Below are 57671 nucleotides of genomic sequence, written 5' to 3'. Positions count from 1 at the left end.
ATAACAAAAAAAGACAATTAGAGGTGATTTTCAGTCAACATCATGACGCTGCTGATTTTGGAAATGCACAAATCATCAATGTTGCTCAAGTTCCTACCCCTGCTATTCAAATTCCGAGACCGCCACAGGAACCAAGGGACGAAAAGTTTCCTTCTACTTTACCACAACCAGCAAACTTACAATCTCCTACACCAGAAAATACACAACAAGAATCTTTATGTCCTAAAACCTCTAATGATGGAGGTCAAGAAAATAGTTCTATTTTGAATCAGATTACTGTTACAGAATTTAAGTTTTTGGATGGAAAATATCCTTTCAAGGGAAATCAGGCTCTGACACTCGAATATTTAAAAAAACTTACTCAACCTTACTTAAATCAGCCTATTTCTTTAGAAAAATTACTTTCGATATCTTCGGAAATAGCAAAACATTACTCTGGTAAAGAAGGTGAAGAATATGCAACCTCTGGTGCAATTGTTGATATTCCCACTGAAACCCAAAATACTTGCAGAGGTTCAGTCATTATTCGAGTTATAGAAGGGGAATTAAAAGATATAAAAGTTACATTCTTTGACCCAAATAAAAAGAATCCGGCAGAAATTTCGACTAAACTGAATCCTGAGTATGTGCGCTCGCGTTTGGCACTTGCAGCATCAAAGCCGTTAAATATTAAGAAACTGCAAGAAGCCTTACAACTGCTGCAGATTAACCCTCTAATTAAATCAGTGACTGCTCGCTTATCATCTGGTATAAATCCGGGCGAAAGTATTTTAGAAGTTCAGATACAAGAGGCAAATTCTTTCAGCACTGCACTGACTATTGATAATGGTCGCACGCCCAGTGTGAGTAGTTTGGAACGTAGAGCATTTGTCAGGGAAGCTAATTTTCTGGGGATAGGCGATCGCCTCAGTTTTGGTTACACTAATACAGATGGTAGTAATAGCTTTGATGCCAGTTACACTTTACCGCTTAATCCTCGTGAGGGGACACTCAGTTTCACCTACAGCAATAGTGAAAATCGGGTGATTGAACCTCCATTTAATGATATTAATAAAGATGGGAATGGTGAAGACATTAAATCATCATCTCGCTCTTATGAATTAACTCTGCGTCAGCCCCTCACTCGCAAAATTATGACGATAAAAAATAATAATTCAACGTCACAATCAACTTTTGCAGAATTAGCATTGGGGTTGACAGCTTCTTTGAGAGAAAGTCAAACAACTTTATTAGATATTCCTTTTCCTCTTTCAGCAGGGGCTGATAACAATGGAGTGACGCGCATTTTTGCACTCAGGTTTTTTCAGGACTGGAGTCAGCAAAATGCACAAGGGGTGATTGCTTTTCGCTCACAATTTAACTTTGGTTTTCATGCTTTTGATTCTACTATCAATGAACAAATTCCCGGACTGAAAGAAGTCATTTCCGATAGTCGCTTTTTTTCTTGGCTAGGACAAGCATTATGGTTAAATTTGCTGGGTGAGGATAAATATAAATTACTCAGATTACGTGCTAATGTTCAATTAGCAGATCGAGCGCTTCCATCTGCTGAACAGATAACATTTGGAGGTTTGGGGAGTGTACGCGGCTATCGCCAAGATATTTTACAAACTGACAACGGAGTTTTTGTCACAGGTGAAGTTGAATTACCTGTTTTATATGCTTTCAATAATACAGCAGTTTTACAAGTTATTCCTTTTGTTGATTACGGTATAAGTTGGAATAGTTCTGGTAATGCAAATCCCAGTCCTAATTCTTTAGCAGCTTTAGGTTTTGGCTTACAGTGGCGACAAGGTAATAATTTTACTGCCCGTTTTGATTGGGGTATTCCTTTAATATCAGCAGAGTCAAGAGGTAGAACATGGCAAGAAAATGGTCTTTACTTTTCCGTTCAGTGGAATCCTTTTTAAGGCTAACATCTAGGATATTGACAATTTTATGGCGTGGCTGGGGATACTCTCGCCTAGTTGTGGTAATGCTGCTGGGTATATTTATTTTAACTGCAGGAATGCCGGTTGTTTTGTCGCAAATGACTGGTGCAAGTCAAATTGCTCAGAGTTTTGGTAAAAAGCAAAAGTCTGGATTTCAGGATATAAAAAATCAAATCCAGGAAGTTAAGAAATTACAAAATGAAGGACTCTATTATACAGCTTGTAAAACTTTAATTGCTACAGTGCTTCCTTTTTATGCCGGATTAACTTGTGATGATTTAGAGCAAAAATATTGGCAAGAAATCAAAAACAAGATTGACGCTCAAAATAACGATACTCAAGTAATTATTTGGTTCTATTTCGGAGAAATTATGCGTGTGATCGGGGATTTAGAGAAATCAGAAGAAGCCTTAAACAAAGGTTTAAAAGTGGCTAAAAATTTATCATCAGAACAACAAGCAGTCATATATCTTAGCTTGGCTAATACATTTAGAGCCAAGGGGAATTTGGAACGCGATCGCAGGTCATCTCCTGTATATGATTATATGCCTTGGCAGTATGTTAAGCGAGAGGAAATTGAGGAAGCAACAGAAGATTATAATAAGGCACAAGAAAATTATCAAATAGCCATTGATTATAGTTCTTCATCTATTTTTAGATTTATAGTTCAAGTTAATCTGTTGAGCTTATTAATTGAAAGAAATCAATTTAGAGAAGCTCAAGAGCTATCATCTCAAATATATTCCCAAAAATCAAATATATCGGAAATCCCAGAAAATCTAAAACTTAAATTTATTTATGCCCAAATTAATTTGGCTAAAAGTCTAGCTTATCTTAAACAAATTTCAGAAAAACCAGATAAACCTGCTGATAACCCAACAATTAATTGGGATAAAATTATATCTTTATTAAGAGAATTACAAAAGGAAGCCAAAAAAATAAAAATAAATAGCAAAACTGCTGAGTCTTATGTTCTTGGTAATTTGGGTGGTATGTACGAATATTTAGGTAAGTTAAATAAAGCTCAAAAAGCCACTGAAGAAGCGCTATACCTCGCTCAACCTAGTGAAGCATCAAATATAGCATATCAGTGGCAATGGCAGATGGGGCGTTTGTTGAAGCAGCAAGGTAAAATAAAAGAGGCTATTGCTAGTTATGAAGCTGCTGTTAAGACACTTGAATCTGTGCGTGGTGATTTGCTGGCGATTAATTCGGATGTGCAGTTTTCTTTTAGGGATAATGTAGAGCCTTTGTATCGAGAGTTAGTTGATATATTACTCAGTCATTTTCCAAACGTAGCTGATAGTTTTACTCATTCTATTGAAGTCAGTCAAATTTCAGAGGTTCCTAATTCTATCAATTATGTAGACTCTCTTCAACTAGCTGAACTCGAAAATTTTTTACGTTGTAGTTTATCTAACAAAGTTATAATCCTTGATAACAAACAAAATATATATCCTACATATCCTACTATTGTCCCCATAATTATGAAAAATCAACTCGCTGTAACTCTTTCAATTACTGATTCAGTTTCAAATAAAAACAAAATATATTTTCACCAAGAGGCTATTTCTTCACAAATAGTAGAAGGAACCTTAGAAACTCTACGTGGTGATTTAAAAATACCCAGTAAAGAAAGTAAAGTTCAAAAAAGTTCGGAACAGATATATAACTGGTTAATTAAACCTTTTGAGGAATATCTTGATGTTGAAGCTAAATTTAATGATAGCAAGATAAAGAAATTAGTATTTTTGCTGGATGGTTCATTCAAAAACATTCCAATGTCCGTACTTTATAATAGTGAAAAAAAACGTTATTTAATAGAGAGATTTGCGGTAGCCGTGGCTCCTAGCTTAAAACTTTTGGAATTAGAGCCATTACCAAAGAATATTCATGTCTTAAGAGGTGGTTTAAGTCTTGAAGTACAACATCCTTTTAAACCAGAAAAACTTACCTCTTTAGAAGGCGTTCGCCAAGAGTTAGACGGAATTAAGTCTTCACAATTATCGGGTGAAGAGTTATTAGATTATAAATTCACAAAAGAAAATCTCGAAACAAAAATAAAAACAGGAAAATTCTCAATAATTCATCTTGCAACGCACGGTGAGTTTAGTTCAGATCCAAACAAAACTTATATTCTACTTTCAGGAAAAACGTCAAATAAAAAATCCTTGAATGATTCATTAGTACCTGAAACTCTTTATGTAAAAGACCTAGACAACTTACTTCGGACATCTCAAATAAATACAAATCGAAAAACTGCCATTAAATTACTTGTTCTTAGTGCTTGTGAAACAGCATCGGGAGACAAACGAGCAGCTCTAGGTTTATCTGGTTTAGCTATCAGAGCCGGAGCGCGTAGTACTATAGCTTCTCTTTGGCAAGCAGACGAAGAAGCTACACCCGAACTTATGATTAAATTTTATAAACAAATAAAAGAAAATAATGAAATTAGTAGAGCGGACGCATTACGACTAGCTCAATTATCTTTGTGGGAGTCTAATGAGGAATGGAAAATACCACGTTATTGGGCAACTTTTATTTTAGTTGGGAACTGGTTGTAAATTAATGAAGGAAGCCAGAATATGACTGCTTTAATGAATTCGATTTAAGTAATAGTTTTAAACTTGATAAAAGCTTAGATATTATTTTTAGAAACCTATTGTTTTTGCAATAAAACTTCTCCAATTAACGGTTCTAGAGGTAAATTATTTAAATTAACATCTTCACGTTTGAGTAATTGTTCTTTCCAAAAATTTAGTTCAGGTGGCGATTGATTTGGTTTTAAACTAAATAAGTCGCTTATCGTGTCATACCAAATACCATTTTCTTCATAGATTTTGTACTTATTTGCTGAACTATCAAGTAGTGTCTGAAGCGTATTACTAACTTCAATTTTCTCAATCCATCCATGAACATCAGCAGGACTTTTATTGGGATCGCAATAGAGTTCAAAAAACCATTGCTGCTCAAGACCTACTTCTTTTAACTCTAATTCTTTTGGTAGAGTGAAACTTACAAAGCCTGGTGTATTTGGCAAATTAAATTTAATACGTTGTTCATGCTCTCCATTCTTATCTTGTAATACAAAATTTCCATATTTTATTTGGTCAGGTGAATATGGTACATAAAACCATAATGTTGGATTTCCTTGAGTAGTTTTTCCCCAGTTAGAAGTAGGTATTAAAGCCGTGAGTTTACGTTTCTCATCCTTGGGCACGGGACAATCAGGACGTGACCCTCCTGAACTTTGTTTACCCTTGTGCTTCCTCCCTTTGAAGCTCAATCCTTTGTTTATATCAGAGTTGTTAATGGTTTGTGTAAAATAGATTGGCTGAAAATGAACCGAAAAATTGACGTTCGTAAAAGCTAAGATAATAAATGTTATTAAATAGTTGTGAAAGTATAACATTACACATCACCTCAAATTAGTTATTGAGTTATTTATTTGTATCTAAAAATGCTTTGAACTAGTAATAAACAAACAGGTGTTATGATAAGTGCTAAAAGTGGCGGCACAAAAGGAATCCACACTGCTACTGAAAAAGCTAAAAGACAAAAGACATATAAGACAGCACTGTATAAAGAAACAAGAAGAATTGTTATTTTTAATTTTTTAAAATAATCATGTTTCCATACTAAATTTAATGTGCATCCTAGTAATACCCAAAAAAATATCCAAATATTCTCTGCATATTCGGGTAACCACTTTATAAGTGGACGTTTTTTTTCAACAGCATTAATGATTTGACTGGCCATATTAGCATGAATTATTACGCCAGACATTTCTTTATTGTAAGGTGTACGATGTTGATCGGTTTTTGAATCAACAAATCCTATTAAAATAATTGTTTTTTCATTTATAATGCCTGCTAACTGTGAATTTGATGAATCAGCTAAAATATCTCGGAGTGTTTTTATTTTTGGATTTGAAGCTTGGTAATTTAGCAAAACTTGATCCACATCTTCTTCTCCTTTTGGTAACTGATATCCACCTGCATTATGTTCTAATGGCTTGAACACCACATCACGAATTTTCACAAATCCCTCTGGGGTCATATCACCTGATTCTCCTAAATAACTAAGTGCAATACGCAACCCTATAGATTGCTGTGTTGGGCAAATTGCATCTTCTTCCATACCAAGAAGCTGTCGCCTAATAACATCATCATCATCTTTAGGAAAATTAATGAACCCCAACTGGTTTGGAGAGAAATTATTTGGTGGTCTAATTCCTGAAAGATTGCTATTTTCATTGCGAAATTGACAAATAGAAATGTATTTTAAATTTTTATTTATCTTTAAATATTCTTGTAATTCTGGTTCAAATTTATAGTCATGAATAATATCTGAAGCAATAATTTTTGGTTTATAAGGTGTAATTTTTTTCAAAAGTGCTAACAAGGCTTTATCTGATAGTGAACCTTGCCTTGGCTTATATTTTAGGTTGATGTCTTGATCTTGATACTGTATATCTTCCTCGTCTATACTAATCACCAAAAATTTATCATCTGCCCATTCAGAGTTTCTCCGTATTCTCATAAAATGGTCATAAGCAAGTAATTCATAGCTTTGTAGCCCTCCTAACATTCGCATCAGGATAATCAAACCAGTTGTTATGGTTGTTGCAGTGAAACTTTGACAAAGGAATTTCTTAGAAATCGTAAATTTAGTATGATCAAGTACTTTTTTTTTGCCTATTGCTTTTAGATAGCAATCGTTTAATTTATCAATATCAATACCTGGACTATCTGGATTTTCTGCCCATTCTATAAGTGCTATCGCTTTTGTTGCTTGATCAACCGTATCCCCATATAGTGACTTTGTAGGTGCTTTTATACAAAAAGCCACTATATTAAAAATCCCTGCTGGACAGCTACTCAATTGCTCTAGCAATTTATCGCGTTGAATATGTTCAGCCTGAACCTCCTGGTTCATAGTGTTTTGTGAAGTTCCTTTAACTTCTCCGCTATCCGGCGGCGAAGTCAGTCAGTTAATTTGAATACCAATGCCACCACTAGCAATATTGAAATTAGGTGACTGAATAACTGTATTGATTTTCTTTGCCAGCTGTCCAACATTCTGAACAGTTGGTCCTTGAGGCTGAGACTTTAGAGTATTTTCAATAGCTTCAATTATTTTAGTCAGCTTAGGGTTTGGATCTGCCTTAGCTTCTTTTGCTAATTCAACAATAGCTTGAGCAAATTCTGATTTTTTTTCTCCTGCTGCTGCTAATTCTTCAAGCACTACTTGTTCTATATACGCTTCACCGGCATCAAGCGGTTCTTCTTCAAGCCGTAAAAATGCGGCCGCTGCTTTGGGAGATATTTCTGTCAGCCATGTTTTCAGTTTACCTGCTTGCTCTATTAGTATTTCTCCAACTTTCCCCAATGCACCCGTTGAAACACCCGTTAAAACAAAACCTACAATCGCTGTAGCTGTAGCTGTTACTGGTTCCATAATAAAGCTCCTGAAATGTATCTTGATTTACAATTTACCAATCACAGAACAGAGCAGTACCAAGTCCAGGCAGTTTTTTAACACCAGCACCCACAGAAAATTATTGCCTGTTTAATCTCAATTATTTACCAGTATATTATCGAACTAAATATTTTCCACAATAATAAATAAATTGTTTGTATTTCTTCACAAATTCAGGAATTTCATTGTGTAAGAGTACCAATACTCCTTCCCCAAAAGCGATACGTACACTAAGCTACGCACATTTCAGTGTTTGTATCCTAACGACCTTGACAAGGAGAAGTAAACTTGACCAAACCGCTAAATAACTGAGCATTACTCCAAGTCTTCTTGTCATTACCATAAAAGGTAAGTTTTGACAAATCTATTAAATCCAATAAATCAAAACTTAACGCTTCATCTGGCCTTGGGGGTAAACCACCTTTACCAATGCTGTAAAACTCAACCGCATCTTTGTCCTCAACAACTTGACAGCCTTCCGATATCCTGACATTTACTGGTCTATCTGGCAATTTAGTTAACCCACTTGTGGGGTCAGCATTAACAGTGAGGTTAATATTAACCTCACCATTCAAACCAAAATCTGAGCTAGCAGTAATGTCGCTTAAAAGAGTAGTAAAATCCTGTTCTTGAATGCCAAACAGTTGCTGAGTAGTGATATCAACCCTACCACCATTACCTGTAAAAGCATTGGCTGTAATATCGCTATTTTCATAGGGAATAGCCACAAGAAAACCGTTTCTCGCATCGATAGTAATGTTACCACCATTGCCACCATTTTGCTCATCTCCGGCGGTGGTTGATATTTCACTTCCGTGGCGCAAAAATAATAAATTATCCACCCCTAAATTAATATTTCCCCCTGTATTGCTATTAGTTTTGGCAGAGATAATTCCGTTATCCAAAAACAGAGAACCAGCTTGCAGATTAATATCACCACCAATTCCCTGTCCTTGACTATTGACAGCAATAGTAGCACCATCTTGAATCATTAATATTTTCGGGTCAATATTAATAGTGCCTCCCCTTCCCGTAGAATTCTTTTCTGTGTTTGCAAAAAGTCCACTATCTTTTCCTGATAAAATCAATTGATTTGGTATATTTAGGGTAATACTTCCAGCCTGCTGCGCTGTAAAAGTTGTAGTTCGTAACTGTCCACCAGCGTTAATTTCCAATTGTGGGGAATTAATGGTTATATTCCCAGCAGCGCCAGTCATACTTTGAGTTTGGGCAAAAATTCCACTAGCAAATCTGCCGTTAACCGAGTTACCCTGAATATTAGGTGTTTCTAAAGAAACCTGAAGCTGATAACTTTGGTCGCCTTGAGATTTAGATACTTCTAAAAAATAAGTTCCTGGCTGAGTAAAAACATATCTCAAATAAGAATCAGGACTGAGGATAGTATTAGAACCAGCACCAGGGTTGTTAATATCTGCGGGAGCTAATTCACTACCACCAGCACCAAAAATCACTGGAGCATCATTGTTATTTGCTAACTTTACTCCCGAACTATTATAAAGAGAGATTTGTGTATCTACACTTCTAGTGGGATTTTGAGCTTTCAAGCCATTATCAATATCAAAAATTCCCCTAGTACCAGGTGTAACTTCAAATGAGTAGACATCAACTGATGCTGGGTTAGAACCTTTACCGGAGATAGATACATAAGGAATTCTCGTAGAGAACTCAACATCAGGATTAAGATTATTAGTTGGGTCTATCGCAAAATATCCATCCTGGAGTTTTTGCGCTTCAGAAATTGAGTTATTAGGTTCTACGTCCTCGACAGATTTAAATATTCTAGTTTGCACATTACTTCTCGGTTGGGAAGTGCTAACAGGGTTATTATTAACGCCGGAAATTATCACAAAAGCAGGAGCATTAACAATAATATCACCAGCGTTACCACTGCCAAGGGTATTAGTAAGAATCTGTCCTCCATTACTCAATACAAGTTGATTCGCCTGAATCATTACATTACCAGCATTGCCTTCTGCCTGTTGGTTAACAACTGTGCTAATGTTGCTACCATCCACTAAATTAATATTTCCCTGAGCCGTTACCTTGACTTCACCTCCATTACCTTTACCTGCAGTAATACTGAAGATAGAACTGTTATTTTTCAGAGAAATAAAGTTATTAGCATCAAGACGGACATTACCCGCATTACCATCCCAAAAAGTAGCGCTATCAATAAAAGAGAAATTATCTAAGCTCACCGAATTCGCCTGAATTTTAATGTCACCACCAATTCCCGTACCTCCCGGTTCTAAAGAAGTAAACAAACGACTTCTGTCTAGGGTAAATTCTCCAGGAGTGTTAATGATAATGTTACCACCTTGGCCTTTACCAGAAGATAAAGTAGTTGTGATATCGGTGTTATTTAAAGAGACAGACTCAGCCTGAATTTTGATGTCACCACCTTTGCCATCACCAAATACATTACTGTTGATTAAACCATTGTTCATCGAGAATTGACCAGATTTAACAGTGAAAGAAATCTCACCTCCATCTCCACTACCAGAGACATCAATAACAGGTGAAGTAGCACCCACACCAATAGTAATATTATTCTGAGCGTTAAGAGTGATATCGCCGCGTTTTGTATTGCTTGATGCAATTAAATTGCCGGCAATAATTGAGCCATCTGTACTTTCAAGATTAATAGTGCCACTACTTCCAGGTTTGTCTTTAGCTGTCAGAGAACTAGAGGTTAAAAAATTTGTTTTAATATCATTCCTAGCAATGAGTTTAATTACTCCACCATTACCTGCTGTACCATTACCTCTAGAATCTGCAAAAGTATTCACACTCAAAGTTTCAATACTCCCTTGGGGAGCTTCAACTATAATATCAGCACCATCACCAGCAGCTTGACAATTTGTCCCTTGACAATTGCCAAAAACCCGTGAAAAACTACCCAATTGATTAGCGACAACATCACCTGTTTTACTGATAAGTTGAATACTGCCGCCGTTACCTGCACTCCCATCACCAAAAATCTGAGAATCAGTGCCTACACTCCCTTGGTATGTGGGGTTTACCGTGGTGTTGGTAATACTAATATTGCCATTACTCGTAATATCAACTTTTCCCCCATTACCTGCAAAACCATTTCCTGCAAGTTGTGACCATGTAGCAATTGTACCGAGGGGATTACCTGTTGTTAGTTCAACTTTACCACCACTGTTAATAATAATATCTCCACCATTACCAGTTCGGCATAAACTAGTTTCACAACTGCCTTTAACTTGAGAGTAAGACCACAAGAAAATAGATTTAAAATCTCCACCAGTGGCGATCATAATTTTTCCGCCATTACCTGTATTTCCATCACCAAAAACTTCAGAAACAGCTTTGATTTCATTAGTAATAATATTACCTTGAGTGCTTTTGAGAGTAATTGTTCCACCATTGCCAGCTTCACCATTCTTAGGAACTTGAGAACTAGCATTCAGAAAATTATTAGTAATGATATTACCAGCAGCAATGATGCTAATATCTCCACCATTACCTGCAGTACCATTATTTTCCACATCAGAGAAATTCAATATATCGTTTGTTGTAATACTTCCACTGGTACTCTCAAGCTTAATTACTCCACCATTACCTGCCGTTCCATCCCCAGATCTAGACCAAGCTGTTAGTTCAGCTTTAGTCGTGATATTCCCTCCAGTTGTCAAGAGGGTGATTGCCCCTGCATTACCTGCATTACTATCGTTCTGAGATACAGAAGATATTCTACCAGATGTGGTAATATTGCCACCACTTTTGAGTGTGACAGATCCACCATCTTGACCTACAAAGGAGTCTGTTTTAATTACACCATTTATGCTGATATCTCCACCACTATCAATAGAAATAAATCCAGGTTTTCCCTGAAAATAAGAATCTGTTCTGATTCCTCCATAAGCGACAAAATTGCCACTGCTTTGAATATTTATATTTCCACTCATTATTCTTCCCGAAGTAGCCAAATTGTCTGGCTGAGGATTTTGATTACCACCTAGAGAAATGTCCCCGTTAGTTGCAGTTAAGGTAATATTTCCTCCATGATTACCATTTGTGAGTGTGCTAATATTGCCTAGCTGTAAACTGGCTCCCGAAATATTAACATCTGCCCCATCAGACTTAATAATTTTAGTTGTGTCCATCCTCACCGAGCCACTGCCATTTTTATCAGCATCGGCTGTCAAAATAATTGCTCCAGGATGATAAAAGCTCAGGTCTAAACCTTGAGCAATAGTAATATCATTACTAGCTAGGAGAATATTTACTAGAGATGGAAAACTATTTTTCTGGATTTGTATATCCCCTTGACCAAAATCCCCCGGTAAAACATCACCTGTAATCTGCAAATTTCGACCAACTAAACTAATATTTTGTCCTGGTGGTACAGATAAATTCACCGTGTTAACAGTAGCCCCTGATTCCTTTCCTTCAAAGACTAAGCCAATAGGAGCTTTAACATTAATCTCTAATAATGGTGGCGCTTGGGTATGAGTAGCACTGAAAACTTGACCATCAGAAAAATTCAGGCTATTTGCTGTACTGCCAACAAATGAACCATTGATATCCAATTTAGCATTTGCGCCAAAAATAATCCCATTGGGATTAATAAAAAATAGGTTAGCATTCCCTAAAACACCCAATGTTCCTAACAATTGAGAAGAGTTATTTCCCGTAACCCGACTAAAAATATTTTCAATTTGTGCAGGATTAGCGAAATAGGCACTTTTTCCTTCCTCGATATTAAATTGTTGGAAACTATGAAACAGACTAGAGCCGCGAATTGCGCCCCCCTCAATTCGGTCAGATGTAGAATTGATAGGCACAACAACAGATTTTTCGCTACCGAGAGTGTTATCAGGAACAATTTGAGCCAGAGTACTTTCCCCAAACACAACACTCACTCCCCAGAGTACTAAGGGGATAGCTAAACATAAACCCTTAAATTTAATTTGCCAGTATGTAGCCATCTGATAAAATCCTCAATTAGGGACTTCCAAAAATGCAGCCCACAGAATTTTAGTTGCGTTCACACCGTCTGATCAAGTTTCAATTGTAACTTTGTGATAGCAAATCTGCCGTTAACCGAGTTATTTTGAGTATTAGGTGTTTCTCAAGAAACCTGAAGCTGAGTTTCCAGGTGCAAGATCTGAGGTAGGGGATCTAGGGCGTGTTTTCAAACTATTTGTTTAGCCAGATAAATTTTTAGATACCCCTAAATCCACACGATATGATACCAGCTGTAGGGGCACGGCAATGCCTTGCCCCCACTCGCTCCTACATGTGTCAGCGTTTTAGTGGTATTGTATAAGACTTTGAAATCGCGGGACTAGGCCTTGCACCCCAAAAGCGTGGTCTATTTACCTGAAAATGGCTGTAAAAAACCGCAGAGGCGCTGAGGGCGCACAGAGACAGGAAAGAGGAATAATTCCGATTTTGAAGATTTTGCCCTGGGTGGGTAGAAATTACCCACCCGCAACAACCTAATCTATTTTCAGGTTAAAAGGTAAGCGAGCGTAGACCCCTTGGGGATCGTTCATTTTTTGGAGAATTGCGATTTGCTGTTGGAGTTTCTGGAATTCAGCGGTGAGGGGATTAACTGGTTTAATTTCCGTCGGCTTTATCCCTAAAGCAGTGCGTGTTTCTTCTGCAGCTTTGCCAAAAAAGCGTTCTTCCCAGCTGGTAACTTGTGGATATTCTTCAACTTCCCAATTATTTCCTAGCTTGGCTTGTTTAGCAGCGTATTCGATAGCTGTATTGAGACCGCCAATTTCATCCACTAAACCAATTTCCTTCGCTGCGACACCAGACCAAACCCGTCCTTGGGCAATTTCTGCTACCTTGGCTTCTGGTAGTTTTCGCCCTTGAGAAACTTTACCGAGAAACAGATTGTAAATGCGGTTGACACTACGCTGATAAAGTGCTAATTCTTCGGGGGATTTTGGGCGAGAAACGGTTTGACTATCAGCATAGCGTCCAGTTTTCACAGAATCCCAGGTAATGCCATTGTCATTCCCTAGCTTTTGACCATTGAAGAGCATACCAAAGACACCTATCGAGCCTGTAATCGTATTTGGTTCGGCAAAAATGCGGTTAGAATCGCTGGCTATCCAGTAACCACCAGAAGCGGCGACATCACCCATTGAGACGACAACTGGCTTGATTTCGCGAATTAATCTGACTTCTCGCTGCATTACCTCAGCAGCGGTAGCGCTACCGCCGGGACTGTTAATTCGCAGGATCACCGCTTTGACATCATTATTTTGTCGAAGTCTAGTAAAGATTTTCGCAAAGCGATCGCCCCCAACTTCGCCATCATTTCCTTTACCATCAACAATCTCGCCTTCCGCATAAACCACAGCAATTTTATTATTTGATGTGCGTTCTACACCCAATGATTTACCAGGAACTTGGGCGTACTGGGCCAAGCTGATTTGCTCAAATGTTTTATCGTCTTTGTCACTAGCGGTCAATTTTTTCAATTCGCTAACTACCTGATCGAGGTACGCGACTTGATCGACTAAACCATTAGTTTTCGCTTCCTCTGCTTGCAGCACGGCTTGATTATCGGCGATCGCCTGCAATTTGTTGCCCTGAATTTTCCGACTTGCTCCCACAGCATTGCGCCACTCTCCCCAAACATCATCCAACAATTTTTGCATTTGTTCGCGATTTTCAGGACTCAGTTTGCTCAGAATAAAGGGTTCAACTGCGCCCTTAAATTTCCCCACGCGCACAACTTGTACACCTATACCATACTTTTGTAATGCCCCGGCGAAAAACATCGGTTGTGAACTCAAACCGTTAATTTCCATCGCCCCCAGGGGGTTAAGTAGCACCCTATCAGCCACCGAACTCAGATAATAATCCTTTTCTTCCCAGTTCATCCCATAGGCGATAATCTTTTTCCCGGCCGCACGGCATTTTTCCAATGCTTGGCGAATTTCCTTTAGTGAAGCATAGCCTGCAGCACTAGCTGAGGTGTTGCGGGTCGCATCTAAGTATATCCCGACAATTCGCTGATCACGCTGCGCCTTTTCCAAAGCATCCAGAACGCTGCGGAGTGACATGCGATTATCTTCCACACCAGATAGTGTCTTCTGTATCACATCATTGGCACTGGGTTCACCATCGGTGATGTTCATCGATAAATCAAACACCAGTACTGATTTATCTTTGACTTCCAGTCCAGTCTCCTTAGAAGCAGATGCAGCTAACAGAAGCAAAAATAGTCCAGTGGTTCCCAGTCCGCAAAAAATAATCAGTCCCAGTAAACTGCCAATTAAGCTGGCAAAAGTTTGTTTCAGAAAGTTACGCATTTTAGTTATTAGTTAAGAAGCAAGAGGCAAGAGGCAAGAGGTAAGAGTCTATCTTGGGACTTTGGACTAATGACTTCAATTTTATTTCTACCCAAGTTCTGATACCTCAAACCCCAACAACCCAAAGCGATTACTGATTTGAGTAAGGAACAATTCCCGGTCAACTGTGCAAATTCCGTTTGATACACCTAATAACTATTCTATTAGCTGTAAACTGCCTGAATGCTGCAACTGCTCTAAAGTAGCATTACCCGTGCAGAATAATACCGTAGTCATTTCTGCAATTAATACCTCAGCCAAATCTTGTACTGCGACTTCAGAGACTGCGGCTGCTTGGAGAAAAGGCATTGCCAAACCAGCGATATTTGCTCCCAGGGCGATCGCCATTGCCAGATCCAGTCCATGACGCAACCCCCCCGAAGCTATTAATGGTACATCAGGAGCGATCGCCCGAATACTCGTAATACACTCTGCCGTTGGTAAGCCCCAATCGGCAAATGTCGTCCCCAAGCGGCGTTGCAGCGGATTTTCGGCTCGTTCCCCTTCTACCTTTGCCCAGGAAGTACCACCCGCACCCGCCACATCAATCGCTTGCACTCCCACCGCCATCAGTTTCTCTGCCATTGCGGCAGAAATACCATTCCCCACTTCCTTAGCTATGACTGGCACTGGCAATTTACTGCATAATTTATCTATTTTGTCAAGCAACCCTCGAAAATTTGTGTCACCTCTAGGTTGAATAAACTCTTGTAGCGGGTTGAGGTGCAAAATTAAAGCATCAGCCTCCAGGATATCGATTACCCGTAGACATTCATCTAAACCATAGGTATAATTAAGTTGTACAGCCCCCAAGTTAGCAAACAAAAGAATATCCGGAGCATACTTACGGACAGCGAAGGTATCAGCCACCTCCGGTTTTTCCACCGCCACACGCTGGGAACCCACACCCATAGCCAGTTTGTACTGCTGGGCGACTTGCGCCAATCGTCGGTTAATCATACTTGCTTGTTCCGTACCCCCAGTCATGGAAGAAATTAATAGGGGTGCTAACAGCTGTTTCCCCAGGAACGTGGTGCTGATATCAATATCATTCCGGTCTAGTTCAGGTAAACAACAATGGGTAAAACGATAGCGTTCCAGTCCATTGGTGATTTGGTGACACTGAACATCTTCTTCTAGACAAATGCGGATGTGATCCGCTTTGCGTGACTGGGTATGTGATGAAATATTGGTAGAGAGATTCACTAGTAGACCTGACTTAAAGTTGTTTTCATCCCAATTATGACAGCGTTGACGGTTGACGGTTGACGGTTGACGGTTGACCCTTACCAAGGACAAATGACAACTGAAAAATAACAAATAACAACTGACACGCAAAGCGTAGTCAAAATTAACATTATTTTCCGAAGACATAAGAAAATAATGTTTATATTATTGTATGTATATGCTAATACAGCTTGACGAGTGCATTGAGTTAAAACGCGATGCTTTCGACCACACAGAAGAACCAATCGCTGTCGAGTTTGTCACTTGTAGCTTGACTTCACAGAACCTTGACGACAAGATGGGTTGGGCAACACGCACAAAATCTATTCCCATTGAGCAAGAGGTGATGAAGGCTTTTCCCCACATTCGCTGGTGTGATTTTGACCGAGTTATCCGCGCCGGGCAAGCCCCTAAATTCTATTTATGGGGGCTAGGCGCGGGCGATTTCAATCTCTACGAGACGCTGCGCGTTAAGCGTAGCTATGCCGCAGGCTTTACGCCGTCCCCATTCCTCAACAAGTACTGGCACTAATCCCTCGGATTACAGCTTCATTTTTTATGATATCCCAAGCTGTTGGAGTCAAAAAAACAGTCCTTTTACCTTTGATTTCATCGTGATAAGCTGGTTTATTTTTCATCCTTTTTATCCCTTTTTTAGTTGTTATCATAATAACCAAATGCTATACTAGATAGAGATTAACAGATGCAAGGAAGTGATGCAAGAGTGTTGGTATTGGAATATAAAGCAGTTGTCAAAAGAGCCACATCAAAAGCCATAGATGAAGCTATTCGTACGAATCGATTTGTCCGAAATAAAGTGCTTAGATATTGGATGGATAATAGAGGCGTTGACAAGAAAGAACTATATCAGTACAACACTCAATTAAGAGCAGAATTTAAATTTGTTAATGATTTAAACAGTCATGCTTGTCAGGCGGCAGTAGAAAATGTAGAACGTGCTATCAATAGATTTTTTGATAACTGCAAGAAAAACAAACCTGGAAAAAAGGGTTATCCCCGGTTCAAAAAACATAGTCGTTCAGTCGAATATAAGGTGTCTGGGTGGAAGTTGCACCCAACAAAGCGGCGGATAACTTTCACTGATAAAAAAGGTATTGGCGAACTCAAACTGTTAGGTAAATGGGATATTCATCAATACCCTGTTGAACTAATTAAACGAGTGAGGATTGTGCGTAGAGCCGATGGTTACTATGTGCAATTCTGCGTCAAGATTGATAATCAGCAAGAAGCCCCACAAACTACATCAGAAATCGGAATTGATGTCGGACTGGAATATTTCTACTCTGATAGCAATGGTAATCATCAGGAGAATCCGCGATTTCTTCGCAAGACAGAGAAAGATATTAAGCGGGTTCAACGTAACATTTACAAGAAGAAAAAAGGGTCATCTGGCAGAAGAAAAGCGCGTGGTGTTTATGCTCGTAAACATTTAAAAGTAACAAGACAAAGGAATGAACACGCCAAGAGAATGGCGCGTAACTTATGCCTAGCTAACGCTAAGGTGGTCTTGGAAGATTTAAATATTTCCGGCTTGGTGAGAAACCACAAACTAGCCTTGAGCATTTCTGATGCTTCTTGGTACAATTTTCGTCAGTGGCTCGAATACTTTGGTGCAAAATTTGGACGGGAAATCATTGCAGTTCCTCCCCACTTCACAAGCCAGGAATGTTCTAATTGTGGTGCTAGAGTGCAAAAATCTCTCAGCACTCGCACTCATTCTTGTCCCCATTGTGGGTATGTAGAACAACGCGATGTGAATGCTGCCAAAGTAATTTTAAGTCGTGCAAACGGTAGGGGTGGGCAATCCCAAACTAACGCCAGTAGAGATGTTCCCTCTACTTCTATTGGTCGTAAGACCTGTAAAAGCAAGGAACGTCAGTGACGCTGGAATCCCCCGCATTTATGCGTGGGGAGTGTCAAAGTCATGGTTATATCATTATTGATGTCAAGCCCGAACAAGTTACGGCACAATGGTGGGCTGTTGATACAGTATTGCGTCCTAGCAACGCGGAAACATTGATGGGAAGCTGGATGGTTGAGTCAGGTAAGCCAAAACTGATTCCAGCGTAATCAAAGGCAATAGACAATAGACCTGTTTCCAATGTTTTAATGGGAAGCGGAGCCTCCGTGAATTCGGGGCGCAAGGCCTTGCGCCCCTACAGATCATCGAACGACGGTCTAAGGACAAATGACTACAACCAATTTCCCACTAATACAAATGGTGACCAATAAAAAGGATGATCAAAATCAGCATCTTGGATAAAAGTTAGTTGAGCTTGTCGCAAAGCTTCTGCTTTACTAATTCCCGGTTTTTTGAGATTTTTATAAAATTCCACCATAAATTTAGCGGTGGAATCATCTTTGACAGCCCACAAAGTTGCTAGGGTGCTGCGTGCGCCAGAACGTACTGCTACTCCCGCTAAACCTAATATAGCTCGATTGTCTCCTTTGGCTGTTTGACAGGCGCTGAGAACCATTAATTCTACAGGTGTGGAATCGGCTTCGTTTCTGGATTTGAGAAACTCACTCAATTGTTTAACGTTAATCTTTCCGTCCCAGGTGAGTATAAAGGTCTCGTCTAACTTACTGCTAAATTGACCGTGGGTGGCAAGATGCAGTACTGTAAAAGGAGTTGATTTAATAGCTGTTTGTAGGTTAGCGTCGGTAAATTGTTCATTTAAAAGTACTTTACCAGAAATTTCGGCTTGAATTTCTGTGACTTCTGACTTAACTGCAGGTAAAGCTTTAAACCCTTGACGCGCTTCAGTTAGTGCGGCTGTAATCACTTTGAGCTTTTCGCTTTTTAAGGATCGCGTTTGCATTAATTGCATCCCTGGTGACAGCGCCAAGCTATATTTTTCGACTAGATAATGTTTACCATCATATAAAGCAGCCATTGGCAGGTTTCGCAAGGAACCATCTAACACAAAAGCTAATGTTTTTACCCCACTGTTGGCTAACTGAGATTCGGCTGGACGTATCAACAAATTATATAGTTGTTGCGAAACGGATAACGCATTCTCTTTAGGAAAAGCTGGGTTAAGAGATTGGCGCATTTGTTTGATGGTCTGTTCGATCTCAGCTTTGGGGATAGCAGTTTTGTAGCTCGTGAGAACTTGTCCGGGAATAGATACAATTATTTCTAAGCGATCGCCTAAAATAATCGGGTAAATCACAGCTGCTTGTTTGTCGAGTTGGTCGATTTGCTCTGGTTTACCATTTAAACAAGCTTCACGAAAGAAATTGTCTAATTCAGCTAGTTGGAGTGCTTCAATGGTCTCTCGCGCTTGCTTTAAGTTTTTTTGGCTGGGGTGAGATTCCAGCAATATATCGACAAATTCCCGATAAATGGGTTCAACACTCTCTTGAAAAGAAAATTGAACATCGCGATTCATTGCTACTAAGTCACCACGCAAAGACTTCAGGGTTTTTACAGAGAAATCATAGGCGGCGATCGCATCTTGAGTATCACCTTTTGTTTTGAAAATTCGCCCAACTTGCCAAGCAGCTTGATAAGCAATGTCAGCAGCGTTAATCTCTTGAGCAATATTTAATGCTTGTTGGCTAAGTTTTAAAGCATCAGATAACTGCTGCTGTTGGTAATATAATTTGCCTAACTCGTTTAAAGCATAAGCTTTCGCCCGCAAATCGTTTAATCCGTCAGCTTGTTTTACCGCCGATGCTAAAACTATTGCCGCTTCATGATATAATGTAGACTCTCCTGCATCGAGTTTGCTAATTTTGGTCAGACTACGAGCAAAGTTGACTGCTGCATAAACAGACATCCGGCTAGGGGGGAGTTGGGTTAATTGCGATTTAATTGGCGCAATTATTGCCTGGGCTGACTTTAGCTGTGAAGTTTCTAGATAAAGGCTAAGTTGGTTTAACTGTGCTTCCACCTGCAATTGCGGGTTAGTCGCCTTAACTTGCACTTGTTGATAATAATCTAAAGCCTGTGGGATTTGCCCTAATTCCCTGGCGGTATTTCCCAAACTAAACAGAATATCGGTGAGGTTTTCAGTGGAGTTTAGGCGATCGCTAAGGAGCAAACTTTGCTTTAAAATCTCCTGGGATTGTTTGATATCTCCCACAATCTGCAAAACTACACCCAGACTTTGCAATCCTTTGGCTTTGATGACGGAATCTGGCTGATTTTGTAGCTGTTGATTCACACCGATTAACAACTTTTGCGCTCGACGATACAATCCTAAAGCTTGTAGTGCTTGAGCTTGATTAATTTGGCTACCTATTTTTCCCGATTCATCACCAGATGTAGCATAGGTGCGTTCCGCATCTTGCCAAGCTTTTAAAGCCGCTTCTGGTTGTCCCATTGAGAGTTTGAGATTTCCCAGGGTATTGAGAGCTACTCCTAGGATAGCAGAATTTTCCTTTTTATCTTTGTTGACTCGCTGTAAAATATTTAGACTGTTGGTAATATAAAGCTCTGCTTTTTGCCAATCTCCCAAATTCTGAAAGGCTAACGATAGATAACTCAGACTCCAAGCTTGATTGATCACATCACCTTGTAGCTCAAAACTAGCAGAAGCTGCTTCCCAAAGTTTCGCAGATTCAGCAAAGCGTCCAGCAGCATAAAGACTTCTACCTTGGTTGAGTAGAGATTTGGAATCTGAGGCTGAATTTACCGCTAATTTCCAATTCTCAGTCTCCTGGAATTGAAAATTAGTTTGTGCTTGTACTCGAACACCAATTGTTAGGAGAAGCAATGTTAAGTAGGTGGGCGTGAAAAAATATAAGATAAACCTAACCCCCCTAGGGAAGCAGGAATCAAAGCTTTTCCCCTTGTAGGGGAGAGGTTTGTACAGAGGTTTGATATTTAATTGTGCCAAGCTACTGAGCCATCCTAAGCAAATGGTGTTTTTAGCAGATATTAGCTTTTTCTGTTTTTGCATAACTTGATTACTCAACAGGAATTTTAATGATAAATTCTGTCCATTTTCCTAATACTGAAAAACAATTTAAGTTACCCTGGTGTTTTCCTTCTACAATCTCCTTACTAATAGATAAACCTAAACCAGTTCCTTTCCCAACTGGTTTCGTCGTAAAAAACTCTTCAAATATCCGCTCTTGCTCATCAGGATGTATACCAAGAGCATTATCTTTGAAGGCTATTGTTACCCATTGATTATCCTGACTCAATTCAGTTTCAATGATGATTTGATTTCCCTGGTTTTCTGCATAAGATGATTTTTTAGCTTTTTCATCAAAAGCATCAATAGCATTGGCTAAGATATTCATGAATACTTGATTGAGTTGCCCAGGATAGCATTTAATTAATGGTAAATTACCATAATTTTGCACAATTTCAATTTCTGGGCGCTGATTATTGGCTTTGAGACGATATTTCAGAATTACCAAAGTGCTGTCGATACCTGCATGAATATCGCCGGCTATTTTATCAGAGATATCATTCCGGGAAAAAATGCGGAGACTAGTGCTAATATCACTAATGCGCTCAATGCCTAAATTCATGGATGAAATTACTGCTGGTACATCTTCCATCAGTTGCTCTAAGTTTATAAGTTTGGCATTTTCGTTAATTTCTGCAACTGGATTGGGATAGTGTTGATGATAAAGCTGTAAATGAATAATTAGGCTATATAGATAATTCCTAATAAAGTCCAAATTACCGGTCAAAAAGCTCAGGGGATTATTAATTTCGTGAGCTACGCCAGCAACTAACTCACCAAGAATAGACATTTTTTCCTGTTGGACTAGATGTATTTGAGATTGCTTTAATTCATTAAATGCTTGAGATAGTTCGGTTGTGCGTTGCTCAACCCGCTGCTCTAGTTGCTGATTTTGCGTTTCCAGTTGTTTGGTTAAATAACGCAGTTTTAAATGTACATGAATTCTGGCTAACACCTCTTCTATTTGAAAAGGCTTAGTAATGTAATCTACACCGCCAATTAACAGTCCTTGAACTTTATCAAATTTGTCAGAAAGAGCGCTCAAAAAAATTATCGGTATATGTTGAGTTACAGGATTTTTCTTCAGCCGCTGACAAGTTTGGAAACCATCAATTCCTGGCATCATGATATCTAATAAAATTAGATCTGGTTGAGCATATTCTGCTTGCTCAATGGCACTTTCACCATCAGTAGCTACTAAGATTTCCCATCCTGAGCTAGAAATGGCATTACACAATACTTTCAGATTTGTTTGATTGTCATCAACAACCAATATAGTCGCGGATTCAATATTAATAGACTTCATGTAGTTTTACTCTGATAGGATTTGAGAAATTGCCGAATTGGTTTGATTTGGAAGTTATCAGCTAACAGCCTAATTTGTAAACAAAAAGGTAAAAATTTACTATCCAACTGTTCAAGTTCATTCAACGCTGTTTGCAAACCTTGAATATTACCTCTCATGGCTAAATCAAACAGCTTGTCAAGTTCTGTTGATGGTGGTGGGACTATTAACTGAGAGTTTAAATTTTCGGTTGGTGATTTTTCACTATTTCTGGTTAGGGTACTATCTTCTTGATAAATCCAGTTGAGTTGTAAATACTTCTGTAAGAGATTTAGAAAATCGTCAATTTGTAACGGTTTAGGTAAAAAATCATCGCCTCCTGCTGTCAAGCATTTTGATTTGTCATGTTCAAATACACTGGCTGAAGAAACTATAATTGGTATATTTTGAAATAGGGGCATTTTTCGGAAGATTTGGATCATTTCCAAACCATCCATAACTGGCATTTTTAAGTCAGTTACAATTAAATCAGGCTGAGTTTTCCCGGCTCTATCTAAACCCTCTTGTCCATTAGTTGCTTCTAAGCATTCAAATCCAATTGATTCTAGTAATTTGATAATCACAGAACGATTTTCCCATTGATCGTCCACAATCAGAATTTTGGTTTTTTTGTCTTTAATTCCCACAATTTTTTGGTTGGGTGATACAGAAGTTGTATATATCCAGTTACTAGCAATTTCTAAATTTACATCCAACCAAAATTTGCTACCTACTTTTAACGTACTGGCAACTTTGATTTCAGTACCCATTAATTCAGCAATTTTGCAGCTAATAGCTAGTCCTAATCCTGTACCTTCTGTTTGTTTATGTTTATCTCCTACTTGTTCAAAAGGTAAAAAAATCTTTTCTAATTGTTCAGCCGTCATTCCTACCCCAGTATCTTCAATTTGAAATCTGATTTTCGTAGCTCGGATATCAGTTTTTTCCTCCGTGGATAAAGACTCAACTTTGAAAGTAACCCCGCCGCTATCGGTAAACTTAATCGCATTACCAAGCAAATTAATTAAAACTTGCCGTAAACGTTTTTCATCAGCATGAATTCCTTGGGGAAGTTGGGAATCTGATTGGTAAATAAAAGAGATACCTTTTTGTTGAGCGCGGATACGACAGATTTCTGATACTCCTGTTAAAAAGGTAGAGAAATCAAAATCTGTCTTGTGTAGTTCAAGTTTGCGAGCTTCGATTTTAGATAGGTCTAAAATATCGTTAATCAGAGTGAGTAAATGAGAACCACACTGATGAATAATTTTGATTCCATCCAATTCAGAAGTAGCCATATTTTGAGAGCGTTCTAGGATTTGTGCGTAGCCTAAAATCCCATTTAGATGTGTTCGGAGTTCATGACTCATATTTGCTAAAAATTCGCTTTTGGCTTGGTTAGCAACATCAGCAGCAATTTTAGCAACCTCTAATTCTTTAGTGCGATCGCTCACTTTGCGCTCTAGAGTTTGAGAATACTCCTGTAGTTGTTGATTGGCTTGTGCTAATTGCGATTGTTTATGAAAATTGGTGGTGACAATCGCCGAGACTATCAAAGCTAGTAAAGGTGAAACCGTGGGAATCCACCAACCTACCAAAAAGGCTAGATAGGTACTACTTAAGAGAGTAGCGATCGCCAATATAATTCCTAATAGGGGTAATCCTGGTAATTTCCGCTGACTGATAGTTTGAATTTCTAGCAGTTTCCACGTGATACTACTGCTGATAAAAGACCAGCCTAAAACCCATAGCCACTCTGCTTTAGAAGACCACACCCGAATGAGAGGCCTACCATCAAAAGCGGCGCTTAAAATTTGACTAATTAAATTGGCATGAATCACTACCCCTGCCATTTGTTCGTTATCATTATGGAGATTGCAATTGTAGCCTACATTAAAAAAATCATTGATACTTTTGGCTGTAGTCCCAATCAATACGATGCGATCGCGCACTAATTCCTCAGATAGAGAGCCATTCAGCACATCCCGCATTGTCACCGTATCGAACCGCGACTGAAAGCCCCGGTAGTTCAACAAAATTTGGTATCCCCCAAGATCTGCACCCCGATAACTAAACTCATTACCTTTCAAAGGTGTAAATGTGGCTTTACCTAACCGTAAATAATTTCCAGTTTTATCCAATGCTTCTAGTGAAATACCTTTTGGTTCCAGGTACATCAGGCTTAAGCGCGTTGCTAATCCTAAAAAAGTTTCTCCCTGATTATCCCCAGCAGAGAGCAAACCTCGCCTCACCTTACCATCTGTATCCAAAACAAAATCAGCCAAAGCAATTTGCTTTTTTTGAGATAAAATTGGTGATGGAGCTACCTGATCTCCTGCCAGTTTCTTCACACCAATCAAGTTAGGTGTAGACTTCATCACCGCCACCAATTGAGAATAACCTGGTTCGACCGGCAAATCTCGATAAATATCCAAACCAATAGCAGCTGGTTGTTGTGCTTTGAGCTTGGTGAGAAGTTGAGCTAAAATAGCATCAGGAATCGGCCATTTACCAGCTTGGGTAATGTCTTTTTCATCAATAGTAACAATGAGAACGCGCTTTTCTGGTGCTTCAAGGGGACGTAGAGCAAAAAATTGCTCCATAGTAGTCCACTCCAGTAATTGAAATAACCCTGTCATCCCTCCAGCGATAATCAATATGGCGACACCAGAAGATGTCATCAACACAAAGCGCCAAGGTCGTAAATGCACCCTACTGACATAGCCAAGCAGTGTTTTGAAAAATAACTTCATCTGGCTTGTTTTAAAAATTTGATGAGGTAGGGGCGCGGGCGCAAGGCCTTGCGCCCCTACAAACAACGCTTTGCGCCCCTACAAACAACGCCACTTTGCGTCTTCTCTACGTTAATCTTGTAGTGGTTCGGGAGTAATTAATTAACTAGGGGTTCATTGGCGATCGCATTTAAATTCGCTGATTTCAAAAGCTCTTCCCAAGCATGAGTTAGAGATAGATCATGAGGTTGCGATCGCCTCAATTGGGCTAGCAGAGATAGGGAATCGTACCAAATACCAGTTTCAGCTAACTGGGAAATCAAATCGAGGGATATTGGTTTGTGACTTTGCTGATTCAAACGGCGATCTGCTTCTACTCGACGAATCCATCCACCTACCCAAGGGCTATCCGTCTCTAACTCTTCGGCACAAATCATCACCAAAGACCATTGATAATTTTTACCGATTTTCAGTCCAGGAACAGAATTAGGGAGCTTAACTTCCATCACACCCGGGTTTTCTGGCAAATTTAAAGTTGTGTGGTAATAAGATTTAGAGCCATCATCTTGCAATGTAAACAATGCTTTTTGAGCTTTAGTTCCAGGAACATAGACAAAAATTGTTGGATGCTCTGCTACTGTCAACCCAATATTAGTTGTAGGTATTAACGGCGTAACAGATACATTATTCGTTGCTTTTGTCGTAAAACCACAGATATTACCATCCCGTGAAGCTCCTCCAGAAGACCGTTTAGGCGCTTGCGCTCCCGGTGGCTTAAACGTCACTCCCGCCCTACTCGGTGTTATCCAAATAGACACCATAGAGAATGTGATTAATGTTATTCCTAAAATTGGATATTTTAACAACAATTTATACATAAACAAACTTGCATTTTGAGCGCTTGTGACAATAAAAATCTCAATCAGTACTTACACATCTGGCACATATATCTTCTGTCATGGTCATCAAAAGTCAAGGATCAAGTGTTAAAAAACCGGGTTTTTTGGACTCTTGTCTGCGACACGCTGCGCGATGAGAACCTCTCACGTTAAAAATATGACAGTTGCGTAAGTCCGATGAATATATGGTAACTATGATTAGTAATATCGTATGGCACATATTAAAATAATTATATTTTATTTACATTAAATTTAATTATCACCAGAATAATTACTTAAATAAAAAAACTACTAATAAACTTTATATAGGAATCCTATGATGTTCCCACAAGCCCTGATTTTTAGGTTGTAGGCAGTGCAGACTCTACGGTAATTTAAATAGTAAATAGTATAATATTTCACATATTGACTTTTGTCTAAGGGACTGACAAATAAAAAAATATACAATCTGTAGGGTGCGTCAGAGCGAGAAACTTTTGACATAGCTAGAAATTATTTGTACTGACGCACTCTACTGTGGATAATTTAATTTCTGGAAGTCTATAAGTAAATTATGTTGGCAAATAAAAAGTTATCATGAATCATTTATTCGCATTTTTGTTAATGCAATTATCCCTATAATCAGCTATTTAAGTTATTTAGCGGCAAAATATAATAATTTTAAACAATGTATGTTTAGTATATTTAGTATAAATTTTCTGGTAAGAAATTAAAATGACTATTGCTATTAGTGCAAAATAACTTTAATTTATAATTCCCAGTTTTAAGGAGTAAAATATAAAAAATGAAGGCAAAACTCAAAGATGATAATACTAACCAGCTTGAGCAAAATTGCATTATTATGCAGCTATCATACTTTACCGAACTAAGTGATCAAGAACTTGAACTGCTCGTAGGTGGTTGTTTTGGTAATGGTAATGGTAATCGTAATGGTAATATTAATGGTAATGGTAATCGTAATGGTGGTGATGGGTTTTGAACGTCAGAGGTATGGGAATCATGTGTAAAAAGTCTGGATTGTTCGGACTCTTTTGACTTGTTCGTAGTTGAGCTACTCTAGGGGAAAGCTCCGCTAAGGGATTTCAAGTTAAAAAAACCTCCAATTTGTAGGGTGCGTCAGTACCAATAATCTCTTGCTTAACCCCAGTTTTCTCGCTTCTGACGTACCCTACGGACTCAAATATTGAGTAATTTATTTTTTGGTAGTCCCTAAGCGCTCTTGATTGTCGGAGCGCTATTGGCGTAGCCTCTGTCTATGAGACCCGCAGCGTCGCGCACTTAACGTAGAGAAGCGCAACTGCGAATAAGCGATCTACTTATCCGTGTTTTGGCATAGGTGAAGACATTTTAGTTACTCCGTGGTTAAGATAGTGTCTTCTACCAACGGAACATAAAAAACTATGTCAGCGAACAAAGTACAGAGCAAAAGTTTCCACCTCAAAATATTGCTAAGTTTACCTTTTGTTTTATGGTCGTTGGCAAATACGAGATTGAGTGTCTATGCACAAATTATCCCAGACAATACTCTACCAAATAATACTAATGTTACTACCAATGGTGATACTTTTAATATCGATGGTGGCACTAGAGCAGGTAATAATTTATTTCATAGCTTTGAACAGTTTTCCCTACTCACAGGTAAAACAGCATCTTTCAATAATCCTACAGATATTCAAAATATTATCAGCCGAGTAACTGGTAGCTCTATATCTAATATTGATGGTTTAATCAGCGCCAAGGGCACAGCTAACCTGTTTCTCATCAATCCTAATGGTATTATTTTTGGTTCTCAAGCTTCTCTAAATATTGGTGGTTCTTTTATTGGTTCGACAGCCAACAGCATCCGATTTGCTGATGGTAGTGAGTTCATTGCTAGCAGTTCTCAACCAATGTCCTTGTTGACAGTTAGTATTCCCCTAGGTTTGCAATATGGGCCGACTAATATAGATGTGATCACGGTGAATGGTCCAGGAAACAATATAAGTTTCGATGATCAAATTTTTTCACTGATTAGAGACTCTAGACCAATTGGACTTCAGGTTCAGTCAGAGAAAACCTTAGCTTTGGTGGGTGGGAATGTTGAAATTACGGGAGGTAATTTAACTGCACAAGGGGGACGAATTGAGTTAGGAAGTGTTGGTAGTGGAAGTTTAGTTAAACTCAATCCTATTATATCAGGCTGGGAATTGAGCTATGAAAATGTCAATAATTTTCAAGATATTAGCCTGTCTCAAGCAGCTTCTTTAGAAGTTAGTGGTAATACTGGCGGTACAATTCAAATACAGGGGCGTAATATCCAAGGAAAAGATGGCTCTGCAATATTGGCAGATACCCTGGGCAATGGTTCTGCAGGAAATCTGAGAATCAAAGCATCCGATTTTGTAGAAATCAGTGGCGCTTCTACATCACTTCCCTTTGCTACCTATTTATCTACCAATGTAGTACTCGGAGCGACTGGTAATGGTGGCAATTTATTGATTGATACCCCCGGTTTGCGTGTAGCCGATGGCGCTCAAATAGCTAGTGCAACCTTTGGCTCTGGTAACGCCGGCACTTTAACAGTTAAAGCCCAACAAGTCGAAGTAACTAGTGGTTCATCCGTCACAGGTTCTAGCGGCTTGTTGACAGCAGTAGGTCCAGAAGCGACTGGTAATGGCGGTAATTTAGTTATTGACACTGATGACTTATCAATTACTAATGGCGCTCAGGTATTTGCTACTACCGTTGGTATAGGAAATGCGGGAAGCATAAACATAAACGCCACAAATATAGAATTAAATGGCGCTTCAGGAGGCGGCAATGCTAGTGGTATATTCGCTAATGCATCATCTAACACCCTAGCTAATGCAGGTCAGATAACTATTAATACTCAGCGCTTACAAGTTGCTGATGGGGCGAGTATCACAGTCAACACCAGTGGCGCTGGTAATGGCGGAATTTTAACAATCAAGGCACAAGAGATAGAAATACTGCGGGGCGCAGCAAGTGTGGGTTCCAGTGGCTTATTCGCTAGTGTCGGCGTCAACAGCACCGGTAATGGTGGTACATTGTTGATTGATACGGGAAGCTTGCGAATGGCTGGTGGAGCAAGGATAGGAGTATTTACCTTTGGATCTGGAAACGGGGGAACCATAAAGGTACAAGCAAATCAGATCGAACTGAGTGGTAGTTCACGACGAGGTTTATCCACTGCTTTATTGGCTAATGTCGAATCAGGAGCCACGGGTAATGGTGGTAATTTAACCATTGATACTCAAAGTTTACGCCTGATTGATGGCGCTCAAATCGGGACAGGTACCTTTAGCTCTGGAAATGCTGGAGATTCAAAAATTCAAGCAACTGATGTAGAACTGATAGGTACTTCGACTAATGTTCCTAGCCTTTTATTTACTGCAGTCCAGTCAAATGCTACAGGTAAGGGGGGAAATTTGATTCTGGACACTACAAATTTGCGTCTAATGGACGGATCTCAAATTAGCAGTGGTACTCTCGGCTCTGGAAAGGCTGGTAATTTGTCAGTCACAGCAAATGATATAGAAGTTGTTGGGTTTAGTGAAAAATGGCGCAGTGGTTTATTTGCTAGTGCTATTCAAGGGAATGGAGATGGAGGCAATTTAAGCATCACTACTAACAATTTAACTGTTAAAGATGGGGGCATTATCAGTGCCGGTAACTTCCCCAGTCGTGACTCTAGTATTGCACCAGGACAAGGAAAAGCCGGGAATATTCAAATTGAAGCTGGTTCTATTTTACTTGATAATACTTCCTTTGAAAATCCCGCCAGCATCACAGCATCTACTACATCTGGTGGCGGCGGTAACATCTTGCTTCAGGTGCAAAACTCATTAACTGCCCGTAATGGTAGCCAAATATCTGCTGACACTAAAGGCAGTGGTAATGGAGGCAATATTAACATTAATGCTGACTCTCTAACATTTACTACTGGAGCTTCTTTAACTAGCAGTACAACAGCTAAAGGTAATGCAGGTCTGATTAATATTGATGCCAATTCTATTCTCTTTGATGGTTATATTAATGGATTATTTAGCGGTGCTTTTAGCGAAGCCAAAGCAGAATCACAAGGTAATGGGGGGAATATTCAAGTTATAAGTGACTCTTTGAAACTGACTAATCAAGCTCGCATATCTACGAATAGTTCTGGATTGGGTCAAGCTGGAAATATCTCCATCAATGCTAATCAAATCCAAACCAATCAAGGAAACATTGTCTCGACTTCTACTAAAACCGGTGGTGGGAATCTGAACTTAAATACTAATTTATTGTTATTAACTAACAATGGTTTGATTAGTACCAGCGTTTTAGACAGTACTGGTGGCGGTGGCAATATTAACACAAATGCCGGTTTTATTGTCGCTAACAATAACAGTGATATTAGAGCTAATGCTGTGTTTGGACCAGGAGGGAATATCCAAGTGCAAACCAAAGGTATTTTCCTTTCGCCGGATAGCGAAATTGATGCTAGTTCCCAGTTTGGGGTTAATGGTATTGTGACAATTACTAACCTAGAAACAAGTAAGAATATTGTCAACAACAAATTATCAGATAATATAATAGACCCGTCTCAACAGATTGCTCCTAGCTGTCAAGCCAATCGCGCCAATAATTTTGTGGTGACAGGACGAGGTGGATTACCAGAAAATCCTACTGACACGATCATCGGTAAGACTATTTGGACAGATTTACGTGATATTTCTCCCAAAGTAGCTGTCCAGGAAAAGGGGGGACAAGGAAAACAAGAAACGGTTTCCCAAGGAGATCAAAATACGCCATCCGTAATTATTGAGGCGCAAACATGGGTAGTTAATACCAACGGAGAAGTAGAGTTAGTAGCTTATTCTCCTAATACTATTCCTCAACCATCTAGCAATCCTACACCTAAGTGTGGTGCGGTTTAGGAAGGAATGAGTAATGAGTAATGAGTAATGAGTAATGAGTAATGAGTAATGAGTAATGAGTAATGAGTAATGAGTAATGAGTAATGAGTAATGAGTAATGAGTAATGAGTAATGAGTAATGAGTAATGAGTAATGAGTAATGAGTAATGAGTAATGAGTAATGAGTAATGAGTAATGAGTAATGAGTAATGAGTAATGAGTAATGAGTAATGAGTAATGAGTAATGAGTAATGAGTAATGAGTAATGAGTAATGAGTAATGAGTAATGAGTAATGAGTAATGCAGGGCTATTTCATTCTAGACATAAACCGCCCTACACTGAAGTGTAGGGCTAATAGCTAAAGTCCGTTAAAACGGACTATAACCTTTTCTCAGTCGTCTTTAGACGACTTTAGCTATTAGACTCAGAATTCATTCTGAGGCGGGCTAGATGAGAATGAAATAGCCCTGTGAGTGATGAGTGATGAGTAATGAGGAATGAGTAATGAGGAATGAGTAATGGGGATTTACTTGTTACTCATTACTTAAAGAACGCGAAAAATAACTTTACTCAAGCCTTAAAGGAAAGGATTGTGCATGAATTTTTAACCCCCCAAAAGGCACAGAGTCAACACCCCACCCCCAGCCCCTAAGCGCAAGCTCTTAGGGGAGAGTTTGACGCTTAGGGATTTTCGGCGTTTCCACCAAAATGCAAGAACTTGAGGACTACAGGCACTGCTAGGGGCAATATTTGTTGGATAATACTAGCATCCAAACCGGTGCGCTGGGCTACAGTCTCAGCTACCTGCTGTTGGGCTTCAGGAGAAAACACAGAATCAACAGCTTCGGGGTTATCAGTAGTACCTGCAAATTGACTGATTAAACTCTGAACTGCTTCATTACCATCTGTGGCTTCCTTGTCTTGCAAAGCCGAACGCACCTGACCCTCGACAACGGGCAAAACTGATTGTAGAGTTGAGAGATCTACGCCAGTACTATTACTCAGCTGCTCCACGGTGCTGATGATATTTCCCAGTTGACCGGAATTAGCGACGGCGCCCATAATTTGCTCAAAATCAAAAAGTCCCATAATTTTGTTTTATTCCTGCTTTGTACATTGTTTAGACTGAACTAAAAGCTAGTCCTATTGCAAGTCTAGGGTGACACCAATCAGATAGAGAATTTACAGCAGTTTTCAGACAATAACCACATACAATGGGGGCACGGCAATGTTCCCGGACGCCTGGTCTATTTACAGTTGATTTTCACTTGTTTGGCGATCGCACTTTGTAGTTAGGGGTAGGATGCGTCCCAATACTGCAAGGGATACGAATGTAGAGACGTTACATGTAACGTCTCTACAGCTGATCCGCGAACAATACGCGGTAATGGTGCGATCGCATAGCTCCTGTAACGCCTGAAGTTTTTCCTTTTTCCCGCTCTTGTTTCATATCTTACCTACATCTCAATACGTAAGTCGTAAATCATAGGACTTACGCACTGTACAAAATAATCATCTTGTGCATTACGAAAATACGTCATTTCTGCCTTTGATCAATCATCCTTGGATAAATAGCGCAGGCTTTGCCCGGATCTGGCATCACCTAAAAACTGTCGAAAAATCAAGGTTAAATGCCTGAAATCCATATTGCATATTTGGGTTTTATTGTCAATGCGTAAGTTCTAAATCATTAGAGATGAAAAAAATCTGGAATTTTATATTACAAGGAATGAATATTTATATTAATATAAGTATGTCGGCTATTTAACCATACTGGCTAGGGTCGTCGTCTGTCATTGGTAAGAATTTCAGCCATATTTACGTTTCGTAATATAGTTTGGTTGATTCTGACCAACTTACTTGTATTGATGGTTACTCACTCACAATCCATTTGAGATAATTTAATCCTGCATGGATATCACAAAAATGCACATTCTCATTGGAATCTGAGGTCAACATAAAACTAATTAATATCTGCTTTTTACTACTATTTAATGTTTAAGGATGAACTATGGACCCTATCACTACTGCTATTGTGACTGCTGTTGGGACTGGATTGGTCAAAGATGTAATTACAGACAGTTACAACGCTCTCAAGGCGGCTTTAAAGAAAAAATTTGGCGATAAAAGTGACCTCGTTGATGCAGTTGAGCAATTAGAAAAGAAGCCAGACTCTGAAGCTCGCAAAGCTACAGTGCAAGAAGAAGTGGAAACCGCTAAGGCCAATGATGCTCCTGATGTTGTTAAGTTAGCTCAATATTTACTCGACAAGATCAAAGAACAGCCTGGTGGACAGGAGATAATCAATCAAACTCAAACTAACACGGCGAGTGGAAATACTGTCAGTGGAAATTTTAACTTTGCACCAGTTCAAGAAGGCAAGAAGAGTTAAGAAAGCTGGAACTTGGTTAAGGGACTGGTAAAACAGACCCACACTTTAACAAGGATTAGAGGGAGTGCTGACTTTGGCTGAACTAATCGCCAAAGTTGCCACTCTGGTTGCTAAAGCATAACGGATGCTACTACCATGAGCCAGTCAATTCCAGACCGCCAATCTCAAGAACAAGATAACCTTGTTAAGGATACTAACGTTGGTCGTGACTTGACCTTCGCACCAGTTCAGAACATTATCGAGACTCAGATCATCCAGTCTTCGCTTGAGGTGGTCACGCAGCGAAAACTGAATAAGAATTCACCTTATCAGGGACTCAAAAGGTTTAACTTCAAAGACAGAGATCGCTTTTTTGGTAGAGATAAGCTTATTACTAGATTATTTGAGGCTGTGAATCGAAGCAGCCTGAGTTTAGTTTTAGGAGCTTCTGGAAGTGGTAAGTCTTCTGTTGTACGTGCGGGGTTAATTCCTGAGTTGAAGAAATCTCTGGAGTCCCAAACATTTTATGACTTCATCTTTACGCCTAATCAAGATCCCTTTGATTCCCTATATCGGTGTTTACTCAGTGAAGAAAAGGACTATAGCTTCAGTAAAGCAGAAGCCGAGATTGCCCTAGGAGCAAAAGTAGATACGCTAACTCAAGCGATCAGCACCTTAAAGAAGCATGAGGAACGTTGGCTAATTTTTGTTGATCAATTTGAGGAATTGTTCACCATTTGTGACGATTCAGACAAGCGCAAAAACTTTATCGAAGGTCTTGTCCAGGTTGTCAAGTCTGAGAATAGTTCTGTCAAGATTGTACTAGCAATGCGATCTGACTTTCTGGAGCAATTTAGTTATTATCCCAATTTAGGTGCAATTGCCAATCAAAATAATATTCATCTGGTGACTGAGATGTATCCAGATGAACTGCGACAGGCGATTGAGCAGCCAGCAGCTGGGCATGGAGTCGTGTTTGAAGAAGGGTTGGTTAAACAAATTATTGAAGATGTCGAGGGACAAAAAGGATATTTGCCTTTATTGCAATACACCCTAAATTTGCTTTGGGAAAGTGAATGCCAAACTCTTGGTGCTGATGGTCGTTCTCATATCGAAGACCGCATTTTAAATAAGAGAAGTTATGCAGATCTAGAGGGTGTAAGAGGGGCGCTGCAAAAGCGGGTCAACGAGATATATCAAAATCTCAATCAAGATGAACAGGAAGCCACTAAGCAAATATTTGTCAAGCTGGTAAATATTGTTGACTCTGATTCTGGCAGTAAAACAGTTAGCAGAAGGGCTTATCGAGATGAATTTGTCAGCGAATCAGATGAACGGATAGCCACAAAACAAATTTTAGAAAAGACTCTCAATAGGTTCATTGATGAAAAATTGCTGGTTAGTAGTTCTGAGTATTTAAGTCCAGAAAAGTTGCTTATTACTAATAAAAACACTCAAAAAACATCTGCAACTATAGAAATTGCCCATGAAATTTTACTCTCTTCTTGGGATAGCTTAAAACGCTGGATTGAGGAAGAGAAGGAAGCCATTATCCTCAAAAATTGGTTAATTGGTGAGACAAGACGGTGGCAAAAAATTCGCTCAGAGGATGATTTTAGAGCTAACGATGAACTCTTAAAAGGCTCTCGATTAGATAAGATTGTAGAGTTTAGAAAGAAAGATGCTTTTAAAAATGTTGGTGGTTTAAGACTAGAAGAAAATCAATTTATTGATGCTAGCGTTGAGTGGCGTGATTCCCTGCTTAAGCAAGAACAAGAACGCAGGAAGCTTCAGATAAGGGTAATTTCTCTTACATCTGTAGTCGTTACTGGATTCGCTATTTTTGCTGGATATCAGTGGAGAGCAGCAGACTACGGTCAAATCCAAGCATTAACAACATCCTCAAAAGCAAACTTCATTGCCAATCGATATTCATTTGATGCCTTAATAGATGGTCTCAGAGCAAGAAGAAAGCTAAAGCAATCTATTTGGTATAGAAACGACACTGAACTGCAAGCTCAAGTAATGGAAGCACTTGGTAATGCAGTTTATAGTGTCACGGAGAGTAATCGGCTAGAAGGACATCAAGGCTTTGTTATGCAGGCTAACTTCAAACCTGATGGTCAGACAATTGCTACTGTCAGTCAAGATGGAACCGCAAAACTTTGGAATCGTGAAGGTAAGTTTCTTAGAAATCTAACAGAACAAGACGTTGATGTTTCGAGCGTGAGATTTAGCCCCGATAGTCAGACAATTGCTACGCCAAGTGTAGACCACACAGTTAAACTTTGGTCATTAAAGTCATTAAATGGTTGTCCAATCAATACTTTAAAAGGTCATACTGGAGCCGTCAAAAAAGTTACTTTTAGTTGTGACGGAAAGATTGCTACAACTAGTGACGACAACACAGTTAAGCTTTGGCCATTAGATCGTCGTCCGATCAATATTTTAAAAGGTCATACTAAACCAGTCAACAAATTTACTGTCAGTCCTGATGGAAGGACAATTGCTACAGCTAGTGAGGACAAGACAGTAAAACTCTGGGATGCTAATAACAGTAATTTGATTACTACCTTAAAAGAGCATACATATCCTGTGTTGAGTGTAAGTTTTAGCCATAATGGTGAAACTCTTGCCTCTGGCAGTAACGATTTTAAAGTGAAACTTTGGGATGTTAAAAATGTTCAAAACAGTAAGCAAGCCAAACCAATACATACAATACCCAATTCAAATATAGTTAAAGATGTTATTTTCAGTCCCGATGATCAAACAATTGTTACTGCCAGCGAGGATCGCACAGTCAAACTTTGGAGCAGTCGAGATTATCAACTACTAGAAACTTTGAATGGACATAAAGGTCCAGTCACTAGTTTAAGTTTTAACCCCCAGGGTAATATACTTGCATCTAGTAGTTATGACAAAACAGTAAAATTTTGGCGACGAAATGACTGGCTAACTACTTTGAAGGGACACACTTCCGCAATCTATAGTGTTGACATTAGCCCCGAAGGCAACATGATTGCAACTGCCAGCGGTGACAGAACGGTGAAATTGTGGGACTTGCAGGGAAAACAAGTTCACATGCTGGAACATACTTCAGCCGTTGATCGTGTCAATTTCAGCCCAGATAGCAAGTTGATTGTGAGTGGTGGTAAGGACAAAACTGTTAGGCTATGGAATTTACAAGGACAAGAAATTAAACCACCTCTTGGAGAGCATCGTAAATTTATAACTGAAATAAGTAGTGTTGCTTTCAGTCCAAATAATAATATAATCGCTTCTGCTAGTCGTGACGGTACAGTGAAACTTTGGAGTCGGGAAGGAAAATTTTTCAACCCTCTAACAGCCAATAATATTACAAATAATATTACAAAAGCTTCCACTGTCAGTTTTAGCCCGAATGGCAAGATAATCGCCGGAGCTAGTCGGGATGGAATAGTACAACTCTGGAACAGTGATGGAACACCCTTGCGTAGTTGGAAGGCTCACAATACTTCAATCTACAACATTCGTTTTAGCCCTGATGGTAAAGTTATTGGTACTGCCAGTGAAGATAACACTGTGAAGTTGTGGAATTTGGATGGTATTGCCTTAAATGTCTTAAAAGGACATACTGCCGGAATTTGGGGCTTGGATTTTAGTCACAATGAGCGAATGATTGCTACTGGCAGCGATGATGGTATAGTAAAAATATGGTCGAATAAAGGTGTATTAATTATGACTCTTAATGGTCATCTTAGTAGTGTTAACTCACTCAAATTTAGCCCTGATAGCAAAATGCTTGCTACTGCTAGTTCAGACGAAACAGCAATGGTATGGAATGTAGAAAACTTAAGCTTGGATGCATTTATGGCTCGTGGATGCAACTGGTTAAGCGACTATTTAAAGAATAATCGCAATGCTCCAACTGATATTTGTGACGAAATTAAGAGGTAGATAATTTTTTGATTGGACTTCTCTAAACTCTAAATAATCTGACAATCGCCAATAAATATTAAAAGGGAATCATGGAAAATAACGGTAATCAACAACAAAAAAAGGATTGGAGTAAAAAAGGATTGGGATGGATACCAGACTATCCAGACCTACGTGATTATAATTTAGGGGATGAGGAAGGCATTAAGAACAATCTCAGATTTAAAATAGAACAAAGAACTCGTGATTTTGAACAATTTGCAGAGGATTTAATTAACCTAATTTCAACAAATCGGCAAGGAAATGGATTAGATGATAGTATAGAAAAATTAAGAACTACAATATTTGGTAATGTCAGATTTGCCAAGGTGAAAGTTCATAAGCTCTTAAGGGAAATACCTGAAGATTCAAAAACACCCAACACAATAAATGACCAATATAACCCTAAGCAAATTAAAATTAAGAAAATTAAATATGAAAGTATACTTTCATATCAGATAGTGGAATTGAAGAAGTATCTTAGTATTTTATTAACGAGAGAATATTTATCACTATGTAAGAGTGAGATAAAGGATGTAGATTATGTAGATTTTAGTGATCCAGCAGCAGTAGTAAAGTGGATGAAGAAACAAAATTACGATCAAACCACTAAATTACTTGTAAAGGATTTCCAGCATCGTTCTAAGATTATGGCAGATGGAATCGTAGGACTGGAAACTTACATAACTTTCAATGAATACTTTTCTGACAAGAAAAATTTGTCAAAACTTAAAAATTATAATCCTAAAAAGCCAAAGAGACAACAAAGTTTATCAAAAATAAAATTTTTTGCCGTTACTTCGTTAATATCACAACCAGAATTTGAAAAAATATTAGATATTCTTAAGTCGAAAGTAACCAACCAAATATCAAAGGAGTGCGAAAAGTATCTACACAATAATCCAGAGAATACTACTGGACTTAAAGAAAAAATTTTTGAGTATGATTTTCTCAGAAATATTGATATCGAAAATATCGGACTATTTCAAGAAATATTTGATTTTGAATATAAAGAAATAAATATCAAAAACAATGATGAATATTTTCGTAAAGTTGAAGATTTTATTAATGATGTTTGTAGTGTAAATGTAAATGATAAACAAAACGACTGTTATCTTCGAGTCAGTAATATTGTAGCAGTATTACAAAACTCATGTGTATGTGAACCAATAATTTCAGCTGTAATACGAATTATTTCTCCTTTAGCCCAATGGAGTAACGAGACTTGGGAAGAAATGATTTTACACGGTTTTGAGGAGTTTGAAAAAATTGCTAATCCGGATAATGTGTTGAATAATTCAAACATAGAACCGGGATATTCTAGGGAAGAATTAGTAAAAAGCACTATTCTCCAAGTTTTATCTCTTCTTAAACAAGAAATTTACTCTTTCCTAGAAGAAGACAACAAAGATAACAGTGCCATATTTCTATACTTCCTGCTTAAAAAATATTTAAATCAATTTGGAACGTATACTTCAGATGCTGAGAAAGAGATCAAAAAGGCGATTGATGAAGCTCAAGAGCTTAGGAGTAATATTTGTGATCGTCAAGAAGTGTTTGAAGTTGAACTAATTAACTACAATCATAATCATTCTATTACAGAAAATAATGAACAGACAGAAGAGTTATTTCCAAGTTTAGATTTGTATATTCCCATAATAACTAGCAACAGTTATCTCAAGGAGTTAACTAAGAAGCCAGACAAAAAGCTATTTTTTCTTCTTCCTGCTGTAATAGATTTAAGCTTTTGGTGTTCTCCAGTCAGAGATCAAGGTTCACTGAATTCTTGTACTGCATTTGCTGCGATCGCACTGTTAGAGTATTTTCAAAATAGAAATTTTGGTAAATCAACAGATGCTTCTCCTCTGTTTTTGTATAAAGCTGCACGCCACAAAATGGGTGTTAAAGAAGATGTGGGAGCATCTATCCGAGAAACGATAAAAGTACTGGCGCTATTTGGTGTTCCCCCTGAAGAATCTTGGCCTTATGAACCAGATAAAGTAGATGAAGAACCGCCTCCTTATTGTTACGCTTATGCTCAAAATTACAAAACACTCAAATACTTTCTTTTAGATTATGCTGGCATTACTACAGAGAGTCTTTTATTTCAGGTTAAAGCAGTTTTAGCTGCGGGCTTTCCTTGTATTTTTGGGTTAACGCTTTATACCTCTGTATATAAAGAGACTAATTATAAAAAAGGACACATTCCATATCCAGATACCAATAAGGATAAGGTTGTAGGTGGACATACTGCCGTTGTAGTTGGATATGATGATTACAAATTCATCCCATGTGCAGATCGCCAGCATTATTCAAGAGGTGCATTCTTAATCAGAAACTCTTGGGGTACTGAATGGGGAGTGAACGGTTATGGATGGCTTCCCTATGACTACATTTTAGCCGGACTCACATCTGCTTGGTGGTCATTACTCAAAGCAGAGTGGTTTGATGAAAGTCACTTTGGTGCAGCTAGACCAGGTGGTGCGGAGTCTCCTCCGGGAGATTACCCCCCTGGTTCACCGACAAATCACGACAAACAGGAAAGACCGGTTATTCCGCCGACCAAGCCTAAAAATAGCCCCTAGTCCCGCGATTTCAAACTATTTGTTTAGCCGGATAAATTTTTAGATACCCCTAAATCCACACGATATGATACCAGCTGTAGGGGCACGGCAATGCCGTGCCCCTACGCGAAATCTACATGTATCAGCGTTTCAGTGGTATTGTATAAGACTTTGAAAACACGCCCTAGGGGCTAGTCCCTATTTTCAAAGTCTTAGATCCCCCCAACCCCCCTTTTTTAAGGGGGGCAAAAAGCCTTCAAAGTCCCCCTTTTTAAGGGGGATTTAGGGGGATCGAAAAATTTAGGAGGCTAAACGATTAGTTTGAAATCGCGGGACTAGGAGCTAGGGACTGGGGATTGGGGACTGTCCAAGAGATTTTCATGTTTGCAAGACCGGAGCAGGTGTCACAATGAACATATATTGTAGGGTGCGAAATATGTGAAAAATTCGTAGGGACTGCGCTCAACATTTTTGTTCAAAAATCAAACCGGATTCCTATAGTTATTGTAAAAACTAGTGAAACCATTAATATAAGAAGCATCTGGGTACTAAAATAACCACCATTACCACCCATGCCTCTGTCACGCATAGTCACGCTGATCGTTGGTCTGATAGTCATTTTGGGGTTAAGCCTGTGGCTGATTGATTCTCTATCACGCCTATACTGGCAGTTATCCTATTCTCCCCTACTGGGCAATTTACTGCTGTTGCTGTTAATTGTCCTCATCGGCGCTTTGGTTGCTGCTTTTGTCTATTATGTAATGGTGCTTCAGACTGGGGAAAAGCGATCGCGTAGTTCTCGTAAACGAGTTACACCCGCGCAAATTCCCGCTGCTAAATCTGATGCGGCTTCTTCGACTTTGCAAGCTGTGCGTCAGCAGGTGGCACAAATTCAAGATGAAGTCACACGCCAAGCTTTACTCAGTCGCTCGCGAGAGATTGAAGCTAATTTAGCACGGGGTGAGATCCAAGTGGTGGTGTTTGGTACGGGGAGTGCGGGGAAAACTTCCCTGGTAAATGCGGTGATGGGACGGATGGTGGGTCAGGTGGATGCACCAATGGGGACAACTCAGGTAGGAGAAACCTATTGTCTGCGATTGAAGGGTTTAGAACGCAAAATTTTAATTACCGATACGCCGGGGATTTTAGAAGCTGGGGTAGCGGGAACGGAACGGGAACAGTTAGCACGGGCTTTGGCGACGGAAGCTGATTTACTGTTGTTTGTGGTGGATAATGATTTACGGCGGTCAGAATATGAGCCGTTACGGAGTTTGGCGGAAATTGGTAAGCGATCGCTCCTGGTGCTGAATAAAACTGATTTATACACAGACGATGATAAGGAATCGATTTTGGCACGGTTACGCCAACGGGTATTAGGATTTATTGCGACTAATGATGTGGTGGCGATCGCCGCTAATCCCCAACCTGCTAAACTAGAAACTGGCGAAATCTACCAGCCCGAACCTGATATCGTCCCCTTGTTGCGGCGGATGGCAGCGATTTTACGCGCTGAGGGTGAAGATTTGGTCGCAGATAACATTCTCTTGCAATCTCTGCGGTTGGGTGAGGAAGCACGGAAACTCATCGACGCCCAGCGCCGCCGTCAAGCTGATAAAATTGTGGAGCGCTTTCAATGGATTGGGGCCGGGGTGGTATCAGTTACACCTTTACCTGTGGTAGATTTACTAGCAACCGCTGCTGTCAATGCCCAAATGGTCGTCGAAATTGGCAGAATTTACGGTTGTGAATTGAACATGGAGCGGGGGCGAGAGTTAGCCCTGTCTTTAGCGAAAACCATTGCGAGTTTGGGGATTGTCAAGGGAGCAATTCAATTACTCTCTACAGCTTTGCAAACAAATCCGGCAACTTTTATTATTGGTAGAGCAGTTCAAGGGGTGACTGCAGCATATTTAACGCGGATTGCAGGTAAGAGTTTTATTGAATACTTTCGCCATGACCAAGATTGGGGTGATGGTGGGATGACGGAGGTAGTACAGCGTCAGTTTCAAATTAATCGCCGGGATGAATTTATTAAAGCTTTTGTGCAAGAGGCGATCGCACGGGTGGTGAAGCCGTTGCAAGATAAAGTTGAGGAGGTGTCAGGGGAAAAGCAGGAGAAATGAACTAGAGATTAGGTACTAAACTGCTTGATAGATTCAATATTTATTATATACAAATGCCACAGTACGATTTATACCACAATGAGGTCAAAAATGCCTTAGTTAAAGATGGATGGGTGATTACTGATGACCCCTTTACGCTGGAATATAAAGGATTGCGTGTATATGCTGATTTGGGGGCAGAGAAGTTATTAGCAGATGATAAAATGCAGGAAAAGATTGTGATTGAGATAAAAGTTTTTAACAGTCCTTCTTTAATAACTGAATTAGAGAAGACTTTAGGACAATATAGCATTTATCTCAGTTTACTAAGACGGATTGATCCTCAGCGTAAGTTATATTTAGCAATCTCTGAAGCTGTTTATCAAGACTTTTTTCTCAAGCCAGCTATTCAAGATATTTTAAGTGACCAACCGCTGAAATATATTATTTTTGATCCAATAATGGAGGTAATTTTGCAATGGATAAGTTAGAAAAATACAGACAGATAGTTACCAAAGTTGTTGAAAAGCACGCAAAATATAAACCAAGTCATGGACAGATTGAAACTCTTTCTATTTGTGATAGAGAATCTGATAATTATTTGTTGATGGATACAGGCTGGGATAAAACTGGTAGGGTTCATGCAGTGGTTTTCCATGTGCGAATTGATGAGGGTAAAGTCCAGATTGAATGGGATGGTACTGAAAGAGGGATAACTGAGGAGTTACTGGATTTAGGAGTGGCGCAGGAGGATATTGTTTTAGGGTTTATTCGTCCTGAGTATCGTCAATTTAGTGATTTTTCTGTTGCTTAGGGACTGAGAATTAAAAAAATATACAATCTGTAGGGTGCGCCAGAGCCAGAAATTTTTGACATAGCTAGAAATTATTTGTACTGACGCACCCTACTGTAGATAATTTAATTTCAGGAGGTCACTTAAGGAGTGAGAATTAAAAAAGTATCCAAAAATCTTCGCAAAACGTCGATAATTTGTAGGGGCGCAAGGCCTTTCGCCCCTACACAATCTATCTGTCGCGTTCTTTTTACCTTAATTCGTGGATTCTCACAACGGCGATATTGCTGAAGAATTCCGGAAATAGGAGGTAATCTCAGAAAAGGTATATAGCGTTTACCGCTCTAGTGAGGTATATCAGAGCAAGCTCCTCGCTTACGGGGAGGGGGGTGAGGTTCTTGTACCTCACTCAACTGATAACCGCTATATTAGGATTTACTAATTAACCAGCTCATGATCCACCACATGATCGGTAAAGTACTACAAGGGCGTTACCAAATTGTCCAAAGCCTAGGTGCAGGAGTTTTTGGACAAACTTACATCGCCATAGACATAGATTACCCAGAGAATCCCAAATGCGTTGTGAAACAGCTCAAGGTTAGCAGTTCTCACCCCGCTTATTTGGATACACTGAGATTACGTTTTCTCACAGAAACTGAAACACTGAAGCACTTGGGACGCCATCAGCAAATTCCCGAACTGATTGCTTGTTTTGAAGAAAATGAACGGTTCTATTTAGTACAAGAATTTATTGAAGGACATGCGTTAACGGCGGAACTTCCTATCAATCAACATTGGGGTTGTCGTTGGAATGAAATAGAAGCGATCGCATTCCTGGAAGATGTTTTAGGAATTCTCGAATTTGTCCACTCTCAAGGGGTGATTCATTGCGATATCAAACCGGAAAATATCATTAGACGTGCTTTTGATGGTAAGTTAGTGCTGATTGATTTTGGCTCAATTCAGCCTGTTGATTTTGGTATGGATGCGGAATTACCCATCTATAAAGTTCCCATCACTTCATTGGGATATTTACCGCCAGAGCAATTTATTGGTCAAACACAGCCCAACAGTGATATTTATGCTTTGGGAATGATTGCGATCCAAGCTTTAACAGGACAAGCACCGCTACAATTGAATATAGATACTTATACGAATGAGATTGTCTGGCGTTCTGACAACATTCCAGTTAATGATTATTTAGCTGCTATTCTCAGTCAAATGATTCGCTACGATTTCCAATATCGTTTTCAGTCTGCGGCTGAGGTATTGCGTATCCTCAAACAAATGGTCTGGGAAAATAAGCTAGAACAAATCATAGAAGCACATAATCAGCTTTACATAAAGCCAACAGTCGTAAGTTCTGATATCAACAAAAGTTCTACATTACAAAAATCATCCCCGTTACTTACAGGAATGAAAGTAGGATTAGCTGCTAATGGCTTGTTGATGGGATTGGGAGTATATTCATTATTGCATAATTCGTCCCCATCTTCAGGAACAGAAACTTTATATCAAGCTACAAAAGAATATCAATCGGGGGATTTACAAGAAGCTCTCGCCCTGGCTCGATCAATTTCTTCTCAGAGCAATGTTTATCCTGAAGCTCAAGCTACAATTGAAGAATGGCAACAACAATGGCAAATTGCTGCAGAATATTATTTAGTAGCTGAAAATGCTTTGAATGAGGGTAAATGGTCAGATGTATTTCAGACTGCATCTCAAGTTCCTGATATTTTATATTGGCAATCTAAAATAGACAAGTTAGTTGAAAAAGCACATATCAAAATTGAAGCCCAGGCGCAAGAATTATTAGCAAAAGCTTACGAGAGTGCAAGGTTAAAAGATTTTTCCACCGCTTTAAACTATCTGAGTCAAATTCCTCAAGAAAGTTCTGCTGGTGCTATAGTTCAACTAAAGTTAACTGAGTACAATCAAAAGCAGCATATCAGAGCCAGTTATTTTTTACAACAAGCTTATAAAAAAGCGTCTGTTGGTGAATTTGATACTGCTATGCAATTTCTGCACAGAATTCCTAAAAATACTCCTGTATATGCTCAAGCGCAAGCTAAAATTAATGAGTATATTAACAAGCAGCTTCTGCGAGAAAAAAGTAACAATGTAGCTAAATTAAAAATGGGGTTGGCGCGAAAAGACTCTAATTCATTTATTCCCCATCAATCAAATACTGACAATTTTCAGATGGGAAATAATCTGTCTGAAGTGAATATCCCCTAGTTTACTCCCTTCCCGCTGGAAGATTACCGAAATAATTTTTAGCTCACGCAAAGGCGCAAAGGCGCATTCGCGGAGCGTCTGTCTTCGACACGCTACGCGAACGCAGAGAAGAAGGAAAATTATAGGTAATCTTAGACCGGGAAGGGAGTAATCTGATATTATCCCCCTCCCTGCTTGCGCTTAGGGGTTGGGGGGGGTTTACACTTCAGAATCTTCGCTGTATTGGATTAATGAAATTAGGAATTGGGATGGTTGGTACGATTACAGACGGTGATTTTTCTGGCTGGAGTTGATTCTGGGCTTGGTTGCGGGCGTCTATCGCTGGTTGATAATCTGGTTTATATTTAATTGCTTGGTCATAAGCGGCGATCGCATCTTTATATCGTTTTAAATTTCCTAAAGCATTGCCTTTACTATACCAGCTTTCATAATGATCAACTTTGTAACGCAGTGCTTTATTGTAAGCGGTGATTGCTTCTTGGTATTTCTGTAAATTATATAATGAATTACCCAAATTATACCATACCTGATAATCATTCCGCTTCAATGATATCGCCTTATTATAAGATATCACAGCGTCTTCATAGCGTTGGGTTTGATGCAGTGACCAACCCCGGTTAAACCATGCTTCATAGTTGTCTGGATTGGATTTAATTACTTGATTGAAAGATTCTATCGCTTCTGGATAACGTCGCAAAATCACGAGGACATTTCCTCTGGATAACCAAGCTTGGTAATAATTTTCTTTATATTGAACTGCTTTATCATAGGACATAAATGCATCTTCATAGCGTTGCAAATTCACTAGAGCATTCCCTCTTGCATACCAGGCTTGGTCATAGTCAGATTTTAATTCAATGGCTTTATCATAAGCATTAATTGCTTCATCATAGCGTTTTAAATCATGAAATACTAAACCTTTATTGTACCAAGCATCCTGATAATCGGTTTTGTATTCAATAGCTTTATCATAAGATCTAATGGCATTTTCGTATTGATTTAAATTACTAAAAGCTTCACCTTTAGCATTCCAGACTTCTGGAGCGTTATTTTGTAGTTCTAAAGCTTTATTAAAGGATGCAATTGCTTCTTTGTAGCGCTGTAATTTTTGTAAAGCAAAGCCTCTCCCACTCCAAGCTTGTAAATAATCAGGTTGAATTTGAATTGCTTTATCGTATGCTGTTAATGCTTGTTTATATTCTTTTAATTCATATAGGGTTTGACCTTGACCATTCCATCCTTGAGCATAATCAGGTCTAATATTCACCGCTTTTTCGTAAGCTGCTAGTGCATCTTGATAGCGCTGTAATTCAAAAAATGTGTTTCCTTGTTTCGATAACTCTGTAGCGTTCTGCGAATGAATGTTATCTATAATAAATATCGCGGCTGTACCACTTAATCCCATGACAAATAACGTTAATAAAACCTTGAAAATTATCCCTTTTTTAGGTTTGTTCGTTGGCAGATTTTTAGGTTGATATGCAGGGGTTAATGCAATTGTGAGCGAGGATGGTTGGGTTAACTCTTTGAGTGCTTGTAATGCAGCCGTTGCTGAAGGATAGCGTTGACGAAAATCATAACATAGCATTTTGTCTAAAACCTGGGCAAACTCTGGCGATACTGTCGTGGAATTTTGCCAAATAACTTCATTAGTATCGGCGTCTTTGGCGATTTTTTCGGGAGATAATCCAGTCAGCGCTTGAATAGCAATTATCCCCACAGCATAGATATCACTGCTAAATTTTGGACTACCTTGAGCTTGTTCACCAGGGATATATCCGGGAGTACCTATAGCAACAGTAGACTTGGTTTCACCTTGGGGAGTAATCACCTGAGTGGTAATTTGTTTAACAGCACCAAAGTCAATTAGCACTAATTTACTATCTTGCTGGCGTCTCAGTAAATTGCGCGGATTTACATCACGGTGAATTACTTTCTGTTCATGGACAAATTCTAAAATTTCCAAAATTTCTTGTAACAAAGAAATCACTTGCTCTTGACTTAAGGTTTTGCCTGGTGTTAATTCTTGACTGAGGTCAGATCCTTCGATCAATTCTTGTACCAGATAAAATTCTGCATTTTCTTCAAAGTAGGCTAAAAGTTGGGGAATGCGGTCGTGAGTACCTAATTTATACAGAACTTGCGCTTCCGTATCAAATAAACGTCTAGCTGTCTCTAAAGTTACTGGGTCACTAGCTTGAGGCTTGAGTTTCTTAACGACACATTGAGGTGAACCGGGTAATTGAGTATCACAAGCGACAAAAGTTTCACCAAATCCCCCACCTCCCAAGTGGCTGATTATTTGGTATCTTCCAACAAGTATGTTTAAGAGCATCTGGTTTGCCTAGTTAAGTACAATATTATCTGATTCCAATATTGCCACAGGGAACCCGGATGCTGGGAAGATGGGGAGGAGTGGGACAACACTAAGCTAAAACATTTATTGCATAATCACTCATTACCCGGATTTCTCATACCAATTTCAAAAAAGAATGGGACAGATAGGGTAGGGGCGCAAGGCCTTGCGCCCCTACAGATTATCGATATGTTGCAAAGATTTTTTGAATTGGTATCACCACAATTCTCAAAGCTTTAAATCCCTTTTTTGTCTCAGTGTCCTCTGTGTCTCTGCGGTGTAACAGTCAACAACTTCAACTAGTTGTTTTGATTTTTTTGAGTACCCTAAGAGCCTATTTATTCAGAGCTTCTCGTAATTTAATGAGAGTTTCACGAGTTTTCAGGAATTCTGGGTCTTGTGAGAGTTTTTGGAGAGTTTCTGGACTACTTTCTTGAACAATTTTGTTGAAGGCAACAATAGCATCATTCAGCTTGTTAAGATCCACATTTGGTGTTTCAGCCTTTTGGGCGATCACAGAACCTGTGGCCAAACCTTTAGTGCTAGCTACTAGTTCTCCTGGCGCTAATTGAGCCACAGGAAGACCTGATCTATTTGCTGATCTATTTGCAACCAGACCACGTAGGGCTGTTACAAGTGCTTGTACAGATGCTTGGGGAACTCCAAAACTCACAAAAGTATTCTGTAGCTGGGTAACGGCTGCAGATGCAGCTGGTCCTTGTTGTATGATGATGACAATGATGGAAACTTGTGTAGGCTGACCAGAAGAAACGCTAGGAGGGTTAATTATATTACCAGCAGCATTATTCACATTATTTTGAACTGCTGGTGGGGCAATAATTGTACCATTTCCACCCACTGACACATTGGTATTAGGTGCTGGTTGGGGTGGTACTACCTGAGTTGGAGGAGCAAAAATACCACCACTGACGCCTGACGAATCTGGGGTAGTTCCTGGAGCAACGACTACACCAGCATTGGCTCTGATCGGTGCCATCACCAATGAACCTAATGTTAACACAAGAGCAATACTTACGGACAATTTACTCATGACTTTTGCCTCAAATTTAATAAGTGAAAAAACTCCAAACTTAGAACTGGAAACTATACCCTGCACCCAGGGAAAAACCAACACCACTATTAAAATTGTTAGTTACATCTGTGAAAACAGTGTTGATGACTATAGGAGTCTTTTTGAAAGGTGCAAAAGAAGCACCCAAATTCAAATTATTTCCAGTCCAGCTACCGACCAGAGATGCTTCAGGTATAACGCGTAAACCGAAACTACCAAATAAATTGACGGAATTCTGATCCTTTCTGATTGCGCCTAGGGAACGATAATCACCAGTACCAAGACCCACAGAAACAGTCAGAGGTAATTTATTATTTGCACTATCTGGCTGTAGGTCAAAGGACTTAGTAACTACACCGTAGATAGACTCTTTAGCCTTGTTTGCTTGTCCCCATTTAATTGGGTTTGACCAGCCAAGAGCAACTGCTGTACCATCTTCAAAGTATTTGTGTAGTTTCAGTCCGACAGTTCCACTATCAGCAAAGTCACCAAAGCCGGGTTTTTGACCACCGACACTGATAATGTTAAAGGAAGTTTCTAGCCCCACAGATTTGAGCGAATCTCCAACACCAAAACCAAAGGAGAAGGAACCGTCAGTTTTACCTTTATCTAGTGGGACATATAATCCACCACCGACGAAAGCTTGACCCCAACTCGCACCATAGGCTGTGGGAGTACCAGCACTAGAACCAGGTGACGCTGCTGCTGGTTCGGCTGGTTTAAGGATGGGTTCAATTAAAAGCTGCTTGCGTAATTTATTTACATCTCCTAAAGTGTCACCCACCACCGCAGAAGAATCTGTTTGAGCAATTAACTGGGGTTGTTTCTCCAGAACAATAGTTTCACTTTTTGGGGAAGCTACTGTATCTTGCTTTACCACAACTGCAGCACTATCGGAATACTCTTGTGCGGTTTGATTTAAACTCAAGTCAGTGCTGTGAGTTTTAGATACCAAGTCATCCGCAGCAAATGCAGGATTAACTGAAATCCCCGTGGTTAGTAGCAAGTAAGTTACTAGGGTTGTCCCTACACCTAAGAAAATATACCGCGTCCAGTTAAGTCCTGAACTCTCCAGTGTTTTTCTCTTCATAAAGTATAATTCCTCACACACAAAAACTAATAAACTGATGTTAATGTATATTTTTAGGATTAGAAAGTGCGTATAAATACAAATATAAACTTACAGCTATTTTCATTTATTTGAACCAAACCTGTCGTAGGGGCGCAAGGCCTTGCGCCCCTAAATATCTTGACAAACCTCATGAGTAACTATGCAACTTAAAAGCGTAACAGCTTATCATTGCCAGATGTAAATCAAAACAAACAAAATAATCCAGATGACATCGACGAAGTGCCAAAATAAAGAAGTTGCATTAACGCCGAAGTGACCAGAATTGTGGATTTTGGGAATGAATGAATTCACCAAAATAATCAACTGTAATAAAATCCCGGTGAACACATGCAAACCGTGGAAGCCTGTTAGCAAATAGAACATTCCACCGAATACCCCAGAAGTAAAGCCAAATTCCAGGCCTTTCCATTCAATCGCCTGTCCCATCAAAAAGTAGCTACCCATCGCCATTGTCGCCAACAAATACAGGCGAAATTTCACAAGGTTGTGGCGGTGCAGCTCTTTTTCTGCCAAATAAATCACAAAGCTACTAGCAACCAGAACAACTGTGTTGATTGCAGGTTCCTTGACTTCTAATCCAGAAACCCCGACAGGTAACCAGTTAACTGTAGTTGTTTTGTAGATAATATATCCAGCAAAAAAACTCAGAAAAATGACACTTTCTGACAGTAGAAAGACAATGAAGCCAAACATTTTGTTGCCTTCTTCGTCGTGGGTATGCTCCCCGCCTGTATGATGGACAGGCGATTGCAATTCCTCGGAAATGAAACTATCCATTAGCAAAATTCTCCTTTACTCTTGTTTGTAGTCGCTATTTCAGTGCTGCAAAAATCAGGACTAAGTTCGTAGGGTGCGTCAGCAGCGAAAAACTTGGAAATAACAAGAGATTACTGATACTAACACACCCCACAAATTGGAGATTTTTTAATTGAAATTCTCTAAAGTCCCGACTACGAATTTGATCAATCTTGTTAGTCTGTAGGGTGCTTCAGACAGGTTAATTTTCAACGAAGATGACTAATTTTCGGTTTCTGGGGCACCCTACTTCATATAACTAGCAACTTACGTTAGTAGATGAATGTTTGAGACTGTCGGCGTTAGCTACTAATGGTTCTGATTTACCGTAGCCGTAGGGTTCACTGAGGACAATGGGAAGTTCTTCAAAGTTCTCTACTGGAGGTGGAGAAGCAATTAACCACTCTAACCCAATCGCCCGCCAAGGATTATCAGGTGCTTTCTCGCCTTGCATCCAGGAAACTACCATATTGAAAATGAAGGGTAAGGTAGACATTCCTAACAGAAATCCGCCAAGGCTAGCAATAATATTCCAGAATTCATACTCTGGGGCGTAGGAAGAAACGCGGCGTAACATCCCTTGCAATCCTAATGGATGCATCGGTAAAAAGTTGATGTTAGTACCGATAAATGTTAACCAAAAGTGTAATTTACCCCAACCTTCGTAATACATTCGCCCGGTCATTTTCGGGAACCAGTGGTAAAAGGCTGCATACAAGCCCATCGTCACGGTACCAAATAAAACGTAGTGAAAGTGACCAACGACAAAGTAAGTATTGTTGACGTGAACATCAACTGGTACGGAGGAAAGCATAATGCCTGTGATACCGGCAAACACAAACATTACCAATCCACCAAGAGCAAACAACATTGGTGTATTCAGCCGTAGCTTACCGCCCCAAATCGTTGCGACCCAGGCGAATACTTTAATACCAGTGGGAACGGAAACGCACATTGTCGTCAACATGAAAATCAACCGCATCCAGCCAGGAGTACCGCTGACATACATATGGTGAAACTCAGCAATAGTATGATGAGTAAATGCACTATTCAGTTGTCTAAGAGACATTGCTCATTCTGGACAATGTGCATTTTGAACCCTAAAAGTAAGCAAAATTTAAGAAAATGTCAACAACTGAATTACATCAGAACGCCAGCGAATTATTCGCAGATTTTGAACCTCCAGCTACAACCGATGGGAGTTATATGGGTATTGCATATCAAAAGCGAGCGATCGCTAGTTATTTAAATGAGAAATTTGATGATGAATTTGAACAAGCTAAAGCCAGGCTTAAATCCGCTAAAATCAAGGTAGGCTTATGTTGCGATAAAGGAAGTATCCAGCTACAGGCGACTTTACCAATCAAGCCCGATGATACTGATACTAAAGGTACAAGAACTAAACAGTACAAAATATCTTTGGGTATTCCCGCAAATCTCGATGGACTCAAAACTGCAGAAGAGGAGGCTTATGAACTTGGTAAATTAATAGCTCGGAAACAATTTACATGGACAGATAAATATTTAGGTAAACAAGCCTCAATTCCCAAACAGGTTTTAACAATCAAAACAGCTTTAGAAACTTTTGAGCAAGAGTATTTTAAAACTAGAAAGAGAACAATAAAAAGTGAACATACCTATTATCAGTATGAGTCGAGAATTCAACAACATATTAGCTTAGATTGCCCGATGATATCAGATGCTTTAAAGGCAGAAATTTTAAAATGTTCTAGTGAATCACAAAGATGGCAATTGTTTAAAATTCTCAACGTCTTAGCTCGCTGTTTTAATATCAACATTGATTTATCAGTATTTAAGAAACAACCTCAGCCGAAAGCCAGAAATATTCCTACCGACCCAGACATCATTAAATACTTTCATGAATATGAAAAATACGCTTATGGGACACCTAGTAGACGTAGAAGTGGTTTTGAAAATAATTGGCTTTTTTGGAGATGGATGTATGGGATGATGGCGACCTATGGGTTAAGACCGAGAGAAATTATTTTAGAACCAGATATAAATTGGTGGTTAAGTCCAGACAATAAAGATCTGACTTGGAAGGTTAGCGAAAAATGTAAGACAGGAGCTAGAGAAACTTTACCATTATATCCTGAATGGGTTGATTTATTTGATTTAAAAAATCAACTATGCATAGAAATGTTGGGAGAAAAAATCTCAAATTTTACATCATTTAAAGATTGCAGCTATGTAGTACAACATAATGCCTCGTGGTTTGATGACAAAGTGCAAATACCCTTCACTCCCTACGATTTACGACACGCTTGGGCAATCCGGGCGCATTTAATGGGAATACCAATCAAAGCGGCGGCTGATAATTTAGGGCATTCTGTAGAAATGCATACTAAAGTTTATCAAAAATATTTTGGACTAGATAATCGCAAAAAAGCCATCAACGAAGCACTTAGTAAAAAATCTGATTTAGAGACCCTCAGAGCCGAAAATTACAGATTGAAATTAGAAATACAATTGCTGCAATTAGAAAATGAAAAATTAAGGCAATCAGTAAATAGCTGAGGGGGCGCAAGGCCTTGCGCCCCTACGAAGATCTGTGGTTATTGCGTGAAAATTGCTGTAATACCGTTTCACTTTAAGTATGATACAAATACGTTGGTAGGGGCACGGCAATGCCGTGCCCTTACGGGAAATATATATGTATCAGAGTTTTGGTGAAATGGTATAAGTCGTGAAAATATGACAGTTGCGTAAGTCCTATATTTAATACAATACAGTTCAGTTAGGCTCGAATGATATACACTGCAGGGAACATCCAAAATTTTTTCTTTTAATGACAATTTTATTCATGCCGTGCCCCTACGACAATTTTCCTTAACTGAACTGTATTGATATTTAATAAGCGAAAAACAAGCACTACAAAATGTTACTGATATTACAAAAACGCTGCACAAAATCCTAAAAATGCTGATATATCGCTAGAGATCTCAGCCCTGAGACAGAAACGATTAACCCAAATTTAAGCAATTTAGTATAACTGCACCGGAAACAGCTTATTTATAAACCGTTGAAACTACTAACAAATTTATATGGTGTACCCAGACAATACCGCTGACTACCGCAATTAACAGGGATGAGATGGCAACTACCTTATAGCCAAACAACGGTTTACGGGCATAAACTGGGAATATTTCGGAGAAAATCCCGAAAATCGGCAGAATAATCACGTAAACGGCGGGGTGGGAGTAGAACCAGAAGTAATGCTGGAACAGAACAGGATTACCACCCTTGCTGGGGTCAAAAAAGGCGGTACCTGCGGTGAGGTCAAGTAGCAGCATTACCGCGCCTGCTGTCAGTGCAGGTAGTCCAAACAGTTGGATAATTTGGGCGCTAAATACTGCCCAGACAAACAGAGGCATCCGAAAGAAGCTCATGCCTGGGGCCCGCATCTTCACAATAGTGGTGACAAAATTAACAGCCCCCATAATTGAGGAGACGCCTGATATTGCCACCGCTAGCAACCAGATTACTTGACCATTAATTAAGTGCCCGCTGGGATTTTGGATACTGACAGGTGGGTAAGACCACCAGCCAGCTTGTGCAGGTCCACCGGGAGCTAAAAAGCTGCCCATCAGCAGAATTCCCACCACCGGCACCATCCAAAAGGCGACGGCGTTGAGGCGGGGAAACGCCATATCTCGCGCCCCAATCATCAAGGGTACTAGATAGTTAGCAAAACCAACCAGCGACGGGAATGTCCACAAAAATAGCATGACGGTGCCGTGCATGGTGAACATACCGTTATAGACGGTGCGATCTATAACATCAGATTCGGGTGTAATTAGTTCTCCCCGAATCACCATCGCAAAGATACCGCCGACAAGAAAGAAAACAAAGGAGGTGACAAGGTATTGGATACCAATAACCTTATGGTCTGTGCTAAAGCTGAAGTATTGCTTCCAGCCTTGTGGAGGTTCGTGGTGAGATTTTTCACCAGGGATATTCAAGCCTTCGAGGGGAATATTGGTCATTTTCCTTTAATTGGGAGAATTGACTAGAGGTGGTGCTGCTGGTGCCACTGTTACCCAACCATTTTTCACTGATTCACTGGTTACTTGAGCATACTCAATAACTGCCTGATTTTTGGCTGGAGCCAGCTTGTGGGTGGCTGTTTTTTCCAGCCATTTTTGGTAATCTTCGGGAGATTCGACCACTACATCCGCCTGCATAGTTGCAAAGTAAGTACCGCTATATTGAGAATCGGTGAGGCGGTATTTACCAGGGCGAATGGGAGTGAATTCAAAGTCAAGAGTTTGGTTAGGAATAATGTCTTGCTTCAACCGGAAAGCGGGAATATAGAAGCCGTGGAGAACATCTTCTGATTGCAAAGCTAAACGCACTCGGCGATCGCTTGGTAGATGAAGTTCGGTAGTCGTAACATTTTTCTCAGGGTAGTGGAACACCCAAGCCCACTGCTTGGCTAGGACATCAATTTTTTCCACTGTTTGCACTGAGGCGTTAATTTCTGAGTCTTTTGATGCTGCATAGGCCGATTTCATCCTCATCGGATTATGTAGGTGTACAACCTCCATCGGCCCCTGAATACCCATCTGATTGTAAACTTGATAGCTGTAACCGGCAATCCAAAAGACTAAAAGAATCGGGATTACTGTCCAGACAACTTCTAAAGTCAAATTACCCTCAATCGCTGGACCATCGCTCAGGTCATTTTTAGCCGCACGATGGAAAAGCACGGAATACATCAAAGTTCCTGTCACTCCCAGGAAGATGAACGCACCCAGCGTTACCAAAAAGCTAATCAAATCATCAATCAATCGGGATTCAGCCGCTGCTGCTGGGGGAAGCCAAAAATAAGCCTGCTTTCCAATCCAGAGACTGATACTAGTCACGGACAAGGCCGCCACAATTAACGTCAAAATCTTGAAATTTTTCATGGTCACAAAAGTCAAGGGTCATGGATCATGGGTCAAGGGTCAAGGTCAAACGTCAAGGGTCAAGGGTCAAGGGTCAAGTGTCAAGTGTCAAGGGTCAAGGGTCAAGGGTCAAGGGTCAAGGGTCAAGGGTCAAGGGTCAAGGGTCAAGGGTCTTTTGACAAATGACAAATGACTAATGACAAATGACTAATAACAAATGACTAATATGAATTACTTCAATACAGCATTGAGGTCTTCGCCTAATCGCAGTAAACTATCAGCTGTATTGTGTACCCCAAACTCTGCAGCCAGGTGCGCCCCCAAAGTGCCGTGGACATACATGATCAACATGACTGTTACGCCAAAAACTAGATAACGCCACTGCACTTGTCTGTCTTCGTATTTGCACCAAATGTAGCGCTGAAATCCTCTCCAAACAGTCATACCCACAATTACAGCTAATAAGAAAACACCACCGACACCATGCCAAATCATCGTGTCCATTGCGTGCAATCCCCAGGCACTTTTCACATCAGCTGATGGTCTTGCTAATAGCATTTCGTAAAAGCCAGCCGCTACTGTAAAAAAGGTGATGATAGATGCAGCGACCATGTTGTACCAACCAACATCAAAAAAGTTGGCACGTTCAACAGAAATTGCGAAAAATTTGAAAGCCCATTTTTCCAAGGGGAAAAATACACCAATAATATCAAAGGTAACTCCAATGATGAATAGACCCAAGGTGAGATGGACTAAATTGGGATGAAGGGGAATACTGTAAGGTAGTCCGTTAGCGCCCAGTTGTGTACTTAATTGTTCAATTAGTTCTGAGTTCATGGTAAAAGACCATCCTTGATTGCTTCAACAACTGGCACTGTGTGCAAGCCATATACCCATACAAGTTGATCACCGAGATATACTTGCACTCCTACTATCACGGTCAATATTAGCCCTGCACCCAGATAATAAATCGATATTTTCTGTGGGTTACGGGTACGAATTACAAAGCGCCAGGCTGTAATCGCCGCGATGATTCCTGATAGAGACCAGCCAATCAGTGTATGTACATTCAGCGCTGATTTAGCTACGTCATAAGGTTGTGCTAATCCCGCTTCAAATTGTCCAAAAATGATGGCGACAAAGATAGCAACTGTAGCGATACACATATTCCACCAACTCACCTCAAACAGTCGGGGGTTCCGGGTAAAATAGCCAACTACATCGCAAAAAAAAGCAAACAAAACCATCGCAATTACGAAGTGAACCACAATGGGATGCATCGTATCTGGATACGGTAAATTGTGGTCGTTCAAATTTGTAAGATACTCAAGCACGTTATTCTCCTAGGCATATCTAATGTACCTCAACCAAACTTTAATGATTGACACCCACTCAAATCACTATAAGCATCCACATATAACCGGAATATATTCTTATATATGTAGCGATATCCGGTTGTTAAAGTTTCGGCTTTATGGTAGCCAGACTCGGAAATTTTGCTTCATTTTAAGTAAGTAGTGTTGGTGTCAATACATTATCCTCATGCCGATATTTTGAAACAGCGATGATTAATTGATCCAAAGCCAATCGCTGTTGTCTGTTAGATTAAATAAACCTGTTTTTCACTTTAAGTAAAGTTTTGTTATTTGTCAAAACAGCAATATCTATGTTTTTTTGCTGTTTTTTTTAAACAAAAAATAATTTTTCAAATGTAGCGGTTTTAGCGATTTATTAATGTATAGGGCTTTGACAAATATTTAAATGTCAATTGTTATACATTTATAATTTATTGATTGGTAATCTCGGCGACAAAAATCTGTTGCAAAATTGCCTAGTGATTAGAAGTCACGGCTATAGCAGAGAGCGTTTCTTGTTTATTTAGTGCGTCCCCATTTTTGGAAAAATAGCAGGACTTACGCAACTGGTACATAAGTCCTATTCTGTAAAATTTTTCGGTCTACTAATATTGCTAATGTTGCAGTATTAAAAATGTAATTGTCACGTTCAATCAGCAACACCAAAAATGTTTCTGTTCAAGATGCTTTTAAACGAATGTAAAGGCACTAGCGGAGATGTTGAGAGTTAGCGATACGTTTTGCAAAATGCCAATCACTTCTCCTCTGGCTGTCACTCCAGGATCATAAATTAATGCAGCTTTCTCATACCTCCTCGTCCTCAAGGATACCAATCCCGAATAGGCGGTAAGACCCATTTTATCGGCTATGTGAGGACTATTGTCCTTCGGGGCGCAAGGCCTTGCGCCCCGGAGAGGATATGTGGTTATTGCGTGAAAATTGCTGTAACTAAGGATAAACACCAGGCTTTTTGAGAATTTGCCGTTGAGATGGTGTTAATTCGGGATAATCTTCAACATTATAGGAGTTCCTTGCCCAGGCAGATGGGTGGGGAGAATATTTGTAAAACAGAGTCCGGCGTTCTTGTTTCCCCCGCCAGGGAAGGGTACCGTGGGTTAAAGCCTCTGTAAATATAATCGCACTTCCCGCCTTGACAGTTATTTTCTTTACACAGTCTTGAGGAAATTCCAGGTTGCGCCATTGGGCAGGTAAAGGTAAATTAC

34 protein-coding genes and 2 pseudogenes (2 of these 36 cut by a window edge) are annotated in these 57671 nt (G+C 39.5%); 15 read left to right on the top strand and 21 right to left on the bottom strand.

From position 1 onward, the window contains the following. Positions 1 to 1910, top strand: partial view of a ShlB/FhaC/HecB family hemolysin secretion/activation protein gene (locus tag HEQ19_09985; protein WYL99800.1) — the 3' portion only. The gene continues 220 nt to the left of window position 1, outside the view; only the last 1910 of its 2130 coding nucleotides appear in the window; its start codon lies off the left edge, out of view; its stop codon occupies positions 1908 to 1910. After that, positions 1862 to 4495 carry a CHAT domain-containing protein gene (locus HEQ19_09980; GenBank protein WYL99799.1) on the top strand — a complete coding sequence of 878 codons (2634 nt, stop codon included), beginning with the start codon at positions 1862 to 1864 and terminating at the stop codon, positions 4493 to 4495. The genes HEQ19_09985 and HEQ19_09980 overlap by 49 nt, the downstream gene beginning before the upstream one ends. Positions 4496 to 4590: 95 nt before the next feature. Here HEQ19_09980 and HEQ19_09975 read toward each other — a convergent pair whose 3' ends face one another. From HEQ19_09975 to fni, 6 genes are all read right to left on the bottom strand, one after another. After that, complete coding sequence (locus tag HEQ19_09975; protein WYL99798.1) at positions 4591 to 5343, bottom strand: DUF928 domain-containing protein; 753 nt, start codon at positions 5341 to 5343, stop codon at positions 4591 to 4593. Positions 5344 to 5375: 32 nt separating this feature from the next. After that, positions 5376 to 6869, bottom strand: coding sequence for a CHASE2 domain-containing protein (locus HEQ19_09970; protein WYL99797.1), 1494 nt, complete (start codon positions 6867 to 6869; stop codon positions 5376 to 5378). A 51-nt stretch (positions 6870 to 6920) separates the two neighbouring features. Continuing rightward, positions 6921 to 7391, bottom strand: a complete 471-nt coding sequence (locus tag HEQ19_09965) for a hypothetical protein (protein WYL99796.1) — start codon at positions 7389 to 7391, stop codon at positions 6921 to 6923. Positions 7392 to 7672: 281 nt separating this feature from the next. Then, positions 7673 to 12391 carry a filamentous hemagglutinin N-terminal domain-containing protein gene (locus tag HEQ19_09960; protein WYL99795.1) on the bottom strand — a complete coding sequence of 1573 codons (4719 nt, stop codon included), beginning with the start codon at positions 12389 to 12391 and terminating at the stop codon, positions 7673 to 7675. A 513-nt stretch (positions 12392 to 12904) separates the two neighbouring features. Next, complete coding sequence (sppA, locus tag HEQ19_09955) at positions 12905 to 14740, bottom strand: signal peptide peptidase SppA (protein WYL99794.1); 1836 nt, start codon at positions 14738 to 14740, stop codon at positions 12905 to 12907. A gap of 195 nt (positions 14741 to 14935) precedes the next feature. Further along, positions 14936 to 15985, bottom strand: a complete 1050-nt coding sequence (gene fni, locus HEQ19_09950) for a type 2 isopentenyl-diphosphate Delta-isomerase (GenBank protein WYM03336.1) — start codon at positions 15983 to 15985, stop codon at positions 14936 to 14938. 199 nt (positions 15986 to 16184) lie between these two features. Between fni and HEQ19_09945 the strand changes: the two genes are divergently transcribed. The 3 genes from HEQ19_09945 to HEQ19_09935 all read left to right on the top strand — a co-directional run bounded on the left by HEQ19_09945 (position 16185) and on the right by HEQ19_09935 (position 18097). After that, positions 16185 to 16538: a hypothetical protein gene (locus HEQ19_09945; protein ID WYL99793.1), complete on the top strand. Its 354-nt coding sequence runs from the start codon at positions 16185 to 16187 to the stop codon at positions 16536 to 16538. Between the two features lie 192 nt (positions 16539 to 16730). Then, on the top strand, positions 16731 to 17909 hold the full coding sequence (locus tag HEQ19_09940) for a transposase (GenBank protein ID WYM03335.1): 1179 nt from the start codon (positions 16731 to 16733) through the stop codon (positions 17907 to 17909). Next, entirely contained in the window at positions 17906 to 18097 is a 192-nt protein-coding gene (locus HEQ19_09935; GenBank protein WYL99792.1) for a hypothetical protein, read from the top strand. Before HEQ19_09940 ends, HEQ19_09935 begins: the two co-directional genes overlap by 4 nt. Positions 18098 to 18219: 122 nt before the next feature. Here the strand turns inward: HEQ19_09935 and HEQ19_09930 are convergent, their stop codons facing one another. The 4 genes from HEQ19_09930 to HEQ19_09915 all read right to left on the bottom strand — a co-directional run bounded on the left by HEQ19_09930 (position 18220) and on the right by HEQ19_09915 (position 25796). Continuing rightward, the gene (locus HEQ19_09930) at positions 18220 to 20751 is read right to left on the bottom strand and encodes a CHAT domain-containing protein (protein ID WYL99791.2); all 2532 of its coding nucleotides are present in this window, start codon (positions 20749 to 20751) and stop codon (positions 18220 to 18222) included. Positions 20752 to 20944: 193 nt separating this feature from the next. Beyond that, on the bottom strand, positions 20945 to 22261 hold the full coding sequence (locus HEQ19_09925) for a response regulator (protein ID WYL99790.1): 1317 nt from the start codon (positions 22259 to 22261) through the stop codon (positions 20945 to 20947). Continuing rightward, complete coding sequence (locus HEQ19_09920; GenBank protein ID WYL99789.1) at positions 22258 to 25032, bottom strand: CHASE2 domain-containing protein; 2775 nt, start codon at positions 25030 to 25032, stop codon at positions 22258 to 22260. Before HEQ19_09920 ends, HEQ19_09925 begins: the two co-directional genes overlap by 4 nt. A gap of 137 nt (positions 25033 to 25169) precedes the next feature. Beyond that, positions 25170 to 25796, bottom strand: coding sequence for a DUF928 domain-containing protein (locus HEQ19_09915; protein WYL99788.2), 627 nt, complete (start codon positions 25794 to 25796; stop codon positions 25170 to 25172). An 898-nt stretch (positions 25797 to 26694) separates the two neighbouring features. Here HEQ19_09915 and HEQ19_09910 point away from each other — a divergent pair. Continuing rightward, complete coding sequence (locus HEQ19_09910; protein WYL98104.1) at positions 26695 to 26889, top strand: hypothetical protein; 195 nt, start codon at positions 26695 to 26697, stop codon at positions 26887 to 26889. A gap of 421 nt (positions 26890 to 27310) precedes the next feature. After that, positions 27311 to 30826, top strand: coding sequence for a filamentous hemagglutinin N-terminal domain-containing protein (locus tag HEQ19_09905; protein WYL99787.1), 3516 nt, complete (start codon positions 27311 to 27313; stop codon positions 30824 to 30826). Positions 30827 to 31487: 661 nt separating this feature from the next. Here the strand turns inward: HEQ19_09905 and HEQ19_09900 are convergent. Further along, entirely contained in the window at positions 31488 to 31895 is a 408-nt protein-coding gene (locus HEQ19_09900) for a DUF937 domain-containing protein (protein WYL99786.1), read from the bottom strand. Between the two features lie 922 nt (positions 31896 to 32817). Between HEQ19_09900 and HEQ19_09895 the strand changes: the two genes are divergently transcribed. From HEQ19_09895 to HEQ19_09865, 7 genes are all read left to right on the top strand, one after another. Next, entirely contained in the window at positions 32818 to 33198 is a 381-nt protein-coding gene (locus HEQ19_09895; GenBank protein WYL99785.1) for a hypothetical protein, read from the top strand. A gap of 135 nt (positions 33199 to 33333) precedes the next feature. After that, positions 33334 to 37113 carry an AAA family ATPase gene (locus HEQ19_09890; GenBank protein ID WYL99784.1) on the top strand — a complete coding sequence of 1260 codons (3780 nt, stop codon included), beginning with the start codon at positions 33334 to 33336 and terminating at the stop codon, positions 37111 to 37113. A gap of 71 nt (positions 37114 to 37184) precedes the next feature. Then, complete coding sequence (locus HEQ19_30825) at positions 37185 to 39716, top strand: C1 family peptidase (protein WZI67162.1); 2532 nt, start codon at positions 37185 to 37187, stop codon at positions 39714 to 39716. Positions 39717 to 40267: 551 nt separating this feature from the next. Beyond that, on the top strand, positions 40268 to 41818 hold the full coding sequence (locus tag HEQ19_09880) for a GTP-binding protein (protein WYL99783.1): 1551 nt from the start codon (positions 40268 to 40270) through the stop codon (positions 41816 to 41818). Between the two features lie 53 nt (positions 41819 to 41871). Next, positions 41872 to 42288, top strand: a complete 417-nt coding sequence (locus HEQ19_09875) for an element excision factor XisH family protein (GenBank protein WYL99782.1) — start codon at positions 41872 to 41874, stop codon at positions 42286 to 42288. Beyond that, positions 42276 to 42611 (top strand): XisI protein, encoded by a 336-nt coding sequence (locus tag HEQ19_09870; protein WYL99781.1) that lies wholly within the window; start codon positions 42276 to 42278, stop codon positions 42609 to 42611. The genes HEQ19_09875 and HEQ19_09870 overlap by 13 nt, the downstream gene beginning before the upstream one ends. 444 nt (positions 42612 to 43055) lie before the next feature. Next, positions 43056 to 44828, top strand: a complete 1773-nt coding sequence (locus tag HEQ19_09865) for a serine/threonine-protein kinase (GenBank protein ID WYL99780.2) — start codon at positions 43056 to 43058, stop codon at positions 44826 to 44828. Between the two features lie 205 nt (positions 44829 to 45033). On the opposite strand, the gene HEQ19_09860 is transcribed toward HEQ19_09865, so the two are convergent. From HEQ19_09860 to HEQ19_09840, 5 genes and pseudogenes are all read right to left on the bottom strand, one after another. Further along, complete coding sequence (locus HEQ19_09860; GenBank protein ID WYL99779.1) at positions 45034 to 47163, bottom strand: tetratricopeptide repeat protein; 2130 nt, start codon at positions 47161 to 47163, stop codon at positions 45034 to 45036. A gap of 355 nt (positions 47164 to 47518) precedes the next feature. Further along, positions 47519 to 48235 (bottom strand): hypothetical protein, encoded by a 717-nt coding sequence (locus tag HEQ19_09855; GenBank protein WYL99778.1) that lies wholly within the window; start codon positions 48233 to 48235, stop codon positions 47519 to 47521. A 40-nt stretch (positions 48236 to 48275) separates the two neighbouring features. Next, positions 48276 to 49346 carry a hypothetical protein gene (locus tag HEQ19_09850; GenBank protein ID WYL99777.1) on the bottom strand — a complete coding sequence of 357 codons (1071 nt, stop codon included), beginning with the start codon at positions 49344 to 49346 and terminating at the stop codon, positions 48276 to 48278. Between the two features lie 207 nt (positions 49347 to 49553). Continuing rightward, positions 49554 to 50165 (bottom strand): heme-copper oxidase subunit III, encoded by a 612-nt coding sequence (locus HEQ19_09845; GenBank protein WYL99776.1) that lies wholly within the window; start codon positions 50163 to 50165, stop codon positions 49554 to 49556. Between the two features lie 277 nt (positions 50166 to 50442). Beyond that, positions 50443 to 51198 (bottom strand): annotated as a pseudogene (locus HEQ19_09840) (cbb3-type cytochrome c oxidase subunit I). Between the two features lie 110 nt (positions 51199 to 51308). On the opposite strand from HEQ19_09840, the gene HEQ19_09835 reads away from it, so the two are divergent. Continuing rightward, positions 51309 to 52721, top strand: a complete 1413-nt coding sequence (locus HEQ19_09835; protein ID WYL99775.1) for a site-specific integrase — start codon at positions 51309 to 51311, stop codon at positions 52719 to 52721. A gap of 524 nt (positions 52722 to 53245) precedes the next feature. Here the strand turns inward: HEQ19_09835 and HEQ19_09830 are convergent. From HEQ19_09830 to HEQ19_09810, 5 genes and pseudogenes are all read right to left on the bottom strand, one after another. Further along, positions 53246 to 54190 (bottom strand): annotated as a pseudogene (locus HEQ19_09830) (cbb3-type cytochrome c oxidase subunit I). 6 nt (positions 54191 to 54196) lie between these two features. After that, positions 54197 to 55114 (bottom strand): cytochrome c oxidase subunit II, encoded by a 918-nt coding sequence (locus HEQ19_09825; GenBank protein WYL99774.1) that lies wholly within the window; start codon positions 55112 to 55114, stop codon positions 54197 to 54199. A gap of 210 nt (positions 55115 to 55324) precedes the next feature. Next, positions 55325 to 55930, bottom strand: coding sequence for a DUF2231 domain-containing protein (locus HEQ19_09820; protein ID WYL99773.1), 606 nt, complete (start codon positions 55928 to 55930; stop codon positions 55325 to 55327). Further along, positions 55927 to 56427, bottom strand: coding sequence for a DUF2231 domain-containing protein (locus HEQ19_09815; protein WYL99772.1), 501 nt, complete (start codon positions 56425 to 56427; stop codon positions 55927 to 55929). Before HEQ19_09815 ends, HEQ19_09820 begins: the two co-directional genes overlap by 4 nt. A 969-nt stretch (positions 56428 to 57396) precedes the next feature. After that, positions 57397 to 57671, bottom strand: partial view of a phytanoyl-CoA dioxygenase family protein gene (locus HEQ19_09810; GenBank protein WYM03333.2) — the end only. Its footprint extends 490 nt past the window's final position; only the last 275 of its 765 coding nucleotides appear in the window; the start codon falls outside the window, past its right edge — the gene reads right to left on this strand; it ends in the stop codon at positions 57397 to 57399.

Source organism: Gloeotrichia echinulata CP02, assembly GCA_038087035.1.
Taxonomy (GTDB): domain Bacteria; phylum Cyanobacteriota; class Cyanobacteriia; order Cyanobacteriales; family Nostocaceae; genus Gloeotrichia; species Gloeotrichia echinulata.
The sequence above is the reverse complement of the archived record's forward strand: the minus strand, read 5'-3'. Positions and strand labels throughout refer to the sequence as shown.

Coding starts and splice junctions, on each gene's coding strand:
- HEQ19_09900 (WYL99786.1), bottom strand. CDS start 31,895: ATGGGACTTTTTGATTTTGAGCAAATTATGGGCGCCGTCGCTAATTCC.
- HEQ19_09845 (WYL99776.1), bottom strand. CDS start 50,165: ATGGATAGTTTCATTTCCGAGGAATTGCAATCGCCTGTCCATCATACA.
- HEQ19_09875 (WYL99782.1), top strand. CDS start 41,872: ATGCCACAGTACGATTTATACCACAATGAGGTCAAAAATGCCTTAGTT.
- HEQ19_09960 (WYL99795.1), bottom strand. CDS start 12,391: ATGGCTACATACTGGCAAATTAAATTTAAGGGTTTATGTTTAGCTATC.
- HEQ19_09890 (WYL99784.1), top strand. CDS start 33,334: ATGAGCCAGTCAATTCCAGACCGCCAATCTCAAGAACAAGATAACCTT.
- HEQ19_09855 (WYL99778.1), bottom strand. CDS start 48,235: ATGAGTAAATTGTCCGTAAGTATTGCTCTTGTGTTAACATTAGGTTCA.
- HEQ19_09820 (WYL99773.1), bottom strand. CDS start 55,930: ATGAACTCAGAACTAATTGAACAATTAAGTACACAACTGGGCGCTAAC.
- HEQ19_09865 (WYL99780.2), top strand. CDS start 43,056: ATGATCGGTAAAGTACTACAAGGGCGTTACCAAATTGTCCAAAGCCTA.
- HEQ19_09970 (WYL99797.1), bottom strand. CDS start 6,869: ATGAACCAGGAGGTTCAGGCTGAACATATTCAACGCGATAAATTGCTA.
- HEQ19_09980 (WYL99799.1), top strand. CDS start 1,862: ATGGCAAGAAAATGGTCTTTACTTTTCCGTTCAGTGGAATCCTTTTTA.
- HEQ19_09905 (WYL99787.1), top strand. CDS start 27,311: ATGTCAGCGAACAAAGTACAGAGCAAAAGTTTCCACCTCAAAATATTG.
- HEQ19_09965 (WYL99796.1), bottom strand. CDS start 7,391: ATGGAACCAGTAACAGCTACAGCTACAGCGATTGTAGGTTTTGTTTTA.
- HEQ19_09975 (WYL99798.1), bottom strand. CDS start 5,343: ATGTTATACTTTCACAACTATTTAATAACATTTATTATCTTAGCTTTT.
- HEQ19_09910 (WYL98104.1), top strand. CDS start 26,695: ATGAAGGCAAAACTCAAAGATGATAATACTAACCAGCTTGAGCAAAAT.
- sppA (WYL99794.1), bottom strand. CDS start 14,740: ATGCGTAACTTTCTGAAACAAACTTTTGCCAGCTTAATTGGCAGTTTA.
- HEQ19_09880 (WYL99783.1), top strand. CDS start 40,268: ATGCCTCTGTCACGCATAGTCACGCTGATCGTTGGTCTGATAGTCATT.
- HEQ19_09825 (WYL99774.1), bottom strand. CDS start 55,114: ATGAAAAATTTCAAGATTTTGACGTTAATTGTGGCGGCCTTGTCCGTG.
- HEQ19_09870 (WYL99781.1), top strand. CDS start 42,276: ATGGATAAGTTAGAAAAATACAGACAGATAGTTACCAAAGTTGTTGAA.
- HEQ19_30825 (WZI67162.1), top strand. CDS start 37,185: ATGGAAAATAACGGTAATCAACAACAAAAAAAGGATTGGAGTAAAAAA.
- HEQ19_09895 (WYL99785.1), top strand. CDS start 32,818: ATGGACCCTATCACTACTGCTATTGTGACTGCTGTTGGGACTGGATTG.
- HEQ19_09835 (WYL99775.1), top strand. CDS start 51,309: ATGTCAACAACTGAATTACATCAGAACGCCAGCGAATTATTCGCAGAT.
- HEQ19_09850 (WYL99777.1), bottom strand. CDS start 49,346: ATGAAGAGAAAAACACTGGAGAGTTCAGGACTTAACTGGACGCGGTAT.
- HEQ19_09860 (WYL99779.1), bottom strand. CDS start 47,163: ATGCTCTTAAACATACTTGTTGGAAGATACCAAATAATCAGCCACTTG.
- HEQ19_09945 (WYL99793.1), top strand. CDS start 16,185: ATGCTAATACAGCTTGACGAGTGCATTGAGTTAAAACGCGATGCTTTC.
- HEQ19_09925 (WYL99790.1), bottom strand. CDS start 22,261: ATGAAGTCTATTAATATTGAATCCGCGACTATATTGGTTGTTGATGAC.
- HEQ19_09920 (WYL99789.1), bottom strand. CDS start 25,032: ATGAAGTTATTTTTCAAAACACTGCTTGGCTATGTCAGTAGGGTGCAT.